The sequence below is a fragment of the Motilimonas pumila genome, assembly GCF_003596335.1.
Lineage (GTDB): Bacteria > Pseudomonadota > Gammaproteobacteria > Enterobacterales > CBDFNC01 > Motilimonas > Motilimonas pumila.
The window spans coordinates 1-57,671 of the sequence record NZ_QZCH01000002.1 but is presented as its reverse complement, the minus strand read 5'-3'; the positions used below and the strand labels follow the sequence as shown (position 1 = coordinate 57,671).

General features: G+C 45.9%; 49 protein-coding genes and 1 rRNA gene (1 of these 50 running past the window's edge). 26 read left to right on the top strand and 24 right to left on the bottom strand.

Translation table 11 applies throughout. The features are described 5' to 3' along the window. The 7 genes from tatB to D1Z90_RS02900 all read right to left on the bottom strand — a co-directional run. Window positions 1-109, bottom strand: the start of a protein-coding gene (gene tatB / locus D1Z90_RS02930) for a Sec-independent protein translocase protein TatB (protein WP_119909251.1). It extends 224 nt beyond the left edge of the window; 109 of the gene's 333 nt are visible here — the first part of the coding sequence; its start codon is at window positions 107-109; its stop codon lies beyond the left edge, outside the window. Window positions 110-116: 7 nt separating this feature from the next. Continuing rightward, a complete protein-coding gene (gene tatA / locus D1Z90_RS02925; RefSeq protein ID WP_119909250.1) occupies window positions 117-353 on the bottom strand; it encodes a Sec-independent protein translocase subunit TatA in 237 nt (78 codons plus the stop codon). A 79-nt stretch (window positions 354-432) separates the two neighbouring features. After that, a complete protein-coding gene (gene ubiB, locus D1Z90_RS02920) occupies window positions 433-2,079 on the bottom strand; it encodes a ubiquinone biosynthesis regulatory protein kinase UbiB (RefSeq protein ID WP_119909249.1) in 1,647 nt (548 codons plus the stop codon). After that, window positions 2,079-2,690 (bottom strand): ubiquinone biosynthesis accessory factor UbiJ, encoded by a 612-nt coding sequence (locus D1Z90_RS02915; protein WP_198419035.1) that lies wholly within the window; start codon window positions 2,688-2,690, stop codon window positions 2,079-2,081. Before D1Z90_RS02915 ends, ubiB begins: the two co-directional genes overlap by 1 nt. Before the next feature lie 9 nt (window positions 2,691-2,699). Next, the gene (gene ubiE, locus D1Z90_RS02910; RefSeq protein ID WP_119909248.1) at window positions 2,700-3,455 is read right to left on the bottom strand and encodes a bifunctional demethylmenaquinone methyltransferase/2-methoxy-6-polyprenyl-1,4-benzoquinol methylase UbiE; all 756 of its coding nucleotides are present in this window, start codon (window positions 3,453-3,455) and stop codon (window positions 2,700-2,702) included. 598 nt (window positions 3,456-4,053) lie between these two features. Beyond that, a complete protein-coding gene (locus tag D1Z90_RS02905) occupies window positions 4,054-4,332 on the bottom strand; it encodes a hypothetical protein (protein ID WP_147378724.1) in 279 nt (92 codons plus the stop codon). Between the two features lie 507 nt (window positions 4,333-4,839). After that, window positions 4,840-5,412, bottom strand: a complete 573-nt coding sequence (locus D1Z90_RS02900; protein WP_119909246.1) for a hypothetical protein — start codon at window positions 5,410-5,412, stop codon at window positions 4,840-4,842. A gap of 492 nt (window positions 5,413-5,904) precedes the next feature. On the opposite strand from D1Z90_RS02900, the gene D1Z90_RS02895 reads away from it, so the two are divergent. From D1Z90_RS02895 to D1Z90_RS02830, 14 genes are all read left to right on the top strand, one after another. Continuing rightward, complete coding sequence (locus tag D1Z90_RS02895) at window positions 5,905-8,043, top strand: protein-disulfide reductase DsbD family protein (RefSeq protein ID WP_232525188.1); 2,139 nt, start codon at window positions 5,905-5,907, stop codon at window positions 8,041-8,043. Then, window positions 8,030-8,533 (top strand): protein disulfide oxidoreductase, encoded by a 504-nt coding sequence (locus D1Z90_RS02890; protein ID WP_119909244.1) that lies wholly within the window; start codon window positions 8,030-8,032, stop codon window positions 8,531-8,533. The genes D1Z90_RS02895 and D1Z90_RS02890 overlap by 14 nt, the downstream gene beginning before the upstream one ends. 568 nt (window positions 8,534-9,101) lie before the next feature. Further along, a complete protein-coding gene (locus D1Z90_RS02885) occupies window positions 9,102-9,473 on the top strand; it encodes an acyl carrier protein (RefSeq protein ID WP_119909243.1) in 372 nt (123 codons plus the stop codon). Window positions 9,474-9,477: 4 nt separating this feature from the next. Continuing rightward, window positions 9,478-10,710, top strand: a complete 1,233-nt coding sequence (locus tag D1Z90_RS02880) for a beta-ketoacyl-[acyl-carrier-protein] synthase family protein (RefSeq protein WP_119909242.1) — start codon at window positions 9,478-9,480, stop codon at window positions 10,708-10,710. An 11-nt stretch (window positions 10,711-10,721) separates the two neighbouring features. Further along, complete coding sequence (locus D1Z90_RS02875) at window positions 10,722-11,984, top strand: beta-ketoacyl synthase N-terminal-like domain-containing protein (RefSeq protein WP_119909241.1); 1,263 nt, start codon at window positions 10,722-10,724, stop codon at window positions 11,982-11,984. Continuing rightward, window positions 11,974-13,305, top strand: coding sequence for a beta-ketoacyl-[acyl-carrier-protein] synthase family protein (locus D1Z90_RS02870; RefSeq protein WP_119909240.1), 1,332 nt, complete (start codon window positions 11,974-11,976; stop codon window positions 13,303-13,305). The genes D1Z90_RS02875 and D1Z90_RS02870 overlap by 11 nt, the downstream gene beginning before the upstream one ends. After that, window positions 13,289-14,194 (top strand): polyketide synthase dehydratase domain-containing protein, encoded by a 906-nt coding sequence (locus tag D1Z90_RS02865; protein ID WP_119909239.1) that lies wholly within the window; start codon window positions 13,289-13,291, stop codon window positions 14,192-14,194. Before D1Z90_RS02870 ends, D1Z90_RS02865 begins: the two co-directional genes overlap by 17 nt. Window positions 14,195-14,196: 2 nt before the next feature. Then, window positions 14,197-15,174 (top strand): hotdog family protein, encoded by a 978-nt coding sequence (locus tag D1Z90_RS02860; protein WP_119909238.1) that lies wholly within the window; start codon window positions 14,197-14,199, stop codon window positions 15,172-15,174. After that, window positions 15,171-16,292, top strand: coding sequence for a polyketide synthase dehydratase domain-containing protein (locus D1Z90_RS02855; RefSeq protein ID WP_119909237.1), 1,122 nt, complete (start codon window positions 15,171-15,173; stop codon window positions 16,290-16,292). The genes D1Z90_RS02860 and D1Z90_RS02855 overlap by 4 nt, the downstream gene beginning before the upstream one ends. Beyond that, entirely contained in the window at window positions 16,285-17,118 is an 834-nt protein-coding gene (locus D1Z90_RS02850; RefSeq protein ID WP_119909236.1) for an alpha/beta fold hydrolase, read from the top strand. The genes D1Z90_RS02855 and D1Z90_RS02850 overlap by 8 nt, the downstream gene beginning before the upstream one ends. Next, window positions 17,115-17,564 (top strand): hypothetical protein, encoded by a 450-nt coding sequence (locus D1Z90_RS02845; protein ID WP_119909235.1) that lies wholly within the window; start codon window positions 17,115-17,117, stop codon window positions 17,562-17,564. Before D1Z90_RS02850 ends, D1Z90_RS02845 begins: the two co-directional genes overlap by 4 nt. Window positions 17,565-17,581: 17 nt before the next feature. Next, a complete protein-coding gene (locus tag D1Z90_RS02840) occupies window positions 17,582-18,310 on the top strand; it encodes an SDR family NAD(P)-dependent oxidoreductase (RefSeq protein WP_119909234.1) in 729 nt (242 codons plus the stop codon). Continuing rightward, entirely contained in the window at window positions 18,310-18,993 is a 684-nt protein-coding gene (locus D1Z90_RS02835) for a 4'-phosphopantetheinyl transferase family protein (RefSeq protein ID WP_119909233.1), read from the top strand. Before D1Z90_RS02840 ends, D1Z90_RS02835 begins: the two co-directional genes overlap by 1 nt. A gap of 9 nt (window positions 18,994-19,002) precedes the next feature. Continuing rightward, window positions 19,003-20,508 carry a nitrilase-related carbon-nitrogen hydrolase gene (locus D1Z90_RS02830; RefSeq protein WP_119909232.1) on the top strand — a complete coding sequence of 502 codons (1,506 nt, stop codon included), beginning with the start codon at window positions 19,003-19,005 and terminating at the stop codon, window positions 20,506-20,508. 1,258 nt (window positions 20,509-21,766) lie between these two features. Here D1Z90_RS02830 and D1Z90_RS02825 read toward each other — a convergent pair. Then, window positions 21,767-23,209 carry a polysaccharide deacetylase family protein gene (locus D1Z90_RS02825; protein ID WP_158587037.1) on the bottom strand — a complete coding sequence of 481 codons (1,443 nt, stop codon included), beginning with the start codon at window positions 23,207-23,209 and terminating at the stop codon, window positions 21,767-21,769. Window positions 23,210-23,655: 446 nt separating this feature from the next. Here D1Z90_RS02825 and D1Z90_RS02820 point away from each other — a divergent pair, with 446 nt between their 5' ends. After that, window positions 23,656-25,857, top strand: a complete 2,202-nt coding sequence (locus D1Z90_RS02820; RefSeq protein ID WP_119909230.1) for a glycosyl hydrolase family 18 protein — start codon at window positions 23,656-23,658, stop codon at window positions 25,855-25,857. Between the two features lie 401 nt (window positions 25,858-26,258). Further along, window positions 26,259-29,117 (top strand): glycosyl hydrolase family 18 protein, encoded by a 2,859-nt coding sequence (locus D1Z90_RS02815; RefSeq protein ID WP_119909229.1) that lies wholly within the window; start codon window positions 26,259-26,261, stop codon window positions 29,115-29,117. A 134-nt stretch (window positions 29,118-29,251) separates the two neighbouring features. Here the strand turns inward: D1Z90_RS02815 and D1Z90_RS02810 are convergent, their stop codons facing one another. Then, the gene (locus D1Z90_RS02810; RefSeq protein WP_232525187.1) at window positions 29,252-29,911 is read right to left on the bottom strand and encodes an SDR family oxidoreductase; all 660 of its coding nucleotides are present in this window, start codon (window positions 29,909-29,911) and stop codon (window positions 29,252-29,254) included. After that, window positions 29,911-30,201, bottom strand: a complete 291-nt coding sequence (locus D1Z90_RS02805) for a GNAT family N-acetyltransferase (protein ID WP_119909506.1) — start codon at window positions 30,199-30,201, stop codon at window positions 29,911-29,913. The genes D1Z90_RS02810 and D1Z90_RS02805 overlap by 1 nt, the downstream gene beginning before the upstream one ends. A 119-nt stretch (window positions 30,202-30,320) precedes the next feature. On the opposite strand from D1Z90_RS02805, the gene D1Z90_RS02800 reads away from it, so the two are divergent. Further along, window positions 30,321-30,827 carry a hypothetical protein gene (locus tag D1Z90_RS02800; RefSeq protein ID WP_119909228.1) on the top strand — a complete coding sequence of 169 codons (507 nt, stop codon included), beginning with the start codon at window positions 30,321-30,323 and terminating at the stop codon, window positions 30,825-30,827. 143 nt (window positions 30,828-30,970) lie between these two features. On the opposite strand, the gene D1Z90_RS02795 is transcribed toward D1Z90_RS02800, so the two are convergent. Beyond that, window positions 30,971-32,263 carry a phosphatidylserine decarboxylase family protein gene (locus D1Z90_RS02795; RefSeq protein ID WP_119909227.1) on the bottom strand — a complete coding sequence of 431 codons (1,293 nt, stop codon included), beginning with the start codon at window positions 32,261-32,263 and terminating at the stop codon, window positions 30,971-30,973. 226 nt (window positions 32,264-32,489) lie between these two features. Here D1Z90_RS02795 and D1Z90_RS02790 point away from each other — a divergent pair, with 226 nt between their 5' ends. Then, the gene (locus D1Z90_RS02790) at window positions 32,490-32,798 is read left to right on the top strand and encodes a hypothetical protein (protein WP_147378723.1); all 309 of its coding nucleotides are present in this window, start codon (window positions 32,490-32,492) and stop codon (window positions 32,796-32,798) included. A 118-nt stretch (window positions 32,799-32,916) separates the two neighbouring features. Here D1Z90_RS02790 and modC read toward each other — a convergent pair whose 3' ends face one another. Genes modC through modA form a run of 3 tightly spaced genes read right to left on the bottom strand, consistent with a single transcriptional unit; the run spans window position 32,917 to window position 35,415 of the window. After that, window positions 32,917-33,990, bottom strand: a complete 1,074-nt coding sequence (gene modC, locus D1Z90_RS02785) for a molybdenum ABC transporter ATP-binding protein ModC (protein WP_119909225.1) — start codon at window positions 33,988-33,990, stop codon at window positions 32,917-32,919. After that, the gene (modB, locus tag D1Z90_RS02780) at window positions 33,990-34,673 is read right to left on the bottom strand and encodes a molybdate ABC transporter permease subunit (protein ID WP_119909224.1); all 684 of its coding nucleotides are present in this window, start codon (window positions 34,671-34,673) and stop codon (window positions 33,990-33,992) included. The genes modC and modB overlap by 1 nt, the downstream gene beginning before the upstream one ends. Then, complete coding sequence (modA, locus tag D1Z90_RS02775) at window positions 34,663-35,415, bottom strand: molybdate ABC transporter substrate-binding protein (protein ID WP_119909223.1); 753 nt, start codon at window positions 35,413-35,415, stop codon at window positions 34,663-34,665. Before modA ends, modB begins: the two co-directional genes overlap by 11 nt. 145 nt (window positions 35,416-35,560) lie before the next feature. Here modA and D1Z90_RS02770 point away from each other — a divergent pair, with 145 nt between their 5' ends. Then, window positions 35,561-35,995, top strand: a complete 435-nt coding sequence (locus tag D1Z90_RS02770) for a bactofilin family protein (protein WP_119909222.1) — start codon at window positions 35,561-35,563, stop codon at window positions 35,993-35,995. 61 nt (window positions 35,996-36,056) lie between these two features. On the opposite strand, the gene dacB is transcribed toward D1Z90_RS02770, so the two are convergent. Further along, on the bottom strand, window positions 36,057-37,502 hold the full coding sequence (dacB, locus tag D1Z90_RS02765) for a D-alanyl-D-alanine carboxypeptidase/D-alanyl-D-alanine endopeptidase (RefSeq protein WP_119909221.1): 1,446 nt from the start codon (window positions 37,500-37,502) through the stop codon (window positions 36,057-36,059). Window positions 37,503-37,831: 329 nt separating this feature from the next. Here dacB and D1Z90_RS02755 point away from each other — a divergent pair, with 329 nt between their 5' ends. From D1Z90_RS02755 to D1Z90_RS02725, 7 genes are all read left to right on the top strand, one after another. Then, on the top strand, window positions 37,832-38,482 hold the full coding sequence (locus tag D1Z90_RS02755) for a sigma-70 family RNA polymerase sigma factor (RefSeq protein ID WP_158587036.1): 651 nt from the start codon (window positions 37,832-37,834) through the stop codon (window positions 38,480-38,482). Further along, the gene (locus D1Z90_RS02750) at window positions 38,469-39,008 is read left to right on the top strand and encodes a hypothetical protein (RefSeq protein ID WP_119909218.1); all 540 of its coding nucleotides are present in this window, start codon (window positions 38,469-38,471) and stop codon (window positions 39,006-39,008) included. The genes D1Z90_RS02755 and D1Z90_RS02750 overlap by 14 nt, the downstream gene beginning before the upstream one ends. Window positions 39,009-39,017: 9 nt before the next feature. Next, window positions 39,018-39,245, top strand: coding sequence for a hypothetical protein (locus tag D1Z90_RS02745; RefSeq protein ID WP_119909217.1), 228 nt, complete (start codon window positions 39,018-39,020; stop codon window positions 39,243-39,245). Window positions 39,246-39,373: 128 nt separating this feature from the next. Then, window positions 39,374-40,306, top strand: coding sequence for an aspartate carbamoyltransferase (gene pyrB, locus D1Z90_RS02740; RefSeq protein WP_119909216.1), 933 nt, complete (start codon window positions 39,374-39,376; stop codon window positions 40,304-40,306). Next, complete coding sequence (gene pyrI / locus D1Z90_RS02735) at window positions 40,306-40,761, top strand: aspartate carbamoyltransferase regulatory subunit (RefSeq protein WP_119909215.1); 456 nt, start codon at window positions 40,306-40,308, stop codon at window positions 40,759-40,761. Before pyrB ends, pyrI begins: the two co-directional genes overlap by 1 nt. Window positions 40,762-41,080: 319 nt before the next feature. After that, entirely contained in the window at window positions 41,081-41,557 is a 477-nt protein-coding gene (locus tag D1Z90_RS02730; RefSeq protein WP_119909214.1) for an Lrp/AsnC family transcriptional regulator, read from the top strand. Between the two features lie 78 nt (window positions 41,558-41,635). After that, window positions 41,636-42,532: a hypothetical protein gene (locus D1Z90_RS02725; protein WP_119909213.1), complete on the top strand. Its 897-nt coding sequence runs from the start codon at window positions 41,636-41,638 to the stop codon at window positions 42,530-42,532. A 169-nt stretch (window positions 42,533-42,701) separates the two neighbouring features. Here the strand turns inward: D1Z90_RS02725 and prsT (D1Z90_RS02720) are convergent, their stop codons facing one another. The 9 genes from prsT (D1Z90_RS02720) to rrf all read right to left on the bottom strand — a co-directional run bounded on the left by prsT (D1Z90_RS02720) (window position 42,702) and on the right by rrf (window position 57,565). Beyond that, entirely contained in the window at window positions 42,702-45,491 is a 2,790-nt protein-coding gene (prsT, locus tag D1Z90_RS02720) for an XrtA/PEP-CTERM system TPR-repeat protein PrsT (protein ID WP_119909212.1), read from the bottom strand. After that, window positions 45,488-47,113, bottom strand: a complete 1,626-nt coding sequence (locus D1Z90_RS02715) for an FAD-binding oxidoreductase (protein WP_119909211.1) — start codon at window positions 47,111-47,113, stop codon at window positions 45,488-45,490. The genes prsT (D1Z90_RS02720) and D1Z90_RS02715 overlap by 4 nt, the downstream gene beginning before the upstream one ends. 75 nt (window positions 47,114-47,188) lie before the next feature. Further along, on the bottom strand, window positions 47,189-48,040 hold the full coding sequence (locus tag D1Z90_RS02710; protein WP_119909210.1) for a PEP-CTERM/exosortase system-associated acyltransferase: 852 nt from the start codon (window positions 48,038-48,040) through the stop codon (window positions 47,189-47,191). Window positions 48,041-48,138: 98 nt separating this feature from the next. Further along, entirely contained in the window at window positions 48,139-49,332 is a 1,194-nt protein-coding gene (locus D1Z90_RS02705) for an EDSAP-1 family PEP-CTERM protein (RefSeq protein WP_119909209.1), read from the bottom strand. Between the two features lie 201 nt (window positions 49,333-49,533). Continuing rightward, window positions 49,534-52,284 carry an XrtA/PEP-CTERM system TPR-repeat protein PrsT gene (prsT, locus tag D1Z90_RS02700; RefSeq protein ID WP_119909208.1) on the bottom strand — a complete coding sequence of 917 codons (2,751 nt, stop codon included), beginning with the start codon at window positions 52,282-52,284 and terminating at the stop codon, window positions 49,534-49,536. Next, entirely contained in the window at window positions 52,281-52,451 is a 171-nt protein-coding gene (locus D1Z90_RS02695; RefSeq protein WP_119909207.1) for a rubredoxin, read from the bottom strand. Before D1Z90_RS02695 ends, prsT (D1Z90_RS02700) begins: the two co-directional genes overlap by 4 nt. A 98-nt stretch (window positions 52,452-52,549) precedes the next feature. After that, window positions 52,550-56,242 (bottom strand): methionine synthase, encoded by a 3,693-nt coding sequence (metH, locus tag D1Z90_RS02690; RefSeq protein ID WP_119909206.1) that lies wholly within the window; start codon window positions 56,240-56,242, stop codon window positions 52,550-52,552. 76 nt (window positions 56,243-56,318) lie between these two features. Then, window positions 56,319-57,245 carry a homoserine O-acetyltransferase MetA gene (metA, locus tag D1Z90_RS02685; protein ID WP_119909205.1) on the bottom strand — a complete coding sequence of 309 codons (927 nt, stop codon included), beginning with the start codon at window positions 57,243-57,245 and terminating at the stop codon, window positions 56,319-56,321. A gap of 204 nt (window positions 57,246-57,449) precedes the next feature. Continuing rightward, window positions 57,450-57,565 (bottom strand): 5S ribosomal RNA (rrf, locus tag D1Z90_RS02680). Window positions 57,566-57,671 lie beyond the last annotated feature (106 nt).

Below are 57,671 nucleotides of genomic sequence, written 5' to 3'. Positions count from 1 at the left end.
GCACCCACTTCATGACGGTGCGTATGGCAACCGGCAGCCGTTCAGGACCTAACACAAGCAGGCCAATCACAGAAATAACAACCAGTTCCCAAAAGCCGATATCAAACATTTAACCGTTAGCCTTGTTCGTTTTGCTTGCTTTTTTCTTTGCTTTCAACATCGCTGGCTTGTTTGGTTTGGCTTTGGTCAGCAAGGTTTTTGGCGTCGTCTTTTTCTTCATCACTCATGGCTTTTTTAAAGCCTTTCACTGCGCCACCTAAATCGCCGCCAATATTGCGCAACTTTTTAGTGCCAAACAGCAATACGACAATTACCGCAATAATGACTAATTGCCAAATACTAATGCCACCCATAGTTTATTTCCTGTATTAATGTAGATCTAATGAGTTAATTATAAGGTCAGTAGAACAAAAAACCTTAGCTATACGCAACTTATTCTACTGCTACTTTCTTACAACTGTGTTGATACGCCAACAACCAAGCAAAAAAACCGCCACCGCCCAAAGCGTAGGCCAGCCAAGCTTGCTGATCATAAAGCGCAGCTGCGGCCACCACCAAACCTGTGCCCGCAAGTGCCCAAAAGCGGCTTTTAGCCATATTCCGGCTATGCTCTTGATACCAAGACTGCATTTTATACATTTGATGTTGCTGATTTTTGAATTGTTTTAAACCGTCGTAGATAAGCTCTGGAAATTCGGGAATTTTTTCAGCCCAATAGGGGGCTTTATCCTTGATTGCGTTGACCACAGCTTTTGGTCCGACTTGTTGCATCATCCAGTTTTCTAAAAAGGGTTTAGCCGTTTTCCATAAATCTAACTGGGGGTATAGCTGGCGACCCAAGCCCTCTATGTACAGCAAGGTTTTTTGCAGTAAAACCAACTGCGGCTGCACTTTCATATTAAAGCGCCGCGCGGTGTTGAATAGGTTCAATAACACATGGCCAAATGAAATTTCAGCCAGCGGCTTTTCAAAAATGGGCTCGCACACCGCACGAATGGCAAACTCAAATTCTTCTACTTTGGTTTCTGGTGGCACCCAACCCGAGTCAACATGAAGCTGCGCGACTTTACGGTAATCACGATTAAAAAACGCCAAGAAATTTTCGGCTAAATAGCGCTGGTCTTCTTTATTTAAAGTCCCCACAATGCCGCAATCTATGCCAATCCAAAGAGGGTCTTCTGGGTGTTCATAAGATACAAAGACATTACCCGGGTGCATGTCTGCATGGAAGAAGCTATCGCGAAACACTTGTGCAAAAAACGTTTCCACGCCCCGCTCGGCCAGCAATTTCATATTGGTGCCTTGGGCTTCTAAGGCTGCAATATCTGACACGGGAATGCCGTAAATTCGCTCCATTACTAGCACACCATGGGTGCAATAATCGCTGATGATTTCCGGTACGTACAGCTCTTTAGAGCCTTCGAAGTTGCGCCTTAATTGAATGGCATTTGCACCTTCTCGCATCAAGTCCAGCTCATCAACGATGGTTTTTTCGTATTCTTGTACCACTTCAAGGGGCCGCAAGCGATCAGCCTCAGGCAGGTACTTTTGCACCAAAGACGCCAACAGTTTCATTAACTGCACATCGGCTTTAATTACCTTGTCGATACCTGGGCGAATGACTTTAATCACCACTTCACGGCCACAAGACTTAAGGTTTGCAGTGTGCACCTGAGCAATTGATGCGCTGGCCAATGGCGTGGCCTCAAAGTTGTCAAACAGTTGCTCAACCTTCGCCCCAAGGTGGTGTTCTATTTGCTGCTGCGCCAACTCACCACAAAAAGGCTCAACTTGGTCTTGCAGTAATGCCAACTGCTCGGCGTACTCTGGAGGTAACAGGTCTCGACGAGTCGATAACATCTGACCTAGCTTAATATAAACGGGGCCAAGCGTTTGCAACGCCAAACGAAAACGCTCTGGCAGCGCTTTATCTGCGTGTTGATTATCAATCCAGAAAATACTTTTGCGGCCTAAGCGAGCCAGCAACGGCAGTCGGTCTTTTGGAATAAGTTCATCTAAGCCATAATTGAGAAAGGTTTTGACGATGAAATAAAAGCGGCGTAATTCATTAAATTTCATCATTCGCAGCTTGGCTCCAACTTAGCTAAACGCATTTCAAGGGCTTGCAGTTGCTCTGCAAGCACGCTAACTTCATCGCAAAAATGTGCCACTTCGAGTGGTCCTGGTGCTAACCGATATTCTTCGGTGATGATTTCGGCTAAGTTCCCTTGTAACCGGCAGGCTTGTTTTTGAGCGCCTTGTTTAAGCTGCTTCGCGCCATAACAAAGCTTATGAGCCACGACATCCCCGACGTAGTGAGACAGCTCTTCTTCCCAATCAATCTCCATCTCAGTTAACAACTCAGCAAATTGCTGCAGTAACTGAATATCGCCTTCTACTTCGAGCTTGTCTTGTTTGATCAGCTGAGTGGTCTTGCCGCTGTCTTTTAGATCTTCGAGCGCACTCACCGACAACTTTACGGCAACATCCGGATTACCTTCAAAACGGCCTAAAACATCGACTTGCTGCGCAGACACAACAAAAAAGAACGGCTGTGCTAATTCTTTAAGCTCCATGGAAAAGACTCGCCCAGCAAGTCTTTGGCGACGGTTAGCTCCTTGTTGATCCCACTTTTGCAAGGTATTGATGCCGGTTTCAATACCAGCACTGAGTAAGTTCAACAATGGCATAACAAGCTCCTAAAATTTATACCCACGGTGCAAGGCAACGATGCCCCCCGTTAAGTTAAAGTATTCTACGCCTTCAAATTCGGCATCTTGCATCATGCCTTTTAGCGTTTCTTGATCGGGGTGCATACGGATACTTTCGGCTAAATAACGATAGCTGTCTGCATCATTCGCCACGACCTTGCCCATGCCAGGCAATATATTGAACGAATAAAAGTCGTAAGCTTTACTTAACAACGCCTGCTCGGTCTTCGAAAATTCTAATACCAACAAGCGCCCACCCGGTTTCAACACTCGATACATTGAGCGTAGCGCTTTATCTTTATCAGTCACATTGCGTAAACCAAAAGCGATAGTGATTAAATCGAAATGATTATCAGGAAACGGTAATGCTTCGGCATTGGCTTGTACGTATTCAACATTGCCTTCAATACCCAAGTCGCGCAATTTGGCGCGCCCTACTTTTAGCATTGAATCATTGATATCGGCGAGTACGACATGGCCCTGCGACCCCACCACTCGTGAGAACTTAGCCGTTAAATCACCCGTTCCTCCTGCCAAATCCAGCACTTTTTGGCCCGGGCGAATACCGGAGCAGTCAATAGTAAAGCGCTTCCATACCCGATGAATGCCAAAAGACATCAAGTCGTTCATCACATCGTATTTGGCAGCCACAGAGTGAAATACCTCTGCTACCTTCTCCACCTTGTCTTCAGTGGCAACGGTCTGATAACCAAAATGCGTTGTATCGTCCGCTTGCTGTGTCATTTCTGTTCCTTAAAAGCTGTAACTTAAGCTAGTTTACTTGATGCTAAGCACCGCATCCAGCGTTAAGCTAGATACAGATATGGAAAGCGATATATCCGAGTGATGCGGCAAAGAGCGAGACGCCTTAAGGCTTAAAAAAGCACTAATTTAAAACGCAGAACTTTGAGCTATCAATTAAAGATCAACAACTTAAACTACTTAACATAAACGACAACGAACCGTTCTTATTATTGGCAATTTTATCTCATGGCAACTGGCTATACTTATGTACAAGGCGCAAGCCTTAACCTCCTTCAAATCAAGAGGACATACAGTTCACCTGCTTGTTATTACGGTTTATTCAACACTTATGGGGATAAGGGTCGAGCTTAACGCAATTAATACTTGGGTGGACTGTATGGCACTTTATTCGAAATAGAATACGGGCTGATTTTGCCAAATACACTCCATTACGAAAGAAAATCACGCAATAAAGCACCAATAAGGTCAGCATCAACTTATCTAAAATAGCGCCTAACTTTTTGTATTGGTGAGCGAACACGGCCAAGCCAATGAATAATGGAAACATACCGAGTAGGTAACGAGGACCACTTAACAATCATGAGGGTGAATACGAGATAAATAAATTTACCAACCCATACAAAATATAGGCTTGTGGTAAACGCCTCATACACAAAGCAAGTTCCGCCAAACAGAAAAAGAATAACATCAGGGTCGGTAGCCAAGTGCCAACAGCCACGAAAAATTCCGCTTCTCTTACCAAGTTGAAAAAAGTTGCTAAATTCTGAGCAAAAAAGCCAAATGAATTGTGCCAGTTTTCTTTTTGATAAACTAAAAATTGAAACCAGTCGCCACTTACCCATTTGTTGATGATCAAATAGGTACCTATACCTAACGGCAATGCACAACAAGCCAAACCTGAGCTTAGGTAATAACGGCATTTCGCATGCACCGATGCCTCGGTGATGTAACGACCTTGCCTTAATACCTAATACACCATGGGCACAAGCAATAAAACGCCATGATTCCGGGTCAACGCAGCAGCAAAACCAAACATTGCCGCAGCAGGAAATATCCCCCTGCGACAAAAATAAAAACACGCTAGCGACATCAACAAATAACGAACTTTCGGTATAAGCAATCGAAGCAAAAAATGAAAAAGGGTAAATAAGTAACCTGAACTCGGGATAAGCAGCGCCTCACAACACAGCTATTTGGGTCCCTTTCTGCGTTGTCGCCACTGCCAATAGCGGGCTATTGGACATGTGGCTCCGCCTTGACAGGAACCAAACTATCAGTATTGTGGCAAAATTAGGTTATTTCGGGAGTGGTAAGTTTGTACTTAATTAAAGTTTTATTATTTATCATATAATTACGACACTCATCATCCCGAGTTCAGGTTAAGTAGGTATTTAACGCTGGCAGCAGCAATGTCGCGCTGATGGAATTCGAACATGACCAATTTAAACAAGGTAAAACAAGCCAAAATCAGACAAATGTTAGAAACGGCTACCGCAGCAAAAAATGTATCGGGGATCAGATAAGTCATTAAATGCACTAACACCGGATACAAGGGATAAAAAACCAGCAGCAAGCGGTCTTTACCCTCATTCACGTAACCATTGTCTGCGATCGATAAGAAACTATTAGTATCCCAACGGTACCAAAGATCTCGAAATATCGTCAGCAAATCATTATCACTTGGGTGGATCAAATGAAAAACAATCTGCACCACCGCAAACAGTAATAGCCGACTGGCAATGACGGCCAAACTGATTTGCCACAATAATTGCCAATTTTGATGTCCACTAAAGCTCCGCCAACTGGGGTGGCAACCTTGATAACCCAGAGGGGCTTGATTAATCCAGCTAAAATTTCGAAGTGAAAAATACACAGTTGCGACAACCATCACCAGCAGTGAAAGCAGTGACGTCCATTGCACTATCTCAGCAAACATAATAATCCCTTTATGTTTACTTTGATTTTTTTGATGCTTTTATTTTAGCCGATGATGGCACCATACCTCAACCATAGAACCAAGGCCATTACATTAACAAACATACACTTATCGCCGTGTACGCAATGTCAGCTTACGTAAACTAAGGTAATTTTCCTCAAGTTACCTTGTATTCTAGGTGTGAGCAGATACATTGAGATTTCCTCTAGTTATATTTGCTTGATAAATTTATGGCGCGGCTGCAGGATTGAACTTGCTGTCCGCTGAATGGGCCAACCTTGATGGTACGTTCAGCAAGCTGCATCCGAGCCAATTTTTTCAGTACCCCACTCGTGTATCAAACTTGCCATTGACGGCAATGAATACTCACCCGCTCTGCTTAGGCGCAATTTAGACGTATGCAACTAAAGAAGAAGCTTCATCTGAAAGATTTATCGATAATGCCGGTTCATATCTTTCAGGCCGTTCGCCGAAACCATAATGAGGAAGAGAGTGAAAACGCAAATATTCATAGCTTGGTGTTTATTCGCATTAGCGAGTGCCACTACTCAAGCTGCAGACAGTCAGTGGATCACTAATGAAAATCACCCGCCCGTCAAAGTGAGGCTTTCTACCACCGGGCAGGTTGATACCAGCAACAAGCGGGTATTTAGCGTTTTACAGGTGCAGCTGAATGATGGTTGGAAGACCTATTGGCGCTCGCCTGGTGAAGGGGGTGTTGCTCCCAGTATCGAGTGGCAACATTCAGACAACCTCGCAGCAATCGATTGGCTTTGGCCCTTGCCTGAAACGTTTAACATTCTTGGAATCAACACCGTAGGGTACCAACAAGCCGTTGCCTTTCCGTTGCACCTAGTGGCAGAAGATATCACCCAGCCAATACGTTTACGCGCGACATTAACGCTGCCAAGTTGCACCAGTGTTTGCGTCTTAACCGACTACCCAATTATACTTGATATCGATCCCAAACAGCGCAAAGCGAACCAAGACAGTGCATTTGCTTACGGCCAAGCTCTGAGCTTAGTGCCGCAACCAGATCCCCAAGCTGAACTCACTCAAGTAGTGTGGCACCAAAGCAGCCAAACCCTGAGTCTCGCGCTAAAAGGCAGGGTATGGCAGCAACCGACAGTTTTTATTGATGGCGCTGAAGACACGCATTTTAGCGTTCTGAAACAATGGCAAGACGGTGATCAACTTAAGCTAATTGCTGCGGGAAAAGGTTGGCTAAGTGAGGCCAACTTGACTGGTAAAAGCCTAAGCATCACGGTTGCTGATGAGCATTTCGCTGGTGAGTATCACGCGACCGCAGCACAAGGTTTACCTTTTGAACCACCCGCTGGTAGCAAGCTACCAATCTGGCTGATTGCCCTCATGGGTGGCTTTATTTTAAATTTCATGCCCTGCGTATTACCCGTGTTAGGACTCAAATTAAACAGTATCATAAGGGTGCCAAACCATGACCAGGCTCATTTGAGGAGGCAATTTTTAGCATCCGCAGCGGGAATAGTAGTCTCATTCTGGCTCATTGCTACCGCGCTTTTGCTACTCAAGGTCAGTGGTAAAAGTATAGGCTGGGGAATACAGTTTCAGCAGCCTTGGTTCCTGGCGTTAATGTTATTAGTGACCACTATTTTTGCATTTAACCTACTTGGTTGGTTTGACATTCAGTTGCCCAGCCGCTGGCAAACTCGGTTAGCAACCAGTGGTAATAAAGGCTATCAAGGTCATTTCTTACAGGGCATGTTTGCCACCTTGCTAGCCACCCCGTGCAGCGCGCCTTTTCTTGGTACCGCAGTGGCTTTTGCTCTGGCTGCCAGCAATACAAGCATGATGATTATCTTCACTTTTCTTGGTCTAGGTATGGCCGCCCCTTGGCTGCTCGTTGCCGCATGGCCACAAACCGCGCGATTACTACCAAAGCCAGGCCCCTGGATGGGTTGGCTGAAATACCTCTTTGCTTTCATGCTGCTCGCTACGAGTGTATGGATAGGTTACTTATTGGCTCAATTTATCAGCATGGCTGCACTGGTACTGGTTATTCTCTGTCTCAGCTTGTTAGGGGCTTGGTTAGTGCTTAAGCGTTATGGTGGTAGAATTTGCCTGATAGTAATAAGCACCTCGTTACTGCTGCTAGGCTGTGTTGCCTTCGGCGCAGCACTCACCAGTAAATCATGGCAAACGCCCTTGCCTCAATTAACGTGGCAACCCTTAAAGCAAACCAATATAAAGCAATTGGTCGACGCAGGGCATGTAGTGTTTGTCGACGTTACCGCAGACTGGTGTATTACCTGCAAAGCTAATAAAGTAGGGGTGTTATTACAGTCTCCCGTAGTGGAGCAATTACAAAGCAACACAGTAAAACTGGTTCAGGCAGACTGGACTCGCCCTGCCGCTCACATCAACGATTATTTGCAGCAATATAATCGTTATGGCGTGCCTTTTAATATTGTCTATGGCCCCTCTGCCCCGCATGGCATTGCGCTGCCGGTAATATTAACTGCTTCTGCCGTGACTCAAGCTCTGCAACAAGCTTCAGGGCTGACTACCCCTGATGAGCAGCAGTCAAATACAAAGCCATCCAACCTGGAATATTTACAAGCACAAAATAAGGGAACTGATGAAATTGAATAAGTGGCGTAAGTGGACTGGCCAAGGCGTCAGTTTTTTGTTGTTACTTTTTATCATAAGCAGCGTCGCTGACTGGTGGCGTGGACGCGATCTTATTCATCAGCCTATACCCGATATAACTGTGTATGATATTGAGGGTAAAGCAATAAACCTCGCGCAACTCAGTCAACAGCAAGCACCCACTCTCATATACTTCTGGGGAACTTGGTGCCCTGTGTGTAACTACGTTAGCCCTGCTGTCTCATGGCTTAGCCAGCATTATCAAATTGTCAGTGTGGCCCTACGATCCGGTGAGCCAGATAGGGTAAGGCAATATTTAGAGCATCATGATTACGAGTTTAATACCATTAACGATCCTCAGAACCGACTAGGGGCAGCTTGGGGGATACGAGTCACTCCGACCCTCGTCGTCATTAAAGACGGTAAAATTCAATATTACACAACAGGTTTCACGAGTTTGCCAGGAATATGGTGGAGACTCTGGCTGGCCTAATTCAGAACAATATGCTGTAGCATACTTTATCAACAATGATGTTACAGCGTATAACACCGCCCATTATTGCTAGATTGTACTTTCACTCGCAACCGCTAGGCTAACCCTAACAGCTTAAACAAAAAAGTCACGCCCACTCATCCGCCCCATAAAATCATTACCTTGTGATAACAATAAAATCAAAAAAATTACTATTAAATCGACTGAAACCTAACTCGGTTCCCATTATCATCATATTTTTTTAAAAAAAATTTATTACAAACCAGTCACTTTTATTAACAAATTCTACCAACCCCAAACCACCCATTTTGCTGTTCAAGCAACTTAAAATAGATTTTTATACTGAAAAGTGGAGTAAGGCCTATGTAGCACAGTCTCAGTTAAGCACTATTTTAGCGTTCCTATTTACATCGGTTTATGCCGCTAAATACTGCAAAAAATGCGGTAGGCCTGCGCTCACCCCAAGTAAAGGAAAACCCTTAAATCATTGTATTTACATACTTTTTTAAGATTGATACGGTTAAAAAAAGACTCGTAGTGAGTGTTTTGTAAATACATGGAGTAACAAATGTTAGAGCAACAAATTCAAGCAATCTTAGTAGACGTATTAGGAGTTGAGCCAGAAGAGGTTAACCCTGCCGCAAACTTGGTCGATGATTTAGCGGCAGAGTCGATAGACTTCGTCGATATTATTTACTCACTGGAACAAGCCTACCAACTGAAGATTAATCCAGGAGATATTTTTCCCGCTTTCTTGCAACAGCAAACTTACTTGGATGCCGAAGGTAACGTCAGCGATGACACTTTGCAGCGCCTAACTCAAGAGTACCCACACTTTGACCAAGCCTGTTTGACGGCATTCAGCGAGCATAAACAGCCTCAAACTTTCTTTAATGTCAGTAGCTTAATTGATTTCATTCAATTTAAGCAGGCCGCCTAAGCCTATGATTGCAGTAACCGGGTTGGGGATTTGTAGCGCCTTAGGGAATGACACTGAAACCGTATGGTCACGCATGCTCGCAGGACAAACGGGAATTCAAACATTGCCGCCTTCCCACTCCCTTGCAGGGCATGGTGTGCACTTGTTAGCACAATGTACGCGGCCTTCATTACAAGCCGACTTTGGTGAACAAGTGCCAGCATTGAAAAAGCAGTTGCGTCATATGCATAGAATCAGCCAAATGCTTTGTTATGCAGCGTTTACAGCTTTGCAAGATGCACATTTAGCACACATGAAACTGGCCAATAACCCTAGGGTTGCCTTGTTAGTTGGCGCGTCATCCCACCTCTGCGAAGACGTGACTGCGCAAGCCTTAACTGAGCGAAACCCAAACTGGTTTTTGCAAACTTATGCCAATATTCACTTGGCCCACTTAGCGATTTTAACCGGTATTTCAGGTCCAAGTAGTTGCATCGTCAACGCCTGTACCAGCGGCAGTCAAGCGATCGGTTTAGGTTACAAAATGCTGCAACATAATGAGGCTGATACCGTCATTGTTGCGGGCTGTGACAGCCGGATTTCTCCGGCTTTTCTGTCTGGCTTTAGCCGCTTAAACATGCACAGCCCTGGTCATACTTTGGCGCAAGGAATTCAGCCCTTTGCTGAACACCGAAATGGTTTTGTATTAGGCGAAGGCGCTGGCGTCATGGTGCTAGAGCGGGAGAGTCATGCCCATCAGCGCCAAGCCAAGGTGCACGCAAAGATTGTCGGTTACGGCAACACGACCGACGCCCACCGGCTCACCGATCCTAGCGCGCATGGTAAGCAAAGCGCCATGAGCATGGCACTGACAGATGCTCAATTAACGGCAACCGATATTCAATACGTCAATGCCCACGGTACGGGTACAAAACTGAACGACCGTACTGAATGCCAAGCCATTGCTCAATTACTGCCACACCGGCCCAAAGTGAACAGCAGTAAGTCATTACTAGGGCACACCTTAGCCGCAAGTGGCGTGCTTGAGTCGATCGTCTGCGTACAAAGCTTAAAACAGCAACGACTACACCCAAACTTAAACCTGCAGCCTGCTGCCCAAGATTGCCCAGTCAACTTAGTTGGCAACATAGCAGAGACGCACGCAATGGAGTATTGCTTAAATAATTCCAGCGCAATCGGCGGCAGCAATACCAGTTTAATTTTCCAACGAGCAGCTACCACTGCTTGTGAACCCTAAAGGATTACACTATGAACACCTCAGCGGTCGCTATCACCGGTGTCGGGGCGTTAACACCTCTTGGCATCAGCCTTGAGCAACACATTCAACAACATCAAGCCGGTCATGTTCCCTTGACTTGCCATCACCAATTGCCTTTTAAGCAGGGAGTGGTGGCCGATTTTGAACCGAAACAGCTGATTAAAGATAAAAAATCGATTCGTATGCTGACGCGCCAAGCCAAGCTTGGTATTGCCAGCGCAACCTTAGCTGTCAGCGACAGTCAAATAGCCCCAGCGGTGCTTGCCGCCAACGGTGAGCAGCATGGCATTATCTTCGGTGCCTTTATGAGTCAAGGCATTATTAATGCCGCTGCGCCATACCTGGCGAGCCTAGACAGTCAAGGGGAAATTGACTACCAAGCACTTGGTGAACACGGCTATCGCCTATTTCCTCCATTGTGGATATTGCCTCGATTACCCAATACAACCGGCGGCCAAATATCTATTCAATATGGCCTGAAAGGCATTAGCTACAGTGTGATTAATGGCCCTAGCGGTGGTGCTATAGCCATGGGAGAAGCTTTTCAAAGCATCGTTGACGGTCGCAGTGAGCGAGTATTAGCGGGAGCCTCAGAAATGGATCCCACCATAGAGCAACAGTTTTTACTCCAACAGCAAGATTTATTAGCCCTTGAACACCCCAAAACGCCGGGCTTAACAATCAGCGAGGCAGGCGTTAGCTTTTGGTTAGAGCGGGCCGATTTGGTCAGCCAAACACCTTACGCCTACATTGACGCCTATCAAAACGACTACCTGTCGCGGATCTTAACCCTCACCTGTGACGAAATTTGCTTACAACTGACCCAGCAACTTAAACAGGTACTCGCCGCGGCAAACTTACAGCCGAGTGATATTGATGCGATACAAGTAACCAGTGCCGGTATTGCACAACTTGATGAAGCTGAAGCACACGCGATTTACCGGGTCTTTGGCGCAGATACCGCCATCGTTTCCAGTACCGCAAATACGGGCTTTACCCTCGGCGCTGCCGCCGCAACAAGCTTATTTTACGCTTGTTTACAGCTTAAACATGGCTACCTCGCGCCTGTTCACTTGGCTGCTCAACGACCGCTAGCCGACAAGCTGAATTATGTAACGCAATGCCAGCCCTCAGCCAATATACAACGCTTGCTGTGTCATCACATCGATTACCTGGGCAACCAATGCAGTCTGATATTAAGCCGTAAGCCACACGCTTCTCATAGCCAAAAGGATCCAAGGGATGAACAATAACAAGCAGGCACCATTTGAACGCGTCGTCATAACTGGCATGGGTTGCGTCAGTCCATTTGGCACCGGGGCAACACAGTTATGGCAAAGTTTGTTGCAAGGTGAAAACGGCATTAAAGCCGTGCAGCATCTGCCGCTATCTGGGGATATTGTGGCCATTGCCGCATCCAGGCCGTGTTTACAGCAGGCCATTAAGCGGCACCCAAATTTAAGTCAGTACACAAGCTTAGACGCAAGCGTCCAAGGTTTTTTTCTGGCTGTGGAGGAGGCAGTGCAGCAAGCAGAGCTGGATTTATTCACCCCAGAGTATCGTCACACAGCTTGCATGATAGCCGATCGTACTTATTCTCCCGCCAACGATATGGCCGCTTTTTTGCCACATTTACGGCACGCGCAGAGCGAGGGCGCATTTTCTCCTTCGGCCTATTGGCAACAACTGACACAGTGCGACCAATTAGCGCAGCGCAAGCAAGTCTCAGAGTTTGAGAGCATCAACCATTTTACCGCCCGCTACTACGGTTTAACGGGGCCGCATTTAAGCATAGGCACAGCATGTGCTTCAGGAAATAACGCCATCGGCGAAGCTTTTGAAAAAATACGCCGCGGAAAAATACGCACCGCTTTGGCTGGCGGCGCATATGATTTCGATATCAATGCCATGATAGGTTTCACACGAATCGGCGCATTGAGTCAAAACCCCGACCCCGAAACTGCTTGCGCCCCCTTTAGTCAAACCCGCTCAGGTTTTGTAATGGGCAGCGGCTGCGCTGTGCTGGTGATCGAATCTCTGTCTTGTGCCCTCGCAAGGGGAGCAACCATTCTGGCCGAAGTCACTGGCTACGCATCTTTCTCTGATGGTTATCGCGCGACCGACCCAGACCCAGAAGCCTCGGGAGCCAGCCGCACTCTGCGCGGAGCCTTAGCTGTGGCAGGCCTTGATCCCGAACAAATAAGTTACATCAACGCTCACGGTACTTCGACCCAAATGAATGACAAAATTGAGTCTCTAGCCATTAAAAAAGTGTTCCAGCAAGCGGCTTATAAAGTGCCTATTTCATCCACTAAATCAATGATTGGGCACGGCATTATGGCTGCTGGCGCGATCGAGGCTGTCGCTTGTATCCAGTCTATTCGCAGTCAAATGATCCACGGTACACGCAATTACCAGCAAGCGGATCCAGAGCTGGACTTAGATTATGTCCCCGAAACCAGCCGCGACCTGAAAGTGGAGCACGTTTTATCCAATAACTTTGGCTTTGGAGGCCAAAATGCCAGCGTGATTTTTTCAGCTTATTCAGGAGCACAGCATGAAACTCATCGCTGATGCCACGCTCGAGCAAGTAACGGATCGTCAATGGCAAAGCAGAATCATGGTTGATCTGAAACAACACCGCTACTTGCTAAGCCATCAAATTGCAGGCCAAGCCGTCATTCCTAGTGTCTTTTTGTTAGAAATGGCGCTGCAGCTATTACAACCTGTTGCTAAATGGCCCTTAGTGAACACACAAGCGAGCCATATCACAGCTCCTCGCTTTGCGGTTGTTAACCCCGAACAACCAACACCCTTAACCTTTTTGCTACAGCAAGAAGCACCAGAGAGCGACTTTTTACTCACGGTACTCAGCGACAAACGTAATCGAAGTGGCAAAACAGTACGACAGAATATCGTTGTACTGACAGCCAAGTTAGCTCAAGTGAAAGCCGGTGAAGTTTCTACTCACGCAGGTTATCAATCGCTGTTGCAAGCGATGACTGACCCAGCATCAGCAGCCAATATAGATATAGTCAGTCGTGCGACAGTCAGTGAGTTTCAACAACACGCTCCAAGCCAGCTCGGTTGCTTGTTTGCCACTTTAGATTTTGACTATCGCTGTCACGTTCCGAGCAACAGTTTGTTGGCAGGCGCAAACCTGCGTAACAGCGCCCAATACTTACTCGCCAATAGCACCGAACCAGACTTGCACAGTCCAGTGTTAGCTTGTATGGCAGCAGTACAGCACATCCCATTTTTCAGTTTTTTACAGGGGCAAGTGCAATTACCCAGTGACATTGGCCAATTGCATTATCTCGGTCAAGCTCAAGATGGTCGCCTCACTACCGTGATTCAAACCAGTCAGCAAGGGGCCGGCTTAAACATTTTACAAGTCAACAGCCATGACTTAAGCCCTGTTGCATTTTTCTCGAATTACCAACTGGTTAGCAGGAATTTATAACCATGCCTTCAAACTATTTTTTCATTCATTGGGCCAAAGATGTCGCCATCAGCCCTACGCAGTTGTCATTTTCGTTCACCTATGACGCGACCACCATGCCCGCCATGGCCGACCACTTTTTTGCCGACCACTGTTTAGTACCGGCAGCCATGACCAATGAAATGTTTATTCAAGCCGCGGTAGCGCTCGCTCAAGTGGACGACTACTTTCCGATAGCCATCGACCATTTTCGAGTCGACCGTGCTTTATCATTTGCACTTGGCCAACAGCAGCAAGTTTGCCTGCATTGCGAGCAGGTTGCGCCGCTACAATTTCAGCTCACATTAACCACCGACTTATACAATAAAGCCGGTAAGCTCACTCGTCGTGGTGTCACAGTGGCTTGCGCCAGCATTCGATTGCAAGCCAAGCTGCCGGAAAACTTGCCTGCCGTGCCAATGGCAGCCAAATTAGACCATTACGCTATGCCTGCGACGGCATATTATCAACATATTAACCACACCCATGGTCCTTTATTTCAAACCATGACGGGGCAATTTTCATTAGATCCCAAACAACGATGTATAGCCAGTACATTCAACATACAGCGCCATGAAGCACAATTTTCACAACAACCCGATTTGGCATTTATCTGCTCGCCGCTGGCGATAGACAGTGTATTACAAACGGCTGTGCTCAATTGCATTCAAATTGAAAGCCAAGATAAACCCACGTTCTACAGTAAGTTGCCGGTGCAAATGCAGCACGTTTATATCTTGCAGGCCTTCAACATGGCTCAAGATTATCACTGCCAAGGGGCCATTACGTTACTGCAAGGGCCAGACCAACACATGAACTTTAGGGTTCATGATAGAAACGGCGAATGCAGCGCCTACTTCGGTCATATTGGCCTTAAGCATGCTCCTATCGAGCTACGTAATAGTATTCAGTTTGATACGGACCTTGCCTGTTACCGTCAACAGGTGGAGACGGCATCATGATCGACTTACTCAACGAAAAATTAAACGAAATGCTTCCGCTACCATTGAGTCAAAGGCGGTTACCAAAGTCGGAACAAATCGATGGCATGATAGCAGCCCATGAGTTGCCTTTACTGGCAGGCGCAAAGGTCAGCTATGACTGCAACAATATTGCTCAATTGCAGTTAAATTTAGATCACCAGCAAGCGCTGTTTGCCAGTCATCATAGCTTTACCATGGGCGATATTATTCCCGCTACGGTATTGCTAGAGTATTTACTTGAAGCCGCGGCTTGGCTGCTAGGCCACCATTTTGGCCAGCAACAGTGTTACCCGCTAGCAGTCAGCCAATTTATTATTGAGCGAGGTTTAGTATTAACGCCGGGTAAAACTACCGAGCTAGAAATCCACATTGAGAAAATAGCGATCAATAGCGTTAAGAGCAGTTTGAAAGTCTCGTTACTGAGCCAGCGGATTAACCGCCAAGGCAAATGCTTAGGTAAAAAACGCCACGCCAGCGCTCAAATCAGCTTCGACTTTAGGCTCAAACCCAGCGTGCAACTGCCTTATTTTGATGGTGAAATTCAGCAATATAAAGCCTGCAAAGATTTTCTGTACGATCGTATTATTACAACCCACGGGCCATTATTCCAAAGCTTAACCGGAGAGTTTGTCTTAAGTGAAAATCGCCAGGAGCTATTGGGTGAGTACCACTGCCAACACAAAGAGAAAGGCTGGTTAGCCAGTGGCAATGACCATTTCATTATGTCGCCACTGGGCTTAGACTCTTGCTTACAACTGATTTGCTTTAGCGCTATTTTGCACGACGGTAAGCCCCGCTTACCTATGAAAATTCAAGCGCTACAGGTCTTTCGCCAACACCCTAGTCACAGCTTTTGTCGGGTACATATTCACCTGCAACGAGCAGACGAAGCTGAAATTATCTGCAAAATGGCCGTATTTGATAGCAATAACCAGGTCATATTGGAGGCTCAAGGGGTGATGATGCGTCATCACATGGGACAGCAGTTTGATGCAGAAATCATTGAGCAATGGTTAGCACGCAGCGCTGTCACAGCCACACCAGCAACCGATACCGAAGCATTAGTAAAAGCAGAGTTGGAGGCCAGCGATGAGTAAACCCAGCGCTGACCAGTGGCTGGCTTTTAAAAGCCCGAGTTTTACCATTCGTTACTGCTTAAAAGGAAACCCTGACAGTAAACATTTACTGGTTTTTTTAAATGGCGTGTTTCATGGTGCAGATTCTTGGTTAAAACAACAAAGGTATCGCCCTTTCAAGCATGACTACGGCCTGCTATTTATTGACTACCCTGGCTGTGGAGAAAGTGCTGGGACTACGTGGCAAGCCTTTCATTACGATGAACTGACTGCCGCGCTGCATTCACTCATTACACAGCTTAATTTTCAGCATCGCAGCTTAATCGGTTACTCACTGGGCGGCATGCTAGCACTCAGCCTGGTGAATCAATACCCCACGTCTTGGCACAGTATGGTAATGCTTAATAGCGCCGCAGAGATTTCGCAAAAAGGTCAACGAATGCTGCGGGCGGTGATACAACAACTGCAGGCAAAAGTCCTCCCCGAGCAGGTCTTTGCTAATGTCTATCCTTGGTTTTTCAGCGATGACTACTTGGCTAAGCTGACTGGTTTTGAAGCCAATGTGCTGCAAAAATACCAGCATAACAATCGAGACATTACCGGTTTAAGCCGGTTTCTCGATGCCTGTAGGCAACGTCAAACTACGTGTCATATCCCGCGTCAACTGCCTTGCCTTCAAATTGCTTGTGACGGTGACATTCTCTGCCCTCCAGCGCTACAACGAGCGATGCAACGGGCCAATCCGCAGCTTCAGCACGTCATGTTTAATAAAGATACGCACGTTGCCAATATTGAGTTACACCCTGAAGTTAACCGCCATATTCAGCATTTCTTGGAGTCACTATGACTAGCCCAACATTACTTGTGATCGACCGACAAGGTCAGCCTTGCGATTATTCATACCCTCCCGAACAAGGTGAGCAAATTGCTGCCATCAACCAGACTTTGATAAAGCAAAAGTGCGACACCTTATGGCTCACCATCAAGGTGCAAACGAACGCTCAAGAGAGCCTAGATCAACTGTTTGCGTGTCTACGACAGCTTTATCGGCCTCTAATGCGACAAAAAGGCTGTCACTTTTGGGTATGCTGGCAAGGTCAGACTGACCCTATGTCGGAAGCTGGCGCTAAAGCATTGACCCAAATTGCCGCCCTGGAATTGGCAGCTAAACAAGTCAGCATCAACTTTGTTTCAACCACAGAAAGAATGCCGGATGCCAAGCGACAAGCGCTACTGGACTGGCCTCAATCTCGTTATTACACCGCCCAATCGATGTCACTGACCGAAGGCTAATCCTAAAGGACTAATCCATGCAACTCCACGCACTTATCACTGGCGCCAGTAAAGGCATTGGCGCCGCGTTGGCACAACAATTTGCCCAGCAGGGCTACTTTGTTCATCTAAATACACGTAGCAACAGCGTTGCAGCTCAAGCACTATTAGACACGATCAAGCAGCAAGGAGGACAAGGAAAATTGGCGATTTTTGACGTTACTCGTGCTGAAGAATGTCAAGATTACCTTAATGATCTGAGCCAACTAGACGTATTAGTGAACAATGCGGGTATGCTGAAAGATAACCTGTTACCCCAAGTCTCTGCACAAGACTGGCAAGCTGTTTTAGACGTTAACTATCGCAGTCCACAGCGCTTTATGAATCAGTGTTTACCGCTACTTGAACAAGCGGGCGCACCTTGTGTGATTAACCTGGCCAGCATTTCTGGGGTGAAGCCACGACCAGGGCAAGCTGCCTACGCGGTCAGTAAGGCCATGCTTATTCGTTGGACACAACAACTTGCAGCGCAATATCCAAAGATTAAAAGTTACGCGATTTCTCCTGGCCCGGTAGCGACAGAAATGATCACTCAAGCACCTTGGTACCAACTGCCCAATGCCTTTGACCGCATACCATTAAAACGCTTTGCCAAGCCCAGTGAAATAGCCAGCGCTGCACACTTCTTGGCACAGCACCAAATGCTGCCTTCAGGCCACAATTTGATCATTGATGGCGGCTTTACTCAAACTATCAAAGGGCAATAATGCAATCATTAGCTGAACCCCAAGACGCTTGTTTATACCTTTTTTATGGCCCGATTGGCGAGCAAACCAGCCAACAAGTATTGCATGCGGTATGTCGGCTATTTTGGCCAAACGAGCAACAAACGCTGCGATATAACGCGTACGGTAAACCTTACCTCGCGAATCAATCGTTGTTTTTTAACCTCAGCCACCAACAAGACATGATAGTGATCGGGTTTAGCCGTAATGAAGTTGGCGTCGATTTACAATTTCCCGCCCCCCAACATAATTGGCGCCGTTTAACCGAGCGCTGCGCCAGCCCTTCGGAGCGACCTTGGATCAACACTTGTCAGGATTTCTACCGTTTATGGGTATTAAAAGAAGCCTACTTTAAAGCCATAGGAAAAGGGTTGTCGCACAACTTTCAGAATACGCAATTTACATTAGAAGCAAATAATTATTATGAAGTTAATCAACAAAATAGGAATAAAACGTCAAGTGCAGATCTAATTGAGATACACTCGGACCACAGTGACTGGTATAACTATTTGATAAATCGCGATATATCATCAGGTTCACCGACAAACACAGGGTACTGGGCGATATGCTCAGAGCGCCGTATCAGTGACATAAGATATTTTGATATGACAACGCTGACTTGTAAAGCCCGTTATAGCCAATCGTCCAACCAAACTGGAGCCTGACGACCCATTATGATAGCCCCTACTCGCCAAACCCAACTTAAAATCGCCATGTTGTCTGCTGGCTCAGGTCTACTCATGGGATTATCTATGCCTGGTTATAATCAAGCGTGGCTGGCTTGGTTTGCTTTAGTGCCAGTATTGCTATTGTGCCAATGGTACAAAAATATCAGTGTTAGGCTGACTATTTTACCAGCCACCGTTGTCTGGTCGGTAATGGCGCACCATTGGTTTGTTGATATTTTTGGTAGCTTGCTGGGCACTATTTTATGCGTGGCTGCTGGGGTATTTTTCTCTCGACCAATTTATTTAGCAGTGACATTACAGCGCCATTTTGGTGGCATAATGCGGTTATTTGCGCTGCCTTTGGTGTGGTGTAGCATTGAGTTTTTACGCGTTGTACTGCCTTATTTAGAAGAAATCTGGTTTGTACTAGTAGCCAAAAGCCAATGGCAACAGCTTGAGATACTGCAAATATTATCCTTGGGTAGCTTCCCCTTGTTAAGCTTTATCATCATGCTGTCCAATGCAGCGATTGCATGCATCATCATTAAAGCCAAGCAGCAAAAGCAATTTGATTGGCAAGCAGGACTGGTTTTCCCGCTCGTACTTGCCAGCTGGTTTTGGGGCCATAGCCAATTAACTTCCATACCAGCCCACGATCCAACCAAGGATGTTCACATCGGGGCGACGGTTGATCTAACAAACCAAGACGATGCGATTCAATCATTGGCCAACATTCGCAGTGACGGAGAAGGTTACTGGGCCGATACGCCAGCCATGTCGCAAGCCATTTTCAACGTGAATGCCAAGTTAACACGCCAAATAAGTGACAATACACACTTTGTGGTGTGGCCCGAAAATGAAATGGCAGACATTAACAATGAAGCGATCGTTCGCCAAATTAAACAACTCGCGATTGAAACAAGTAACTATATTGTTGCTGATTTAATTTGGCGAGAGCAAGGCGAGCTATTTGATGTAGCGGTAATGTTTGGGCCAGATGGCGTAGAGGTTGGGCGCAGCCGTAAAATAGCCATCACATTTCGCGAGCGTCACTTTGGCTTCAGCCCTGGTAGTAAAGAAGACATCCAAGTGTTTACCACTCCACATGGCCAAGTAGGACTCGGGGTTTGCTTCGACCGACACCGCGCTTGGATCAGCCGAGCACTGCGACAGCAAGGCGCAGAAATTATACTGATGCCAGTGGATGACGATTTTAAAGCCAATGCTAACTTCCCTCTATTGCACATGACAGATAGCATATTTCGTGCAGTAGAAAACCGAGTAGCTTATGGTTTGGGCACCACAAGTGGTATCAGTGCGGTCATTAACCCCTATGGCAAGGTCGTCAGTGCAAGTGGTGTCAATCAAAGAGAGGCAATATATGGCACAACTGTTACCAGTTCCCAGCAAACACTCTATACGCGCTATGGAGACTGGTTTGGCTGGGGTATCTCTGCCATCACTCTCTATCTTGTCATCACTTGGTTACGCCAGCGACGTAAAAAATCGTAACAAGTAACATCATGACAAACGCAGCTTACAAAAGAGTATTGCTTAGAATGGAATAGCTCTGTCCTAACAAGAAGTAAATCGGCCCATTTCCCAATTAAGACAGAGCTAAAAAACTGCGACTAAATAATGAGTTTTATTTCAGCATTAACATCATAGAAGAGAGCTAAAGTTAGTGCTAGTAAATCGCTCTTTTTTATCAAAAAAAAATATTAATATCATTAATGCATTGAAATTGTAGCTATTATTACTATTATCAAAAATAAATCAAGCATTAAGCTTGCACTAAAATGATTCAACACTGCTCAAAAATCGCCCATATAGTGCCTGATAATCGAAATCAAAAAGACTGATTTAATTATTAAGCCATCACCCTTTAGCGAGCAAGAGTATCAGCAGGCTTCATACTGATTTTTTTGCCAGAAAAAGTAGTTAAACCTTGTCACTCTAGCTGCGGGCTCATTTGTGCTAGCAGCAATTTCTCACACAATACTCACGACTGATTCAATTCTGCATTTTTTCCTTGCCAGATCACACTTTACTTAATGCTTAAGCCTGATTAGTGGTCATATTTACTGCTAAACGGTCAATATCTCTGACAAATGGGCGCTGAGCATTTTTCAACCACTTTAATTTTGTGCGAGATCAGCCATTGGATATGTAAGCTTTGTTTATTTTGAACATCAGATAAACCTGTTTCTTGGACCGGAGTAAAGCGGTAATATAAAAATAAAATACAACTAATACATGCACTTAAAAAACATTAACAGAGTTTAATAAAGGAAAACCCATATTTTATGGGCCTAGATCGCTTTTCCAGAGGGCAAAAAGGCATATATTTAATCCCGCAAGGAAGCACAGGGACACTAACAGGATGTTGGGTTCCATGTCAGATAGGATGTCTGGCAATCAGGATGATGAAAGGAAACGCTACAGGAAGTGGCAAAAGGACACCTCCAGGATGGAGATAGAAAACAAATCAGGATGATTTGTTAGACTAGGATGGTCAAATAAGGACAACCCAAAGGATTTGGGAAAAGGAATAACCTAAGGATTAGGTATTAGTCAGGGAGTGCAGGGAGCACCATTACATCAAGGATCAGATGTGTAAGACTACAAGGGGCCATACTCGTCGAGTATGGCCCCGTTTTTTTTGGCTAACGCTCGCCCTGCAATGAAACATGAGAACGATTATATTCTTGCATTTAAGGTACTGAAAAACCACAAACTGCCGCAGCCTGTGGTTTCAGCGCTTCACTTATTACCTTGCCACACCTAATCCTAATAGTTTACCCAAGGTGACAAACTCATATCCTTGCGCTTTGTAGTCGGTGATGATCGCCTCAAGCGAGTCTACCGTTACATCGGTCGCATCATGAAGCAGGATAATACCGCCCGCGTGTATATGCTGAATAACAGCGTTACTCACATCCTCAGAATCGTTGTTTTGTGTATCCCAATCTCTTGGATCAATAGACCAATTGATAGTTCGCATGCCTCTATTTGCCAAGTATTGAATTTGTTCACCCTTGATACTGCCATAGGGGGGCCTGAACAAAAGTGGTTCGAACCCCAAGATATCTTGAATGATGGCATTGGTTGGGCTTATCTGTTCTGCCCAAAGATCGCTGGAATGAGTAAACCCGGTAGAATCAGGGTGATCCCAAGTATGGTTTGCGACAACATGGCCCGCTTGATGGATATCCACCAGCATTTCAGGGTACATCGAAATCTGATTGCCCAGAACAAAAAAAGTCGCTTTAATCTGGTGCCGTGACAATATGTCCAATACTTGCTCGGTGTAACCAGGGCTTGGACCATCATCAAAGGTTAACGCAACGGTTTTATCGAAGTGAAAGCCTTCTAAATAATAAGCACCGGTATAATCATAAGCCTGTTGTTGATAATCGCCGCCACCGTCAGCTTCAGTCCGAATGCTAAACTGGGTTTTCACTTCTCTCGGTAAAAATTCCGCTACTAAATACTCAGCAACGTCTTCACTTGGCACACTTAAGCTTGACCATAAGTCACTGCCGGGGTGGTCCAACATATAATGTTTAAGTGCTTCTGAAAACAACGCAACGCCAGTGTTTTCAATCAAGTCATCATCGCCTTCTAACCACCTTTTTTGCTCCACTGAACTGCTCTCATTCAATGCCGACAGAGCTTGATAGTGCGTGCTATCGTCTAACTCAGGGAGCGTATTTGCAATTCTTAATTGCAACTGCATCGCGGTGTGGTGATATAACGCCAGCGAGAATAATTGCTCAAACAAACGCTCAGAAGAAAAGCCTAATTGGTGGCGCTTTTGTAACACCAGTGATTTCACAAACTGTGAACCTATCATGGCTTCATCTGCCTGAGCTTGGCTCAACTCAACCACAATATAACCATTTTGATGGTAAATGGCCTCATCACCCGTTGCAGTCACGCCTGAGCGAATCAAAATAGGAGCATTTTTACTGGCTGTTTTATTGCCTAGTGGCGCGAGGGCTTGCTGCTGTACTTGAGCTAATACAGCTTCTACTTCTGCCAAATCAAACTCTTCATCATCAGCAAGATAGACATGATTGGCAATCAATTCAGAAGGTAATAGAGCATAACTTCTATCTAGATACTGTAGGCCACTGGCCACCTCTGGCGTATACGGTATGGCAGTGTTATTCGCACTGTTGCCCCCACCCCCTCCGCCACAACCGCTCATTAAACAAGTCCATATTAGGATCCAAACCAAACGCATCACTTTTCTCCCACAACAATCAAATGTTTATAATAATTTGATAAAAACAATAATGATATTGACTGATTCAAAGTTTGCGTATTAAAAATGACAAAAGAATATGGTGGTGCCTAGGCTATTTATCAAAGTTGGTTCACAAGCACATATCAGCATCAAGACTCTCCCCCCTCTTACGTCGTTTAAGGGCTATCTCATGTCTCAACATCAGGATGAAATAAAGATACCGTTGGTGAAGTGAACCTCACTATATTTCATTGCAACCATCTGTTTTTTATAAATTAAATAGAAAATACATGAAACACACCATCTGCCCCCCTAGTCCCTTACTGATATCCAAGGCACAATCGCAAAAACCCATAAGCAAGTGATGATAAAGAAACAACGGCGATTGAAGTAACCAAGGAGAGGTGATGCGGTATTGGTATCAAGCATTTCTGATGGCACTGATAAGTACACAATGTTTGGCCGAGGCCTCAGCAAGTAAGATGATCATGGCCAATTATCATGATTGGAGCATATACAGCCCGAATTATCATGTTGCGGATATCGACGCGGCTCGGTTGACGCACTTGGTGTATAAAAGTGCAATTCTCACACCTGAAGCCACGCTCGGTCATCGTGATGATTATGCCGACTTGCAGCATTTCTCCGCAAATCTAACCTACCCTGCTAGAGGAAGTTTGCGACAGCTGCAACAATTAAAACATGCCCACCCTCATTTAAGGGTTATTATATCGATAGACAGTGAAACCGCCACCTGGCAACACCTGGCCCAAAGTGACGTAATGAGAGAGCACTTCCTTCATTCAGTCATGAATTTTATTGAACATTATCAGTTCGATGGGGTAGAGATAAACTGGACCTCACTGGCCCTAGAGTCTATGACATTAGCGCAACAACAAGGCTTAGCAAGAACCTTAAAGCAGCTGAAAAAACGTATGTCGCAGACCAGTGCGAAGCAACCGCAACCGCTACAACTTTCTCTGCTGATACCATGGCGTTTGGCACCACTTCAAAAACAACTTACTAACGCCATGTTTGCACCGCTAGATTATGTAATCGTAGACACATTAAGCCCGTTGCAAGAACAGGGTTTTCCTCCACGATTAGCGCCCATTTTTTCGCCGTATGGACATGACAGCATTGCTCACTCTGTCGCCTGGCTCAAAGAGCAAATTAAACCACATAAAATCATTTTGACTATTCCTAGCCATGGCCTTAAGTGGCAAGCTGTTAATGCTCAATCTTCAGCGAGCTGGCAACTCAGTCAGGGCAGTTGGGACAACCGCAGCATTACCGGTGTCACCCAGCGACACGAAGTCGAAAGCATGCAACAACAGTCATTAACCAGTAAGCAATCGCACGAGACGAGTGATGCCATTTCCGGCCAGATTATCACGCCCAATGGCAAACACTTATTGCTTTTTGAAAGCTCAGCATCGTTGCATGATAAGCTTAATTTCATTTTAGATCAGGATCTTGCAGGTATCGCGTTATCAAGCTTACACAATGATAATGGCGCCACCAGCTTGCTCTCACGAATTCATCGGCACTTCGCCCCTGTTGACGCCGCTTTCACCATGATGGCAACGTGGTTCTATTCAGATCCAATACGAATCACGTTGAGTATTCTCGTAGGGCTCGCTGCTATGTTATACGGGCTATGGCGGTTATTACTTAGGTCAACTTGCGCTCAATTATTGCAACATCAACAGCTTTTAACTCTCGCCATAGATTGCAGCGTGTCTCTCATGATAAAGCTACAACGAACCCCACTCAAAGATAACCAACCAGAGGTCTACTCTTACTTGGCAGAGCAAGTAAAGCAGTTAGCTCAACTTAATCACGCCATAAAGCAACGAGGTCAGCAAACCTCTTTGCTTTATGGCGTGATTAGTAACGAAGCGACAGCGCCAGTGTCACCACCAGATCATTCTTCAGTTCACCATGGTTTACAAGTGATTGAAGCATTTCAAAAGCATGCTCTCACCAGCAACTCACTGACAGCGTCACTCGAAACTATGCTGCGACTACTTGATCAATATTACCCCGAGTTTGAAGTGGTGATTGTGGACAAAGATACTTATTTTGCAGGCAAGAATTGTGACACTTTGATTCAAGAAGGTCGGCAAATTGCCCAATTGTTTCAATACAGATTCATCGTGCCATCAGCCGTTAATCAAGATTTGCCGGAAATTCATATTCTACAAACCTTAGCGTCACAACTCGACGTCGCAAAAAAACACATCAAGCAACTACTTGCATCGCCCCGGTTATTGGCTGAACTGCACCTAGTGGCAACTTCACAGCCTGACATTTTATTTATTCAGGCAGATCAGGGGTATAGCGGTATATTTATTCACCCTAAGAAAGCCAAGTCGCACATTATTATGCGGCTAAGTCACCTTAAACAATATTTTGAAGAGCATTACTTAGTCCAGGTACATCGTTCGTATTTGGTCAACCCGGCAAAAGTTACTCGAGCTAAACCGCTGCACAAAAATAAATATGTCCTCATCATGCCTGGCCAACAATTGCCTATTGGCCATTCTTATCTCGCTCAGCTCAAACTGCGCTTCCCCGATTGGTTTAATCAAAAACGGGGCCAGTAATGCTCCCTTACTCGCCACATAACTCCCATTGCTCGCCATTGAGCCAGCTTCAAGGCGCTGCATGATAAGACGCCCCTGCTGCGAAATAGTATTGCAGGCTGCGTAATGACAAAGCACAAGACGCCACGAAAATATCTGCTTTACGAAGAAACCAATGATGGATAAAACAACCCCAAAAAATACACGTAAGAGACTGTATTTAAATAACTTTAAATCTAGCTCATGAAACTACTCAGATTCCCATCTAGTTAAGATTAAGCAGCTTTGGCAAGCTAAAAAAGCTCTCAGTCCATTCCAAATAAGAGCAACCCGTCATCGCGCTCTATCACCATAGCAGGGTGTGCAGTTAGAGCCGGTGACCTCTAAGTCAACTGATTGGCATTAATTTATAAGGAAATATTATGTTTAACTTATCTAAGCTCGCCAAAGGCGTCGCTTTATCTTGCTTGGTCTCTTCGATGGCGCAAGCCAGCGTGGATGATTTTAAAAGCGTTGGTTACTTTCCATCTTGGAGCGGTCAAGCCCAACAAATTCAATACGACAAACTCACCCATATTAACTACTCCTTTTTGCTACTCAACCGCGACGGTACCCTACAGCCCATTGCAAACCCGCAAAAACTTCGTCAATTGGTCGAATTAGCCCAAGCCTCAGGCGTCAAAGTGGGTATTGCAGTCGGGGGCTGGAACGGCAGTCGTGCTAATGAGTTCGAGACGATGTCTGCAACAGCCGCTGGCCGAGCTCGATTTATTACCGATATTCTTGCGTTTGTAGAACAGTATCAACTCGATGGCGTTGATATGGATTGGGAATACCCTGATTCAGGTCAAACCGCTGACAACTTTGCGCTATTGATGGACGAATTGTCAACGGCATTGCGCAGCCAAGGCAAATTTCTCACTGCGGCGGTCGCAGCTTCGGGCTGGGGTGCCAGAGGTATCAAAGCCGAAGTGTTTGATGACGTCGATTTTCTTAACTTAATGGCGTACGATGCGGACCACTCTGCTGGACAACACCACTCAACGTACGAGTTTGCAGAACAGTCCATCGCATACTGGCAAAGCAAGGGGTTGAGCAAAGCAAAAACCGTGCTTGGGGTCCCCTTTTATTCCCAGCCTGCGCGAACTTATCGTGACATTGTAGCCAGTGAGCCTAATGCGGCTTGCCGCGATAAAACACAATCTGGCGCAGGCTATAATGGCATTCCCACGATTCAGAAAAAAACCCAATTAGCCTTAGCGAAAGCAGGCGGCATTATGAATTGGGAGTTAAGCCAAGACACCCAAGATGAAACCTCGTTATTAAACGCGATTGATCAAGCGATTAACGGCCAAATCAGCACCGTATGTGCAACCCCTCCTTCGCCGACTCCTAGCGTCACTCCTACACCAAGCTCATCACCTGCCACGCCACCGCCCAATGATTGCGAAACCAATGGTGCTTGTCACCCGCCCCTTGAGCTCACTCTGCTTGAAAATAACAAAGCTTACGAAAATACGTCACAATCCGTTGTTGCGAGCTATTTTGTTGAATGGGGTATTTATGGCAGAAAATTTCCTGTCTCTAGCATTCCGGCACAAAACCTGAGTCATATCATCTATGGGTTTATTCCTATCTGTGGACCAAACGCAGCACTAAAAGAAGCTAACCCTGAAGGATTCGGAGCTTTGCAGCGTCAATGTAAAGACAAACAAGACTTTGAAGTGACAGTGCACGATAGCTTCGCCGCGCTTGAAAAATCGTTTCCTGGAGACAAGTGGGATGACCCCATTAAAGGCAACTTTGGTCAACTCATGCGCTTAAAGGCAGCCAAACCAGACCTTAAGATCCTACCGTCTATCGGAGGCTGGACCCTATCTGACCCATTCTACTTTATGCATGATGAGCAAAATCGTGCCACTTTCGTTGCTTCAGTGCAGCAATTTTTACAAGACTATCCATTCTTCGATGGCGTAGATATCGACTGGGAGTACCCAGGCGGTGAAGGTGCCAACAGCGAATTAGGTCAAGCCAGTGATAAACAGCTGTATGCGCTATTAATGAAAGATCTTAGAGCCATGCTAGATCAACTCAGCAGTGCGACAGGTCGTGACTACGAGCTAACTTCTGCGGTCGGCGTTGGGCAAAGTAAAGTAGACGATGTTGACTATGCTACAGCGTCACAGTACATGGATTACATCTTTGCCATGACTTACGATTTTTATGGCACTTGGGATAATCAACCAGGTCATCATGCGGGCTTATATCAATCAGACAGTGGCACCATAGCTCAATTCAATGGTCATGCCGGTATTAGTAGCTTGATGGCGGCAGGCGTGCCTGCAGACAAACTCGTAATGGGTGTGGCTATGTATGGCCGAGGCTGGAAAGGCATTTCTGGCTACCAAGATGATAACCCCTTTACCGGTACCGGTGACGGTAAAGTAAAGGGTACCTGGGAAGATGGCGTTTTAGACTACCGCGATATCAGCACTAACTTTGCCGGTGTTAACAACCAAGGTAAAAATGGCTACCAGTATTATTATGATGAGCAAGCTCAATCTCCTTACCTTTGGAACAAAGAAACTGGCTCTCTGATCACCTATGATGACGCAAGATCCGCCAAGGAAAAGGCGGTTTATGCCAAAGCCAATGGCTTAGCGGGGGTGTTTTCTTGGGAAATTGATGGCGATAATGGTGATATCCTTAACGCGATGCATCAAGGTTTAGGTCACGGCACAGAAGTGCCTACTCTAAGTCCAACACAGCAGCCAACGATTACGCCAAGCCTAGAGCCGACTCCAGGCGTCACGATAGAGCCCAGCATTAGCCCAACGATTACTCCAACTTCAAGCCCAACAGAGGTGCCGACTCTCGCTCCTTCTGAGCCGCCAAGCAACCTTGTAGAATGGCACGAAGGCAGCATTTATCTAGGTGGAGATATCGTTACTTATCGAGGAGTCAGCTATCAAGCTAAATGGTGGACCCAAGGCAACACGCCGGGCGTAACCCAGTGGGGACCATGGCGAGTATTGCAACAACAGCCTGAAGTAAGCCCCACCCCAGCCGTTGAACCTACGCTCATACCGACCGAAAAACCTCAACAACCACAGCCGACTGACGCCCCATCGACTGCTGCCGAGTGGCAAGCTGAAACCATCTATCAATCAGGACAGCAAGTTAGTTGGCAAGGGGAGATTTACCAAGCTCAGTGGTGGACACAAGGGCAAACCCCTGACAGCTCAAACCCTTGGGGAGTATGGCAGAAAAGTAAGCAGTAACTTCCTAAGAAAAAGTTAAATCAGGTTGATACAAGCACGGCCTCAAGGAGGAAGCTGAGACCGAATGGGCTAACTCGGTCTGCGCTTGTATCAGCCTACTAGGGACAGCCTTCACGCCTGACAAAGGTTGAGCGTTACCAAGCCAGTTGCTCGCCATTACTGTGCCAAAAACCGCCCGTGTTTTCGATTGTTAGCTCATCAATTCGAGCGGCAATTCCAGCTGCGGAGTCATCCGCCGAAATTAAACCACCAAAGTTGACCATTCGCGTTTGCACCCAACCTGGGTGAAGTTGCGCCACCGCTATACCTTGCTCTTTGAGATCTTCTGCCAATGATTTACCAAACGCATTTAACGCCGCCTTTGACGCTCGATAACCATATCGACCACCAGAAGTATTATCTGCTATTGAGCCCATTCTGCTGGTGATATTAATAATTTTCGCGCCTTGCTGCATACAGGGCAAAAGCGCTTCGGTCACACGTAATGGTCCAAACGCGTTAATTTCCATTTGCAAACGGATGCTGTCAAAGTCGATATCGCCTAACACTTCATCCGCCAAGAGGCCGGCGTTGTTGATCAAAATACGAATATTGCTAGCCGTTAAATGTTGCTTCAACTGCCGCACATCTTCAGCTTGGGTAACATCAATATTCTCTATCACCCTTTCTGCTACAGCGGCTAACTCCGGCGAACCTTGGCGGCAAACACCTATCACCTGCTCTCCACGCTGGTGATATAACTGCGCGAGGGCTAAGCCAATACCTCGATTAGCACCGGTAATCACAATAGCCATTATGCTTTCTCCGCTAATAAATGTTGCCACTGCGGGTAGCGTTCAAACATTTTCTCAACATAGCTACAAGCGGGCACAACTTTAAGTTGCTGCTGCTCTGCATACTCAATCATGGCCTGCATTAATTTCATCGCGACACCTTGGCCGCGAAACTGCTCCGGCACCTTCGTGCTATTTACCGAAATAACCTGATTATCCAAACTTAAATAACGCATTACGGCGCTATTCTCATCTTCGGGTAAGGTGTAAAACGCGCCACCTTCTGAGGTGATTTTATGGCTAATATTCATTGTTGTAGTTCCACTTTAAACTTTCTCTTAAGTCTACACCTTCCATCTCCAGCCTTGACATGAAATCAAACAATTTTTGGTAACTTCATCCATACTAAAAATGATAAAAGGAGAACATTATGATTGCTACTTGGGTGCTGGTTGCGGTGGGCTTGATGTTTAATATTATCGCGGCATTAACCACACATTTTGTGATTGAAGAAAGATTGTTAGAGGTTCATCAATTACAGCAAACCCAGCAAGCTAATAACATGCAGATTGGCTTAAAGTGGCAATCCATCACCTTACTCGAACAAAAGCGCGATACCTTAATGCTGTTACTAAGCCAGCCTACTGAACTACCTGACCCTATTAAAACCAGCCTATTGCAGCAACTCAGTGATTTGCTACAACACCCCATTGAAGAAATCTCAAGTCGTTCATTTGCTGACATTGACAAGCTTGTCCTGGCACAGCAGCAACTAAGCCGCAGTGCCATTGACACAACTTATTTGCAAAATCTGACTCTCATGGAACAAGAAAACACCCTCAGTAACCAAGTCAACAGCTTGAAGAGCATGGCCATTTTCCTGCAAGTCATTGGCTTAGCGTTAATATTGGCAAGGGATTTAAAACGTAAGTTTTAAAGAGCAATAGCCCAAAATAAGTGAATCGCATATCACTAAATAAACACCTTTATTAAAAACAAGGGGCTGCATTAATCAACCATGCTTCAATGAAAAGCAGTTAAGCGATCCAGTTAAACGTGGGTAAAACCCTTAAAGTACTCTTAGGTCTCGCTTACCACTCTTGCAATCGCAGAGTTAATAGGAATGTTGCTAGCATCTAATCCTGGAGTTTGGCCGTGGAAATCAAACGCTAACTTCACCTTGGGCGAGAAAATTAAACAGTGAGTAGAGCCGCCAAAGTGGAACATGCCTAGTTGCTCTCCTTTGCTTACGTGCTTACCAACTTCCACCGTCACGTCACAGGTCGAGACTTCTGCCATGCCTACCGCAAGAAAGCCCACTAAACTAAGGGCAGGGTTATCCGCTTGAATGACAACTAAAGCGCGCGTCGCCACTTCCGTAATATAGCCCTGAGAATCATTCGGCCCGGAGGGATCGGGGCCATCAGGGCCATTGAAGCCCTCAACCAAAGGCTCAGAATAATACGTACCCGGTATATGCTTAATCGAAATGATTCTACCACTCACTGGCGCGTGCCACCTGTGGTAACTCAGCGCACTTAAAAACGCTTGGTAAACGGTTCCACCCTCAAAATAATCCGTCAACGGGTCGCTATCTAACATATGAATTAAAGAGTAGCATTGTGATTTAATCCAAAACGCATCAAATCGTTGCACATTATGACTGCAACGAAACGGCGCGGATTCACAAGCATTAACCACCACATTATCATCACCGGGTGCCGCTACAGGCCGCTGTCCTGGGCGAAATTGACGCGTAAAAAAGTCATCCCAAGAATGGAAGCCATGATGCAATATTTCAGGACTGCAAATATACATTTCATCGAAATGCTTTAATTCCTTCGTCGCTTTCGCGTGGCATCCAAACCAGCCATTAGGCTTTTCATTCAGTACACTGGCTGAATCCGGCGACATAAGGTAGGCACCCCACGCGTCAAGAATATCTTTAAAGTGTCGATTAACTTTAGGCTGAATAAACGCAGCGTAGCCAGCTGTGGTTCCCATTGCCCAGTCTAATATGGCATTAATCGGACAGCCGATGAGCCCTAAAGGCTGATCATCCTCATCGACCAAAAACTCTGGCGCATGAGTGAGTACTAAATTGATCATTCGCAGCATTTGCAAATAATTGCGCGCTGCCGGTTTATTTGTTGGCGAACGATTGTAAGGCGGCTTATTAGGAATTTGCCCCCACATTTGATTAAACAGCATATAAATCTCAGCGTCTGTCTCAATCAAATGCTTTAGCTTCGCAACACTGGGGTGAAACTCGCTTTTATCTTGATTGGCTTTTTCGGCAAGAGCCTTAAGCCAATGACTCAGATGAGCATGATCAGAGGGTAGCCATGCACCAACGCGATAGGGAGTAGCCATATTAGACTCCTAGCAATTAACAAATATATCATTAAAAGTATAGCTCTAGACGAGATCGGCACATTTAGCTTTCAGCTTGAGCATCCCGTTTTAATTATCGCCATTGCTGATGGCCCACATTAAAATATGAGTGGCTACCTCAAGGTTTAGCTTTTAAGCGGGGGAGATAAGTATAACAACGCTTCTCACACAGATTGGAAAACAGGGTGTAACCATGGAGACTCAGTTGAGTAAAAAAACCGCTTACATAGAGAGCACGTTAGCCTTTTACTTCAATGGTAAATTTGAAAGTAATTTCCACTCACTTGGCTCCGATGAGACCAGTTTAAACGGTTGGGCCAATATGGCGTCACTATTTCAACTGGTTAGCAATGACATTGCGAATGAACATCGCTACAACCTATTCACATTAGTGGAAGACCTGTACACAGCCGTAGAAGTCGACCTAATGTTTGGAGAAAAAATCGAAGGCATTGAACTAGAAGATATTCTTGATGGCCATGGTGAAGATATGTCCTACTTGTTTGAACAATGAAGGTTAGCCCACCATTTACTTTGCGAGCATGGCTTGAATGTATATGAAAAGGCAAAGTTAAGCTCTGATATGAGCTAATAGCGGCGTTATAGCAAAACGAGATATCTTCAGTAAAAGCCTACAAAGCCACCCCTTGCAAGTTTATGCCTTTTATCAAAGCGTAAACTTGCTCGCCTACTTGCAGCTTCATTTCTTGCTGCGCCCACAAAGTAATTTGCGCTTTTATGACTTGCTCGGCCAAATTTAGGCTGACCATAACTTGTTGCTGTGCTAGCACCTCAATGTCGGTGATGGTCGCGGCTACTATGTTTCTCATGCTGGTGCCTTCGGGTTTACTGCGACTTAACGCTACGTCTTTCGCGGCAACTTTCAACCTCACCTGCTGCTCGGGTGCCAGCGACACTTCTGACGACCATAAATGACATTCTGGCGCCAGCGACAAAGGCGTCATGCCATGACGCTCATCTTGTTGCATTACCTTGGCAAGTAACAGACTACTTACCCCTTCGGCTTGCTGCCAAGGTAACATGGCAGGGCTATTCCACACCTCTTCCAAGGTACCTTGGCACGCCACCTGGCCATCACTGACGACCAATAACTCATCCACCAGCTGTAGCAGTTCTTGCTGTTGATGCGTCACGTATAAAATAGGGATTTGGCTGCGCTTCGCAATCCGTTTTAAGTAAGGTAACAATTCCTGCTTACGAGGCTGATCAAGGGCCGCCAAAGGCTCGTCCATCAGCAACATTTCTGGCTGAGTAAGCAATGCGCGGCCAATAGCGACTCGCTGTTTTTCACCGCCCGAGAGCTGCTCAGGAAAACGTGAAAGTAAATGGGCGATACCCAATAATTCCACAACCTCGCTCAGCTTGTCTTGCTCTTCTTTGGGGCAGCCATAAAGCAAATTGCCTTGCACGGTGTAATGGGGAAAGAGCCTAGCGTCTTGGAACACATAGCCAATTCGGCGTCGTTCTGGCGCTAAGTTTAGGCCTTTATTGCCATCAAAAAAGCACTGCCCCGCAAACGTTATGCTGCCACTGTCAGGGGTGATTAATCCAGCAATCATATTAATCAAGCTGGTTTTACCCGAGCCAGATACACCAAACACCCCTATCACGCCATGGCCAGGCAGATCACAATGAAAATCTAACGCGCATTGACCGAGTTGTTTGCTGATTTTGAGACTCAACATCAGCGGCGCTCCTGATGATTGCGTCTGAGCAACCACTCTGATGCCAGCAATGCTGTAATAGACAATACAATGGCGATAATACACAAACGCGCAGCCTCAGATTCCGCACCTGGAGTTTCAATGAAGCTGAACATCGCGAGTGGCAAGGTTTGGGTTTGCTCTGGAATATTTGAAACAAAGGTAATGGTTGCGCCAAACTCACCCAAACTGCGGGCAAATGCCAACACCATTCCGGCTAAAATACCGGGGTAAACCAAAGGTAAACTAATGGTGTAGAAAACCTTAAACGGTGAAGCGCCTAAGGTTCGAGCAGCTTGCTCAAGTTTTGGGTCAACATTTTCAAAAGCTTGCCTGATTGCTCTTACCATTAACGGGAAAGCCACCACCGCCGCAGCCAGTGCAGCGCCTTGCCAACTAAACGCAAAGCTCAGACCAAACCATTGCTGTAAAGGTTGCCCTAGCATCCCGTTACGACTAAATAGCAAGAGCAGCAAATACCCCGTGACCACTGGCGGTAACACCAAAGGTAAATGCACTACACTATTTAATAAGCTTTTACCCCAAAATTCTTTTTTAGCCAGAACCCAAGCCACCAATATTCCCACCGGTAAGCTGGCTGCCACCGCCACCGAAGACACTTTTAAACTGAGCGCTAGGGCTTGCCATTCATAATCAGTTAACACGAGGAAATACCTCAAAGCTGTGCTGGCTCAGCGTTGCCAATGCTTGCTGTGACCACAAAAAGTCATAAAACCGGGCTGATGCTCGCGTCTCAGATAATAAGAGCGCGGGGTAAATAATAGGATCGTGGCTGTCTTTGGGAAACACTGCCAAAGTGTGCACTTTTGCAGAAGCCTCGGCATCGGTTTGATACACCACAGCCAACGGCGCAGCACCTCGTTCAACCAACGCCAGCGCTGCCCGCACGTTATTACTGGCGGCTATTTTATGAGCTAATTCTGACCACACGCCTAACGCGGATAATGCTTGTTTGCCATAGATGCCAGCCGGCACATGACGGCTATCCGCCATAGCTAGATAGTCTTGCTGTAACGCCGCTTGCCATGCCTGCACACTAGTGACATCAAATCCTTGTTGTGGCCCACTGGCAACCAACACCAATTGATTACCAAGCCAAGGCTGCGACTTAGCAGTATTTATCGCCGTATTGTCCAACACATACTGCATCCAAGCCTGGTTTGCTGACACGTAAATATCTGCCGGGGCGCCTTGACTAACTTGCCGAGCCAACGCTGAAGATGCACCGCTTACCAAGACAATATCATCGTCATGTAGCTGTTCATAACGTTCTATTATTTGCTGTAACGCAGGACTCAAAGATGCTGCCGCAAAGACTTTTACACTGGCCGCGTGAACGTTTAATGTCAGCCCAGCCATTAGCAGCAAGGCGATAAATTTTACCATTTCCACGACCTCGTCATACTAATGCGTTAAATTTTACGTAAAGTGAATAATATTTAATCTATTGTGCCTCAGATTGTTATCTCGTGCATTGCCGATTGAAACGACTCTTTGTAAGCTAGCGGCATCTCTCTCAGGTAATTATATTATGTTTAAAAAAATCAAAGAAGAAGATGGCCTCACCTATATTTCTGAAAATTGCGCGATTACCGGCGATTTGAACTTAAAAGGTGAAGTGATCATTAATGGCACAGTGGAAGGCACCCTTACCTGCGATGGCAACGTGACCATCGGACGCAATGGCAACCTGATTGGCGTATTGCGAGCCACTGAAGTGTTTGTGTCCGGCAAAATTGACGGCGAAACACATTGTGAAATCCTCAACGTTGAAAACAAGGGTGAAGTGAATGGCGAATTATTCAGTAACGACATTCGCATCGACCGCGGCGGCCAATTCTTTGGCGTGCGTAAACAAAAAATAGACGACAAAAAGGTCTTGGATTTCGACAAAAAGTCGGACGATAAAAAACAAGATCCGGTGCAAGAAGCCATTTCTGAAGCAAAGAAAGTCGCTAAAAAATAACGCTCTCACTGCGTGCTCTGTCCGGCCTGCGCAAACCAGGCCGGATAAGACCCAACGGCTGTTATTGGCTAGCGGTTTGTATCGGTCCCAGTTTTCCCTGTTTTAGTAACTGCGTGAAAAAATCACGCTCAAACTGTCTAATAGGGTTTAGCTTCTGGCGGTACTGTTTATATTGTTTAGCCGGTAGATAGTAACCACTGACCAAATACGCAAACAACCTAGGGCCTTTTTCGGTTTCAATTACCCCCACCATGTTCACAACGCTTTTTAGCGAACCCGTTTTTGCTTTTACCTTGCCCTTTAAACTGTCAATCGCCAATGAGCGACGATATTGCAAGGTACCATCCACGCCTGAAACCGCCAGCAAGTTGATCAAGCCTAATTGTTTATCGTTGTTGAAGGTGTAAGCCATCACGTCTACTAATTGCTTCACCGTGATCAGGTTATGACGCGACAATCCCGAACCGTCCGCCAAAATGGCTTCACTTAAATCAATGCCTGCGCTACCTAACACTCGCTTCACCGCCAAACCACCATTACGGAAGTTACCCGGCTGTTGGTAATAAACGGCCCCTATGGTTTTAAACACCACGTCGGCAATTAAATTGTCTGAACGTTTAAGCATACGACTTAATAAGCTATCTAAACTGGCAGAACGTTGTTTCACTAACACCTGCCCTTCTGGCACTTCAAAGCCTTCACGCTTAATACTCCCTTGGTGCTGTATACCAAGACTTTTTAACTCGGCAGCTAAGATGCTGGCGAAGTATGTCACAGGATCATTAATTGAAAACTTCATCGGCGTCGGCTTTTGCCTTGGCACAAAGCACCCCGTCAATTGGTAGTGATTTTTATCACCTCGATTGAGTTCTAAATCACAATGCTGCGCGCGCTTTTCTTTCGCGGTGACAGCAATCGTTGTATTTTCAATGCGTAATGGCTCGTGCTTGGGAATAAACAAGCGGGTCTCGCCGTCTTTACCCAAAGACAAATTACCCTGTACACAGTTGCGATTCAAAATCACCGCACTGCTCGGCGAGGTGTAACACACGCCCAAATCATTCCAAGATTGGCCATTACTCCAATGGTAACCATTAAACTTGGCGTCATTAATCAAGATATCGCCTTGAATGCGCTTTACACCGTGTTTTTTAAGCTCTTTCAACATACTGCGCAGCTGAGTGCGGGTAAAGTCAGGCGCTCCCGACATGCGCAAGCGCAAATCTTGATTTAAAGAGCCTTGCTTAAGGCTGGCCTTTTGGCTGACCTCAAACTGGGTATCAAAACGATAATTCCCCCCTAGCAACTTTTTTGCAGCCACTGCGGTCAGTAATTTTTGGGTACTGGCAGGCGCTTTACGCACCAGCATATCGTGTTGTTCAATAATGGCGCCGTTGGTGGTCGTTACCAAATAAGAAACGTGCGGCTTGGCAGCTAAACCGTCGAATGCGTCGGCTTGCGCCGTGGAGGTCACAAGAGCCAATAGAAAAATAAAAAGAACACTCATGCTTTGGCCTAAATTATTATTAATACACTTACCTTAGATGGCTGAAATCAAAAAAGAAAGCATATTAAAGTGAGTTTTAGTAAATATTACTTTTTACCTCATCAAACCTCATTGACAATTATTTGAGCAACGAATTTAACCCCATAACGATGGCCTCTGGGTTGATAAATATAACGCAGTAAAAAAGAGCAAAAAGACCGCGACAAAATCGGTGCGATATCGCTCACTAACATCACCCAGCGCGAGCCTAGGCTTTGGCGCGGTCTATGTTCTAGCGTTGCTGCTTTATCTAACATTTATCGGTTATTACGGAGAGAATATTGAGGCAAGTGGCAACTCGTCAGACGAACTATCGCCAAGCAGTTGAGCAAACTGTTCGGGTACGGTATGTTGAGCAGCATCGTCATCGCTACAAAGTTAATCTCACTATGACAGAGCCCATCTCTGACGAACAACTGATGTTAAATTATGGTCAAGGGGACGCCAGTGCCTTTGAACAATTATACTTAAGGCATAAAGGCGGCGTGTACCGCTACTTTTTACGCCACACCAGTCGCGCCGAAGTGGCTGAAGAGTTGCACCAAGATATCTGGATGAAAGTGATCAATGCCAGAGAGGGCTATCAAGTCAGCGCTAAATTCAGCACCTGGCTTTATACCTTGGCCCACAATCATTTGGTGAACTATTACCGCAAACATAACAAAGCCCAATTGCTGGACTTTGATGATGTGGCAGAGCCAGAAGACGAATTACCCACGTTAGACGTGCAGTTGAGCCAAGGGCGTACCGTCGACAAACTGCTCGCTCAGGTGGAAGCCCTGCCGAGCCAACAAAAAGAAGTGTTTTTACTAAAACACGAAGGGGGCTTTAGTTTAGAAGACATTGCTGAACTGACCAAGTCCAGCTTTGAAGCGACCAAAAGCCGCTTACGTTATGCCATGAAAAAGATAAAAGAGGGAATTTCTGATGCCCACTCATGAACGCAGCGATTCCAATATAAGCCAAGACTACCAAAGCCTTAGCAAAGAGCAGCCAAGCCAAGCCTGCGATAACGCGATTTTAGCAGCATCCAGACGTGCGGTTTCAAGTAAGCCGAAAGCGGTTAACAAGTCTTCGTGGAAAAACATGCCGTATTTATCGGCCATTGCCGCTTCCCTGTTTGTGGTGGTGGTTATGTTTGCTCAGCAACAACAGGACACTCCGGACACGCCAGCTATTGCGCCGGAAGCCGCCGTTGCGCCAATGTCAGCAATCTTAGTTGAAGACAGCGCACCGCAGCTTATGCGCAGCACCAAAAAAATGTCAGCGCCTGTAAGCACTGTCAGTGGTAAGCTAGCGCAACAAGGCCAGCAATGGTTTTTAATTACCGCTCAACAAAGTTACTTATTAGAAAACGTGCCTGCAGATATCGCACAATGGTCACAACAAACCGTGTCAGTCTCAGGAGCACAGAAAATGATTGATGATCAAGTCGTTATCTTGGTCGAACAGATTCAACAACCATAGGAAACAAGTATGTCAGGTCAGGGTTCTGCCGGAAATGTCATCGCGGCAATTTGTAGCTTCTTTATATGCGGGCTCGGTCAGTTAGTGCAAGGGCGTATCCTTGCCGCTATCATGTTCTTTATATTTGTGTCTTTGTCGTATGGCATTGCCAGCATGACCTTAGGCATCTTCTTAATTATCGCGGTGCCATTGCATATTTGGTGCATCGTAGATGCCGCCTTGTATAAGGGTAATTAAGCCAAATTAAGGCAAGGGAATCCCCTTGCCTTGCTTTCTCATTAAATATCAATAATTATGGCAGCAACGCCCGCTTTGCAATGCTATAATCCTGCTCCGGTTGTTCTACGCTCCCGGCAGGATAAAACATGACAAACCCTTTATATCAAAAAGACATTATTTCAATCGCCGACTTATCTCGTGATGAGCTTGAATTGATTGTTGCAACAGCAAAAGACCTTAAACATAACCCCCAGCCTGAACTATTAAAAAACAAGATAGTCGCCAGCTGTTTCTTTGAAGCGTCGACTCGTACGCGCTTATCTTTTGAAACCGCCGTGCAGCGCTTGGGTGGCTCGGTCATTGGTTTTGATAGCGGCGGCAATACTTCGCTGGCGCAAAAAGGGGAAACCCTGGCAGACTCTGTCAAAGTCATCTCGTCGTATTCAGACGCCTTTTTCATGCGCCACCCTCAAGAGGGAGCTGCGCGCTTGGCTGCCGAGTTTGCATCGGTTCCAGTCATCAATGGGGGGGACGGTTCTAACCAGCACCCCACGCAGACCCTGCTTGACTTGTTTACCATTTACGAAACACAAAGTAGCCTGCAAAACCTCAATATTGCCTTTGTGGGGGACTTGAAATACGGCCGTACTGTGCACTCATTAGCGCAAGCATTATCCCTGTTTAACTGTAATTTTTACTTTATTTCGCCGCAAGCATTGGCAATGCCTGACTACATCATCGAAGAGCTTGATGAAGCAGGTATTAATTATTCTACCCATGAATCTATCGAAGAAGTCATCGACTCTCTTGATATCTTATACATGACCCGAGTACAAAAAGAGCGCTTCGACGAAACCGAGTATCAGCACATGAAGTCAGCTTTTGTGCTTAACGGCAGTATGCTGAGCAAGGTGCGTGATAACCTGAAGATTTTACACCCTCTGCCTCGGGTAGACGAAATCACGACCGACGTTGATGACACCCCTTATGCCTATTATTTCCAACAAGCAGAAAACGGTGTTTATGCTCGTCAAGCGCTGTTAGCCCTGGTGCTTTCTAACCAGTTTCAGGAGTCATAATGGAAAAAAAACTTGAAGTAAAAGCTATTCAAAATGGCTCAGTGATTGATCATATTGCGGCTGGTCAAGGTGTGAAAATTCTAAAATTCTTTCACCTCACGGACACGCAACAAAAAATCACTATTGGTTTAAACCTGCCCACCAGCAGCAACACCACGAAAGATTTAATCAAAGTAGAAAATACGCAAATCAGCGACACGCAAGCCAACCAGCTGGCACTGTTTGCGCCAAACGCCACTATCAACTTGATTGAAGATTACAACGTGGTTAAGAAGTTTGACGTACAACTGCCGGAGTCTATCCAAGGTGTATTAGGGTGCCCAAACTCTAATTGTATCAGCCATAATGAACCTGTTAGCAGTCGCTTTTACGTGAAAAACATTAATAAGATAAAGCTGAAATGTCATTACTGCGAAAAGAGTTTCACAACCGACTTCTTTACCGAACTGGACTGACATTAATAGCACACAGTAAAAACAAAAAAGGCGCCAAGTAGGCGCCTTTTTAAGTCTTGTACCCATAGGTAATGGGGAGTATTTGCGTGGTTAGCTTAGGAATAAGGGGCGACTAGCTTGCGGTAACAAGGGGTTTGCCGGGCTCACTGATAAGCGAACCATTATGACCTGTTCTTTCCTTCCAACTTGAAACCAGTATAACTAGCCAGGCCGACAATAACTTACTTTTGTTGTTGAAATAACCGGCCAATTACGCAATAAATCACCCTATAGTTAGCAATATGCACAATCAATAATAAAAAATCTATGTGAGGCAATAATGAGCAAACTCGATCGTACAGACCGCCGTATTTTAAGCTTAATGCAAGAGAATGGTCGTATTAGCAACTTGGAGTTAGCAGAACAAATAGGTTTATCTCCCTCTCCTTGCTCACGCCGGGTTAAAGCGTTAGAGGAAGCCGGTTACGTAAAGCAGCATGTCACCTTGTTAGATCCCAAAAAACTCGGTTTGAGCTTAACCGCTTACATTCATATCAGCATGGACCGCCATACGCCTGACAGATTCGAAACCTTTGAGCAACAGGTCAGCGAATACGACGAGGTGGTGGAATGCTGTTTAATTACCGGTGTAGACGCGGATTATCAATTGAAAGTAGTCGTGCCAGACATGGAGTATTACCAAGAATTTTTACTGGGAAAGCTCACCCGCATCCAAGGGGTGACGGGTGTTCGTTCCAGCTTCATGCTCAGAAATATCTTAAATAAGACAGCGTTACCGTTAACTCACATAAAATAAATCGGCTGGCCTCAATAATGTGATCTATATATTAAAGAGAACAACATGATATAGATCACATTTAAAAGGGGCCTGATTATGACGATAAAGCAGCCAGTGACAATGTGGATGATAGGGGTAACCAGTTATTGCCTGTCGCTCTATGCCACGGCTTATACCACGGATGAAGCTTATCAAGTTGTGGATAATGCCATGATAGAGCTCAATATGATTGCCTTACCCACGGTTCCAGTGAGCACCAAAAATGCCCTCAACTTGAAAGCGCCACACCATGTATTGCAAAAGTCTCGTGAGGTTTACGCGAATTTACAACAGCTTAAACAACTCAAAGGCTTAGATTCTTCTCCTGTTCCTTATTTCCCCACCAGCAGCATTCAAGAAGCCGATTTAGAGCAAGTGATTGACTTAATCTATATGGATATCAAAGTGCTGCAACAGGCTCACAAGGTGGAATCACCTAAGCAATACGCACCGCTACCACAGGGCACCACCTACACCGAGCTCTTTGTGCGTTTAGATGAACTCAACCAAAGAATTGTGCCTTTATTGCAAGAAGAGCAAGCCATTTATTTATACCCTGCGGTGATTAGCTTGATCAGCGATTTGGATGCCATACGCCAAGCTCGTAAAATTTATGACCCCGTCGCCATTGCTGCTGGCTCAACCAATAAACAAAACTACGACGTGTATTATCAACTGGTGAAAATTCATTATCATTTACACCGTTTTTGCGTACTCAATGCCAGCCTTTGTTCCAGTGGCGGCATTAACGCCATGGCCGTGGAAGGCAATCAAATCCCTGAAGACATTATTTCGGACGCGATTTACAACCTCATGGCCGAAGTCGGTGTGATCAAGATAAACATGGGGCTTAATAAGCCCACCAAAGAATTCGCAGCGCTGCAAGGCCGTGACATGAATAAGGTTTTTGACGCTGCATTAACGGCCCAAAATTTAGCGGCCACTATACGCTAGCGTGAGACTGACCTTGCTCCAAGCAAAAACCTCGACCATAGGTCGAGGTTTTTATTCACCCTAAGATCAACCGCCATGTCGCAACATAAAGCTTTACGAAACAGCCATAATAGGGCTATTTCATCTCAACAGCTAAGCCGGCAATAAAACACTTGCATGCTTTTGATGATTAGGCATCAGGCAAATCTTGCAATAGCGCTTCGCTGTGCTGCTGAAATTCAAAATCCTTACCTTGCTTCACGATCGCTTCAAGGATTGTTTTGGCTTGTTGCTTTTTGTCATTTTTAATCAAAGCTTGGGCCAAGTGGTACTGAATATATAAATCTGTGGGATCCAACTTATTCGCTTCTAGCAATAACCGCTCAGCGCGCTCTTCTTCTCCTTGTTGCAACAATATATAACCTAAGGTATCTAGGATGTTGGCATCATTCGTATCGAGTTTATACGCAGTATCTGCATGCTCACGAGCAAGCTCAAGTTGTTTTTCCTCTTGGTATAACCACGCCAAATTATTCTCAATCAAAGCGTTGTCTGGGCGCATTTCGCGCAGCTTTAACAAATTTCCAATGGCGGCCACATTTTGCTTTCGCACCATTTGAAAGTCGGTCAATAAATTCAGGGCTATATAGTCGCCCGGGTAGCGTACCAACCAATTTTTTAACGTGTTTTGCGCTTCATCGTATTGTTGATCTGACCAATATGCATTCGCCAGCTGAATCAACACCAGGTTTGTTTCACGTTTCTTTAATGACGCTTGATACAAGCTAATTGCCGCTTTTTTATCACCTTCAATCAACGCAATACGCGCTTGTAGCTCATCGCTTTTAGCATTCGCTGGAAACTTCGATAGATATTCAACCATGCTTTTTTTAGCAGGCTCTAGCTGCCTAAGTGCTAGCAAAATATTGATCTTCATGATGGCAGCTGGCGGCGAGTTAGGGTTCAGTTCCAGTGCTTTGTCGGCCTCTACAGCGGCCAATTGATATTGACGTAAGCCCAAATTAGCCGACGCTAAATAATAGTGACCGGCAAAGCTTTTCGGCTGCTGCGCTACAAAACTATCCAATAAGGGTAATGCCGCTTGATAGCGGCCTAAACGCGTAAGCGCTACACCGTTATAAAACAGTAAGCGTACATTATTACTGTGGTGGGGCCTTATTTGCTCTACCAAGGCTAACGTTTGCGGCAACTCATCGCGAAAGAAATGGTATTCAATCAGTGCTAAATGGCTCAATAAATCTTTTGGATTGTGTTTCACCGACTGCTGTAGATAAGGCAGCGCTTCGCTCTCATTGCCGTTGTGTAATTCTATTCGATACAACTGCAGCAGTGCTTTGGGGTCATTAGGCGCCACTTCTAACAAAGCCAAATATTGCTTTTTCGCTTCTGCAACGTCTTGCTGTTTAATGGCAATCGCGGCCAAGTTTTTCAAACCCGTAGCATTGTTAGGGTCAAGAGCCATTACTTGGGTAAATTGGGCTTTTGACTCGTCCAGCTGATTGTTTACGAAATACACTACCCCTGCCAAAATATAACCGACAGCTTCTTGTGGAAAATCAGCCTGCACCTGTTTGGCTTCTTTGAGCGCTTGGTTCAAGTCTTTATTTTGGATATAGCCCAACACCAAGGCAATTTTGATTTCTAACGTTTTCGGAGATTGCTGCTCAGCTTGTTTAAGGTATTCAATACCTTCACTGATCTCGTTATTATTGAGCGCAGCTTGGGCCTTCATTAATACGATGCTGTTGTCTTCACTGTCAAAAGCTTCAGCTTGACGTAACATCTCTTGCGACATGTCATATTGCTTATCTGCCAAAAAAGCACGGCCGGCTGCTTTTAATAAAGGTGTATCATTTTCGCTAAAATCATCGGCTTTTATCAAACTCATGGTTTCAGCCGCCGCCTGACTTTCACCGAGCTTAAATTGGATCGCTGACTTGAGTTTTAATGCTTTAGAAAAGTGCGGATAAGCATAAAGCACCTTGTTAATATGTGAATAGGCATTTTCGTATTGCGCTAGATGAAATGCGCTGTAGGCTGCGATCATTTGCGCCGGCACGAAGTCTTCGTTCACCCGAATCGTGCTGTCTGCAGCCTGCTTGGCTTCCTGATATTGCTTGTCATGGAAATAAATAAAGGCTTTGAGATAATTTGCTTGAGGGTGATTTTCTGCCACTTTCAATAGCTTATCCAACTTTTCTGCGGCAGCTTCAGGATTCTCTTGAGCTAATAGCACCTTGGCTGAATTGATTAACAATTCAGGGTTACCATATTGCATAACTTCTACTTGTTCAAAGATGGCTAACGCAGGAGCGAATTCACCTTGCTGAGTCAACAACTCCCCTTTTAATATCATGGCTTTGACAAGCTCTGGCTCTTTCTCAAGCGCCATTTCAAGGTTATGTTCGGCGGCTTCAATATCATCGAAAGCCAAAGCGTGCAGCGCACTGGCAAACAATAGCTCTGCCGTAGGTTCAGCTAACGCTTTTGCTGCTAACAGTTGCTCTTGGGCTTGTTCAGCATTTCCAGCCAGTAAATAACTTTGCGCCAGTAAACTGTGGCCATCTACCTGCTGCTCAGCAGACCAGCCTGACATGTCGGCCAAGGTCGTGACCATCTGCTCATGCTTTCCTTGACGAAACTGTGCTTTAGCCAACTTTAGTGCTAAATCAGAGCTTGGCGTTATCTGAATCGCCTTGCTTAACTCTTTTTCTGCAAAGGGATACATGCCAATATAAGAATATGAATCTGCGAGTAACGCTTTGGCTTTCGCCGATTTAGGGTCTGCCTTGATAACATTTTTAAAAGCAATAATGGCACTACTGTGCTCTTTTTGTTGCTGATAGTTAATGCCCTGTTCCATTGCCACTTTAGGGTCAATGTCGGGCTCTCCACAAGCCACCAGCCATAAACTACTTGCAAGCAAGCAGACTTTCAAAGAAGTGGAAAAATTGTTCATTCGTCGCGAGATCCTTGTTGAAAAATCTCAGGCTCTTGATAGCGTCCTGGAGATAAAAGGTGATTGGGGTCGAGAGCACGTTTTATTTTCGCCAAAGTGGTGCTGTAAGCTGCATCAGGCGCTGGTAACTGCGCCATTGCATGGGTAGACAGCCGATACGGGTAATAGCCCAGCTCGGTCAATTTCTTAAGTAAGTCATCATGGCAAGCCATTGCTTGCTGTTCTTGTTGCACAATATCACGGTCATAAGTAATGCAAATCACACAGTCTATGCAGCGAGGACTCAATAAAGTCATTGAAATAGCCGGCTCAAAGCCATATTCCAATAACGTTTTAGAGACCAGATCCGCTAAAAGACGAGCGTGATGACCTGTCATAGGAGCCACTGGGGCCAACCACAGCAGTCCGCACTTGTCACGATCCGGGTGGGCTTGGTCCATGGCCGGTGGCGGCAAGCGTTTACGCCAATACGTGCTGCCAATAAACGCGTTGGTGGGCACCCCCTGCTTTAAATAAAACACAGGTTCAGTTTTATCCAGCGCCTGCGCTAAATCGACACCTGTTAGCCATTGATACGGTTTTTGCAGCCACCGGGCTAACTTTAAAGTGCGGGCATTGAGAAAGTTCAATTGCTTTGAAGGCAGCTTGGCAAGGGCTTGTTTTACTCGCTTCTTAGCAGCACGAATACTCGCCTTGCTGCCATACAGAGCCCCACTGGCACTCCACTCTTTAACGTCCAGCTGTTGCAATTTTTGGGCCACCCACTCGCGCGCTAAAGGCGTTTGCTCGGCCATTTCTTGCCAAGGATATTGATCAAACGCGGAAACCACCTTGTCGCCATTGACAATATGCATGGAGCTGGTGAGCGTACCATCTAAGCGTAAAGGGCGCAGGGCATCTATCATGGCAGCAAAGTCAGCGTGTTCAACGCTACAAAAAAAAGCTTCGTAGGCTTGCGGCTTAGGCATCAACCACAAAGTCATTTGCGTCACTATGGCTAAATTTGACTGACTAAATAAACCATCAAGGTAAGGGCCAACGCCCCAATGATAGACCTGCGCAGCTTGGGCATTGGCAAATCGACCAAAGCCCGTTTTGAAACAGCTACCATCGGCCAGTACGACTTCCAAGCCAGACACTTGGCTAAAATGGTCTCCGTAGGGGGTATGACCAAAGCCTCGTTCTAAGGTGTTGCCAACAATGCTGCATTGAGCTGATGAACCAGTGGCGTCCATCCAAAGCTTACCGCCTTGTTGTTGTAAAAACGCGTACAACTGAGCTTGCGTCACCCCAGGCTCAATCGTGACATACGCTAACTCTTCATTGTAATCTATGATGTGAGTCATTCGCTTTAGGTCAAGTATGAGGCAGCCATTGGCAGTGGGCACAGCTGAACCATAGCCCCAGTTGCGACCAGAGCTCACGGTATAAAGCGGCATCTTAGCTTGCTGTGCGAGCTTGAGTATGGCTTGAATATCGACTTTTGTGGCTGGCAGCGCCACCGCGAGTACCGAAACATTGGTCGCGTAGGTAGCCGTTTCATAAGGCAACACTGCGTGCGGTGCTGATAACACATTATCAGCACCCAATAACGCCTGCAGTTGCTGCACAAAAGGGCTCATAGCTCACCTATAAAAATTAACTTTCCTAAGTGTAGTCAATCAATTAAGCACCTGCTCGTCGCGAACGAGTGAAACTTAAGGAGACTTGTCGCCGCCCTTAATTAAGCAACCCGGTTTGGCGACTTCCCGTTTCACTCCTCGCTCTAAATGTTGAAACAACACCTGAAAACCCGGTGATAATGCAGCAAGAAAATCTTGCGGATTAATGTAATAAGGCGCACGTCGACCATGGTAATCCACAGTTGGCCCGACTTTTTTAAACTTAATGCCCACAAAGCGCATACTGCGCGCGAGTCTTGGCTCCATCATGACAAAGCAATGCTTAATATTGCGATTAATGACGATAGATGCGGCAGATAAGTAAAGCCCGATAGCAATAAATGGAAAACACCTGAGTTCATGCTCTGAATAGGTATGTTCATTAATTACACCTGCGGCTGCGCCTTTAAACTTATCGGCCTGACGTCGACGAAACTCAGCGGGGACTGCCAATCGCGAAATTTCACAAATTTCACTGCGGTCAAACTGATCAGGCCGTAATACTGGGTCGGTAATCGCCCCTTGGCAATACTTCTCAAGTGGCAATAAATCTTGCTCATTGAGTGGGGTTACGACCCGAACACAGCCCGCAAAATGCTGGCTGTGTTTGTGTTCTATCATGCAAAAAATGGAGTAATCATCAAATTCATCCCGCTCTTTGCCATCGGCTTTGATGGGTTCAAATTCTAACTCTTGGCAATACACGTCATGGCGAATTTTATGCACCTCTTCTCGTAAAGCTTGTTCACGAGGAATAACAGGGCGCAGAAACTCATCAAAATGATGAGCGATATTAATGGCTTCGCGGTTTGCTTGATAAGCAACGACCTTTTTGACAACAAACTGCAAGCCAGGTAATTGAACAAACCATTGTTTGAGAACTGTCATACGCTACATCCATGGAAGAACAGGCACACTTACTCAACCGATAGATTCAAAGTCAGTGGCCCAAAAAAGCACCTCGTTTGAGGTGCTTTGGTTACACACTATTTTCTACGACGGATTTGAGATAAACCCAATAAACCTAAACCAAATAATGCAATAGAAGCTGGTTCAGGAATTCTAAGCTTGGCTGTTGCATATGAACTGGTGATCGAGTTTAAGGTATAATTATGGCCGTTAATGAGGCTAAACATTGACGAGGCTTTGAAAAAGCCCGTTTTTGCCGTACCGACGGTTCCAAATAATGAAGTTCTTGCACCATTAGCAGTGTTGTCTCGTTGTACTGAGTCGTTCAAGCTAAAAGGATCACTCGCGCCTTGCAAGCCAACGGTGAGGTCGTCAGCGTTCCATTGTAAAATGACACCTTGGAATGGGTCGTCAGGATTTTCGTCAAAGGCCGTATTATCTATGATTTGATAGCTTTGAGTATATTGTGCTTCTGCCAATGCATCCTCGAAGCCTTCACCGACAAATGCCTCCAAATACGCTGATGCATCAAACTCAATGTTAAACTTGGTGTCACCACCTTCCCAGACAAAGTCGACGGTTGAATTTAAGGTATTAACTGAAGTAGACGTACCGAGCCCATCGGTGACTAACTCAACGGTAGATTCACTGCCTATCATGGCTCCGTCTGTAATGTAGTCATACACCATCACCATCACAGCCTGTTGTGTATCAGGGTCGATGACTTCAACTTCAACCCCTTGATCATTGATCACTCCATCACCATTTAAGTCATAATCGATGACCGCCCCCAAAATCAGTTGGTCAGCATATGCGCGATTCTGTATCGGGTACCCAGTTAAACTAGAAACTAGGTTAGCATTAAAGTCATTATCTCCCCCTAAGCCTTCGCAACCGGATCCTATACATAAATCGTTGATAGTCGGAGTGGCGAGGGTTGCACCAGACGCATCAACAAACGGGAAGTCTATACCGGCTAGCTCCGGTGGCACGCCTGCTTGAATCAAATTAAAGGAGTTCTTGCTGACCACTCCTGAAGACTCTATCACGCCATCTAGCTCGGCTGCTGCAGCTGCGTTATTGGTAGAGTTAACATTGCTAAAATCGTTATTATTAAAGGTATTACCTTCATCGTCTAAAAATTTTACGCCAATCAGCTCAATCACAGAAGTGGCGAGAACGCCTTCTGCAGCTTGAGCTGGCGTGGCAGTCACACTCAGCAACGCCCCAGCAACAGCTAGACCCAGTGTGGTTTTACGTAATGTGTTCATAGTGTACCTCGTAATATGTATATATTTCAGGCCATACAACTACCTACGAGGTTACAATTGCATCAATAATGCCAACTTAAAGTCGGTATAAAATAGAATAAGATAAAATGTTTTAACTATCAATAACGAGGCTTATTTGCAATTATTGTAAAAGCTTCTGACACCTTAATTATTAGTATAATCAGTAACTAACAGTGTAACCTATATTGCGTCGAGTAAGGCTTTTAGGGCTTGTGCTTGCTGCTGTGAAGGAAAGGCTTGTTGCTGCGCAAACAACTGCTGCAGCACGCGTCTGGCTTTTACAAAGTCATTCCCGCCGTAATAAGCTTGCGCCAAATGAAACAAGTACTCTCCCTTGGGGTCCGCTTCAACTAATGGCTGTAATATTGCTTGCGCGGCGGCGTATTGCTCGCTATCGATCAAAAGTACACCGTGAGTATCTATTAGCTCGGCATTATCTGGATACAATGCCAGACCTTGCTTGACCCATGCCATACCTGCTTCAGGCTGACCAGCAAGGTGCTTCAACCAAGCTAAATTATTCAATACCACCAGCGCATTGGGCCGCAGCTCTAGCAGTGAGAGATAAACTTGCTCCGCTTGTTGATAATCTTGCTGTAATAATAAGCTTTGTGCGAGCGCAAGTTGTACCTTGGTATCACGGGGGCGTTGTACTAACCAAGCTTGCAGAATTTTCGCGCCCGTACCCTGCTGTCCTTGCCTTTGATATACCGCGTAACGCTTGAGTAAGTACTGATTAGATTGATAATCTTGTTGCAATTGCTCCAGCAATGCCAGTGCCTTATCGAATTGTTTCTCCGCGAGTAATAAGTCCACTTCTAATTCCAACCAGCTTTGCTGGTGCTTCCCCCTTAATCCCGCAGCAGCGCTCAACAAGCCCCGCGCTATTTCATATTGCTGAGCGTCAATGAACGCCGCCACGCGGAGCCGGCTCATATCATTGTAAAGAGGATGCTGAGGGGGCCATTCAGGCAAAAAACGTGCAAATTCAAGTTGCCGTTGTTGCGCGCGCATGGTTTGTTGCAATGCCAGATAAAGCGTGAATTGTTGCGGTGAGACAAGCAGTAAGTCTCGGTAAAATACTTCGGCCTGTTGCCATTGTAATAACTCTGCGGCGCCTTGTGCTGCAAGCAACAACCAAGCAGGGTTTTGCTGCATTTCAGTAGGCATAGTCAACAATAAAGCTTGGGCACTCGAGAAGTCGCCTTGAGACTGATAGACGTCTGCCAGCAGCAATAAACTCTGAGGCGCTACCTGTGATTGCTGCGCCGCTGTCTCTAACCTTTTAATTGCAGCACTGCTTTGCTGGCGCTCTAAGTCAGCCATGGTGGCAAAATACAGCAGTTGCGGTTGCAGCGGCGCAAGAGGTAACACTTGTTCCATGAGCTTTGCTAACGCAAGCCAGTGCTGTTGACGATAGAGGCATAACGCAAGTAACTGGGCAAAATGTAAGTTGTCCGGCGACAATTCGCGGGCTTGGCGAAGGGCTTGTTCGGCACCGGCATAGTCCATTTGTTTTAACATCACCAAAGCACGCATGTGCTGCTGTAAGCTTGCTTGTTCAGAGGGTAGCTTGTCAGCTACCTGTAAGGCTGCTGACAGCTGTTGGGTTTTGACATAATACGAGAATAATAATCGCGCTTCGCGCTCGTTTAATTGCGCCTGCTGCTGCAAAGCTTGTTCAATGACTTCTTGACCATCTTGCTCGTCGCCTAGCATTACCTGAGCCAAACCTAGCTGTAACAGCTGCTCTGCCGCCTCTGGCTGGAGCTGCTTAAGATTGTTTAGCAGTGCCCGCTCAACTTGCTCAGGCTTACCTTGGCTGGCTCGAGACTTCATATCCGTTACCAAGGTAAGCAACAGTGGTAACTGATTAACATCTTGCCAATGAATATGCGTGGCTAAATCGGCGGACTGTTCAACCTGACCTAACTTTAGCAAAATATCCACCATTACCCGCTGGACTAAATGATCTGCAGGTAATTGCGTCGCCACTTTATTCAACTGATTATAAGCCTGCTCCCAATGCCCCAAATAATAATGTGCTAGACCATTGATAACTCGTCCAGGGTGATGCTCAACCTGACTTAACAGAATGCCGGATTCATTGATTGCGCGATTGAAGTCTTGCTGTAAAAAAGCCAAGTAGGCTTGCTGAAAGATAAGCTGTACATGCTTAGGCGATAATTGGCGCGAGGCAGCCATCGACTGCTTGGCCAGCTCAAAATCTAACTTGGCCAAAGCGGCATCCGTTAGCAATAAACTGTATCTCAGTTGCTGTGGATCATGTTGGTGTAACTGATGAAGCCCCTCAATGGCGTTGTCATACTGGCCACCTTGCATATAGGCATTCACCGCTAGCCATTGCCGCTGCCAAGGATATTGGTCCGAGTCTATCGCTGCTAAGTATTGTAAGCTCTGCTGCCAGTTTTGCTGCTGCAAGCTGATCATTGCATGACCCAACTGCTGCTCTACCGGCTTGCCCGTTAGGTCGGCTAAAAGTTGCTCGGCAATACTGACTTGTTGCATCGACAGGGCAGCATCCACCTGCAGCAAGAGTAATTCACAGCGAACTTGTTCAGACCATTGCGGTAGAGGCTGAATAGCAAGTACTTCTTGATACGCACCAGTTTCAAAATACGCTTGCGCCAACGCACTGGCCGCCTCAGAATATTGCAAAGAAAGCGCTAACTGCAACTCTTTGGTCGCGGCGGGGTAGTGCTTTTGCGAGAGGTAAACCTGACCGAGTAAATACCTCGCAAAAGCATCTTCAGGCTGTTGTTTAATATGATTTTTCAGGTGTAAACCAGCCTGCTGATAGGCATTTTTAGCCAGCGCCTGTTGCGCTTGTTGAATATCATCTTGCTGAGGATCTTTACTGCAGCCTAACAGGGTTATACAGGCAATCAAGCCTAGTGTCGCTAATTTCATTGCCCAGCATTCACCTGCTCAAAGCTGGCTTTGTCAGCGCCACAATCAGGGCAAGTCCAGTCATCGGGTAAATCTTGCCACATATGGCCAGGCAAAATGCCATCTTCAGGTAAGCCTTTCGCCTCGTCATAGATAAAATCACACAGCATGCACTGCCATTTCGTCATAATCGCTATCTCTTATTGTTAACAACAAAAGCATAGCTGCATTTTTTCAAGGCATAAAAAAAGCCGCAATAAATGCGGCTTTGTTAGCAATATTTAATTTATGCGTCAGGGTTATAACCAAGGTTAGGCCCTAACCAGCGCTCCGCTTCAAGCATTGTCATACCCTTACGTTCAGCGTAATCGGCGACTTGATCTTGTTGGATTTGCGCCACTGCAAAATATTTACTTTCTGGATGCGAGAAGTACCAACCAGAGACTGCTGCGCCAGGCCACATGGCGAAGCTTTCCGTGAGCTTCATGCCAATGGCTTGCTCAACATCCAATAACTTCCAGATTTCACCTTTTTCAGTGTGCTCAGGACACGCAGGGTAACCCGGAGCAGGACGAATACCTTGATATTTCTCTCGAATCAAGTCGTCATTAGCCAAATTCTCATCTGGCGCGTAGCCCCAAATTTCTTTACGCACTTTCTCGTGTAATAACTCAGCAAAAGCTTCTGCCAAGCGGTCACACACCGCGGACATCATGATGGCATTATAATCATCATGGTTCGCTTTGAGCGCGTTTACCAAGTCTTCTTCTCCGATACCACCGGTCACCGCAAACGCTCCCACGTAGTCCGCTTTACCAGACTCTTTTGGCGCCACAAAATCTGACAAACAGTTATTAAAGAAGCCTTTTTTCTTCTCCGTTTGCTGCCTTAGACCGCACAAAGTAGTTAATAGTTGATTGCGACTTTCATCGGTAAACACTTCAATATCATCGCCTACGCGATTAGCAGGAAACAGCCCAAGAATGCCTGAAGCCTTTACGCTGTTATCTGCTATTAAGGCATCTAACATATTGTTGGCATCATTAAACAAGCGTTGCGCTTCTTCACCGACAACTTCATCTTCTAAGATGCGTGGGTATTTGCCGGCCAATGACCATGTCATGAAAAATGGCGTCCAATCGATATACTCTCGTATGTCTGCCAAAGAGAAGTTTTCAAACTTATGTATACCAGGTTGCTGTGGTACAGGGGGCGTATAGTTTGCCCAGTCAATGTCTACGCCATTGGCTCGCGCTTTTTCAAGAGATACTGGCGGAGTTCTTGGTTTTTTGCGTAAATGTTGCTCGCGTACCGTTTCGTAGTCTTTATTTAGACGTTCAACAAAAGCTGGCTTATTCTCTTCACTTAATAGGGTTTGACACACGCCTACCGCGCGAGATGCATTAGAAACATATACCACAGGCTCATCGTAGTTTTGTTCTATCTTCACCGCCGTATGGGCTTTTGAGGTCGTAGCCCCGCCAATCAACAGTGGCATAGTGAAGCCCTGGCGTTGCATTTCTTTCGCAACGTAAACCATTTCATCCAGCGATGGGGTGATCAAACCAGACAAGCCAATCATGTCGGCGTTTTCTTCTTTGGCAACTTTGAGTATTTTATCGCAAGGTACCATGACGCCGAGGTCAATGATTTCATAGTTATTACATTGCAGAACGACACCCACAATGTTTTTGCCAATATCATGCACATCCCCTTTCACCGTAGCCAGTACAATCTTACCGTTAGATAACGTGCCTTCGCCTTTTTCAGCTTCAATAAAAGGTTGCAAATACGCCACCGCACGTTTCATCACTCGCGCAGATTTAACCACCTGAGGTAAGAACATCTTACCCGAGCCAAATAAATCGCCCACCACGTTCATGCCATCCATTAATGGCCCTTCAATCACGTGCAATGGTCGCTCTGCATTTTGGCGCGCTTCTTCGGTATCATCTTCGATAAACTCGGTGATACCTTTTACCAGCGAGTGTTCTAGACGTTTATTAACATCCCAGCCACGCCACTCCGCAGCCTTAGGATCTTCAGCTTCAGCAGGCCCGCCCGCGTATTTGCCAGCAATGTCCAATAGCTCTTCTGTCGCACCAGGGTGCGTATTGAGCACCACAGCTTCTACTTTGTCTTTTAACTCTTTTGGAATATCGTCATAAATTGCCAATTGGCCAGCATTAACGATGCCCATATCCATGCCGTTTTGGAAACAGTAATAAAGGAATACCGCGTGAATGGCTTCACGTACTACATTGTTACCTCTGAACGAGAAAGAGACGTTAGAGACACCACCCGAAATCATTGCGTGCGGCAGGTTGTCTTTAATGTCTTTCACCGCCTCGATGAAATCAACCGCATAGTTGTTGTGTTCTTCAATACCTGTGGCAACCGCAAAAATATTCGGGTCAAAGATAATGTCTTCCGGCGGGAAGCCGACTTCATCCACCAAGATACGGTATGACTTTTCACAAATTTCAAATTTTCGCTCACGCGTATCGGCTTGACCAACTTCATCAAATGCCATGACGATAACGGCTGCACCATAACGACGAATCAGTTTAGCCTGAGCAACAAAATTCTCTTTGCCCTCTTTCATGCTGATCGAGTTAACGATGCCTTTACCTTGCACACACTTCAGGCCTGCTTCTAAGATTTCCCACTTAGAAGAGTCAATCATAATTGGAACTTTGGATATCTCAGGCTCTGTGGCACATAGGTTAAGGAACTTCTCCATACAATGAAGCGAGTCCAGCATGCCCTCATCCATGTTGATATCGATGATCTGGGCGCCCGCTTCAACTTGTTGCTGGGCAACTTCTAGTGCTGTGTCGTACTGCTCTTCTTTGATTAGGCGCTTAAAACGTGCCGAGCCGGTTACGTTGGTGCGCTCTCCTACGTTTTGAAATAACGTATCACTGTGAATATTAAGAGGCTCTAAACCACTTAACCGACAAGCAACTTCAATTTCTGGCAGCTCGCGAGGCTTAACACCTGCAACAGCCTCTGCCATTTGGCGAATATGCTCTGGCGTGGTACCACAACAGCCACCCACCAAGTTTAAGAAACCTTGCTCGGCCCATTCTTTAATATGTACCGCCATGTCTTCCGCGCTAAGGTCATATTCACCAAAAGCGTTCGGTAAACCGGCGTTTGGGTGGGCAGAAACATACGTTTCGGAAACACGCGACAACTCTTGCACATAAGTGCGCAACTCATCTGGGCCTAATGCACAGTTCAAGCCAAAAGATAATGGCTTAACGTGACGCATCGAGTTGTAAAAGGCTTCGGTTGTTTGGCCAGACAGTGTACGGCCTGAAGCATCAGTTATCGTGCCCGAGATCATCACGGGCAAGGTATAACCTATTTCGTCAAATACACTCTCAACCGCAAAGGATGCAGCTTTTGCGTTCAAAGTGTCAAAGATGGTTTCAATTAAGATGATGTCTGAACCACCTTCAATCAACGCATGGGTTGATTCGGTGTAAGCTTCAACCAGCTCATCAAACGTCACGTTCCGAAAGCTAGGGTCGTTCACATCTGGAGAAATCGATGCGGTACGGTTGGTAGGACCTAACACACCGGCGACAAAGCGTGGATTATCTGGCGTTTCAGCTGTTTTCGCATCCGCCACTTCGCGAGCGATACGGGCCGCTTCACGGTTGATCTCCGCAGACAGCGATTCCATCTCGTAGTCCGCCATCGCAATCGTGGTGGCATTAAACGTATTGGTCTCTAGAATATGCGCGCCGGCATCTAAGTAGGCTTTATGAATATCAGCAATCATTTGTGGCTGCGACAATACCAGCAAGTCATTATTACCTTTGACGTCACAATGCCAATCAGCAAATCGTTCACCACGATAATCGGCTTCTTCCAACTTATAAGATTGAATTTCGGTACCCATACCGCCATCAATCAATAAGATCTGTTTCGCCAGTTGTTGCTCTAATATTTGCTTGCTGTTTTCCATTACTTCTTACTGCCTACTGTTGCTGCCAAGGGCAAAAAACTTGAGTGCATCTTAGCACAATTCAAGAGTGGAATATTTAATCGATTGAGCCGAGCTCATCCAAGTTATAAGGGGTCTGCTGATACACGCAGTAATTCAGCCAATTGCTGTATAACAAGTTGCCGTGACTGCGCCAGGTTGCCTTGGGCACTTGGCTGACATCGTCTTGTGGATAGTAATTACTGGGTATCTCAGGGGCCAAACCTTCATTTGCATCACGTTGATATTCATTCGCCAAAGTATCAAAATCATACTCAGGGTGACCGGTAATATACACTTGTCGACAATCCGTCGTCGCTGCCAAATACACGCCTGCACCAGGGGTTGACGCAAATATATTTAGGTCGGTTTGCTCAGCAATATCTTCGGGACAAAATTTAGCGTAACGCGACAAAGGTGCTTGGAACACATCATCAAAGCCACGCACTAAAGGATGTTGCTGGTTAAAGGTGCTATGTTCAAACACCCCAGAATATTTCTTTGGGTGCGTTTCTTTCTTCATGCCGTAAATGACCTTGAGCGCGGCTTGCGCAGCCCAGCACAAGAACAAGGTTGAAGTAACATGGGACTTAGACCATTCAAGAATTTCAACAAACGTATCCCAGTAATACACGTCTTCAAATGGCACGACTCCAAGAGGGGCACCAGTGATAATAAAACCGTCCCATTTCTTATCTTTTACCCGGTCAAAGTCACTGTAGAATTTGTCGAGGTGTTCTTTGGGTGTATTTTTCGACGCTCGGGCATCTACCCGCACAAGTTCAATATCAACCTGTAGTGGTGTGTTCGAGAGCAAACGCATCAGCTGCGTCTCCGTCTCAATTTTTTTCGGCATTAAATTCAGGATTAAAACTTTTAAAGGACGAATGTCTTGATGTACCGCTTTCGATTCCGGCATCACAAAGATATTTTCAGAACGTAATACACCAGCGGCCGGTAAACCGTCTGGAACTCGAATAGGCATAACCACCTCCAAAAATTTTAGACATCCAGAAGTCTACACAAAAGGAGATTTTTTGTCAGTAAAGAAGCCTATTAAAAAACCTCAAAGGTGTCTGAAGTTTAGAAAAATCGATAAAAACAAACGGTGATTGCTGGTCAATACCGGCAATTTATTTCAGGCATAAAAAAAGGCCATCCGTCAGGATGGCCTTTTCTCTAATTCAAAGCTTGGCGGTGACCTACTCTCACATGGGGAAACCCCACACTACCATCGGCGCTACTGCGTTTCACTTCTGAGTTCGGCATGGGATCAGGTGGGGCCACAGCGCTATGGCCGCCAAGCATAAACTTTAATTCGGAAAGCCGCTATCGTTCTCAAACTTCTCGTTCACAAGCACTTCGTAATTCTTTGGCTTCAACACCGCTTAGGTGTTGTATGGTTAAGCCT

Excerpts from the sequence above, each read along its gene's own strand:
- D1Z90_RS02850 (WP_119909236.1), top strand. The coding sequence starts at position 16,285 with ATGAGTAAACCCAGCGCTGACCAGTGGCTGGCTTTTAAAAGCCCGAGT.
- D1Z90_RS02855 (WP_119909237.1), top strand. The coding sequence starts at position 15,171 with ATGATCGACTTACTCAACGAAAAATTAAACGAAATGCTTCCGCTACCA.
- D1Z90_RS02725 (WP_119909213.1), top strand. The coding sequence starts at position 41,636 with ATGACGATAAAGCAGCCAGTGACAATGTGGATGATAGGGGTAACCAGT.
- D1Z90_RS02870 (WP_119909240.1), top strand. The coding sequence starts at position 11,974 with ATGAACAATAACAAGCAGGCACCATTTGAACGCGTCGTCATAACTGGC.
- D1Z90_RS02805 (WP_119909506.1), bottom strand. The coding sequence starts at position 30,201 with ATGAATATTAGCCATAAAATCACCTCAGAAGGTGGCGCGTTTTACACC.
- dacB (WP_119909221.1), bottom strand. The coding sequence starts at position 37,502 with ATGAGTGTTCTTTTTATTTTTCTATTGGCTCTTGTGACCTCCACGGCG.
- D1Z90_RS02830 (WP_119909232.1), top strand. The coding sequence starts at position 19,003 with ATGATAGCCCCTACTCGCCAAACCCAACTTAAAATCGCCATGTTGTCT.
- D1Z90_RS02840 (WP_119909234.1), top strand. The coding sequence starts at position 17,582 with ATGCAACTCCACGCACTTATCACTGGCGCCAGTAAAGGCATTGGCGCC.
- D1Z90_RS02885 (WP_119909243.1), top strand. The coding sequence starts at position 9,102 with ATGTTAGAGCAACAAATTCAAGCAATCTTAGTAGACGTATTAGGAGTT.
- D1Z90_RS02705 (WP_119909209.1), bottom strand. The coding sequence starts at position 49,332 with ATGAACACATTACGTAAAACCACACTGGGTCTAGCTGTTGCTGGGGCG.
- ubiB (WP_119909249.1), bottom strand. The coding sequence starts at position 2,079 with ATGAAATTTAATGAATTACGCCGCTTTTATTTCATCGTCAAAACCTTT.
- D1Z90_RS02750 (WP_119909218.1), top strand. The coding sequence starts at position 38,469 with ATGCCCACTCATGAACGCAGCGATTCCAATATAAGCCAAGACTACCAA.
- D1Z90_RS02715 (WP_119909211.1), bottom strand. The coding sequence starts at position 47,113 with ATGAGCCCTTTTGTGCAGCAACTGCAGGCGTTATTGGGTGCTGATAAT.
- D1Z90_RS02915 (WP_198419035.1), bottom strand. The coding sequence starts at position 2,690 with ATGCCATTGTTGAACTTACTCAGTGCTGGTATTGAAACCGGCATCAAT.
- D1Z90_RS02820 (WP_119909230.1), top strand. The coding sequence starts at position 23,656 with ATGCGGTATTGGTATCAAGCATTTCTGATGGCACTGATAAGTACACAA.
- D1Z90_RS02815 (WP_119909229.1), top strand. The coding sequence starts at position 26,259 with ATGTTTAACTTATCTAAGCTCGCCAAAGGCGTCGCTTTATCTTGCTTG.
- D1Z90_RS02890 (WP_119909244.1), top strand. The coding sequence starts at position 8,030 with ATGAAATTGAATAAGTGGCGTAAGTGGACTGGCCAAGGCGTCAGTTTT.
- D1Z90_RS02875 (WP_119909241.1), top strand. The coding sequence starts at position 10,722 with ATGAACACCTCAGCGGTCGCTATCACCGGTGTCGGGGCGTTAACACCT.
- D1Z90_RS02800 (WP_119909228.1), top strand. The coding sequence starts at position 30,321 with ATGATTGCTACTTGGGTGCTGGTTGCGGTGGGCTTGATGTTTAATATT.
- D1Z90_RS02825 (WP_158587037.1), bottom strand. The coding sequence starts at position 23,209 with ATGAGCGGTTGTGGCGGAGGGGGTGGGGGCAACAGTGCGAATAACACT.
- D1Z90_RS02770 (WP_119909222.1), top strand. The coding sequence starts at position 35,561 with ATGTTTAAAAAAATCAAAGAAGAAGATGGCCTCACCTATATTTCTGAA.
- D1Z90_RS02745 (WP_119909217.1), top strand. The coding sequence starts at position 39,018 with ATGTCAGGTCAGGGTTCTGCCGGAAATGTCATCGCGGCAATTTGTAGC.
- modC (WP_119909225.1), bottom strand. The coding sequence starts at position 33,990 with ATGTTGAGTCTCAAAATCAGCAAACAACTCGGTCAATGCGCGTTAGAT.
- ubiE (WP_119909248.1), bottom strand. The coding sequence starts at position 3,455 with ATGACACAGCAAGCGGACGATACAACGCATTTTGGTTATCAGACCGTT.
- modA (WP_119909223.1), bottom strand. The coding sequence starts at position 35,415 with ATGGTAAAATTTATCGCCTTGCTGCTAATGGCTGGGCTGACATTAAAC.
- prsT (WP_119909212.1), bottom strand. The coding sequence starts at position 45,491 with ATGAACAATTTTTCCACTTCTTTGAAAGTCTGCTTGCTTGCAAGTAGT.
- D1Z90_RS02730 (WP_119909214.1), top strand. The coding sequence starts at position 41,081 with ATGAGCAAACTCGATCGTACAGACCGCCGTATTTTAAGCTTAATGCAA.
- D1Z90_RS02865 (WP_119909239.1), top strand. The coding sequence starts at position 13,289 with ATGAAACTCATCGCTGATGCCACGCTCGAGCAAGTAACGGATCGTCAA.
- D1Z90_RS02845 (WP_119909235.1), top strand. The coding sequence starts at position 17,115 with ATGACTAGCCCAACATTACTTGTGATCGACCGACAAGGTCAGCCTTGC.
- D1Z90_RS02810 (WP_232525187.1), bottom strand. The coding sequence starts at position 29,911 with ATGGCTATTGTGATTACCGGTGCTAATCGAGGTATTGGCTTAGCCCTC.
- tatA (WP_119909250.1), bottom strand. The coding sequence starts at position 353 with ATGGGTGGCATTAGTATTTGGCAATTAGTCATTATTGCGGTAATTGTC.
- metH (WP_119909206.1), bottom strand. The coding sequence starts at position 56,242 with ATGGAAAACAGCAAGCAAATATTAGAGCAACAACTGGCGAAACAGATC.
- pyrB (WP_119909216.1), top strand. The coding sequence starts at position 39,374 with ATGACAAACCCTTTATATCAAAAAGACATTATTTCAATCGCCGACTTA.
- D1Z90_RS02710 (WP_119909210.1), bottom strand. The coding sequence starts at position 48,040 with ATGACAGTTCTCAAACAATGGTTTGTTCAATTACCTGGCTTGCAGTTT.
- D1Z90_RS02795 (WP_119909227.1), bottom strand. The coding sequence starts at position 32,263 with ATGGCTACTCCCTATCGCGTTGGTGCATGGCTACCCTCTGATCATGCT.
- D1Z90_RS02835 (WP_119909233.1), top strand. The coding sequence starts at position 18,310 with ATGCAATCATTAGCTGAACCCCAAGACGCTTGTTTATACCTTTTTTAT.
- pyrI (WP_119909215.1), top strand. The coding sequence starts at position 40,306 with ATGGAAAAAAAACTTGAAGTAAAAGCTATTCAAAATGGCTCAGTGATT.
- D1Z90_RS02900 (WP_119909246.1), bottom strand. The coding sequence starts at position 5,412 with ATGTTTGCTGAGATAGTGCAATGGACGTCACTGCTTTCACTGCTGGTG.
- D1Z90_RS02860 (WP_119909238.1), top strand. The coding sequence starts at position 14,197 with ATGCCTTCAAACTATTTTTTCATTCATTGGGCCAAAGATGTCGCCATC.
- prsT (WP_119909208.1), bottom strand. The coding sequence starts at position 52,284 with ATGAAATTAGCGACACTAGGCTTGATTGCCTGTATAACCCTGTTAGGC.
- D1Z90_RS02880 (WP_119909242.1), top strand. The coding sequence starts at position 9,478 with ATGATTGCAGTAACCGGGTTGGGGATTTGTAGCGCCTTAGGGAATGAC.
- D1Z90_RS02695 (WP_119909207.1), bottom strand. The coding sequence starts at position 52,451 with ATGACGAAATGGCAGTGCATGCTGTGTGATTTTATCTATGACGAGGCG.
- metA (WP_119909205.1), bottom strand. The coding sequence starts at position 57,245 with ATGCCTATTCGAGTTCCAGACGGTTTACCGGCCGCTGGTGTATTACGT.